Genomic DNA, 57,468 nt, shown 5'->3' with positions numbered 1-57,468 from the left:
CCCCATGGTGGACGCCCGGCCAAGGCCACGGCTACGAGGCCATCACCTATGGGTGGCTGGTCGGTGAATTGTTGCGTCGCGCCGACGGGCGTGGGCCCGGTGAATCAATTGTTGCGCGGGTTGCGCGGCCATTGGGGCTGGACTTTCATGTTGGCCTGGCGGACGAAGAGTTTTACCGTGTTGCGCATATAGCGCGCAGCAAAGGCAATATGGGCGATGAAGCCGCTCAACGATTACTGCAAGTTATGATGCGCGAACCTGCGGCCATGACTACGCGTGCATTTGCCAACCCACCGTCTATTCTGACAAGCACTAATAAGCCTCAATGGCGGCGCATGCAGCAGCCAGCGGCAAATGGTCACGGTAACGCGCGTAGCCTGGCGGGCTTTTATAGCGGATTGTTGGACGGTAGTTTGCTCGAGGCGGACATGCTCGAACAATTGACCCGCGAACACAGTATCGGACCGGATAAAACTTTATTGACCCAAACGCGTTTCGGCTTGGGCTGCATGTTGGATCAACCGCACTTGCCCAATGCGACGTTCGGCCTTGGCCCACGTGCGTTTGGGCATCCGGGGGCGGGTGGTTCGGTTGGTTTTGCCGATCCGGAACATGATGTAGCATTTGGTTTCGTGACTAATACACTGGGGCCTTATGTACTTATGGACCCGCGTGCGCAGAAGTTGGTCGGAATATTGGCCGGTTGTCTGTAAAGAGCTTGCTGTTTCACGTTTTTTTGTTACAAAGGCAACTATAAGAAGGCGCTGAACGAAATTTTGTAACTTCAATGTTCTGTAAGCGTCTGTTTAACGGGTCAACCAGACCCTCCGGTTTTTTCTCATTTTGTGGATATCTCATGTTATCGAACAAGTCCTTGGCACTGGCGCTGTGCCTCACAATTACGGGTTGCGCACAAACTCCACAAAATGATGCCGAGGGTGGGCATTGGTGGTCATTTGGATCAGACAAGGCTGCTACCAAGGACGCAGTAACCAAAACCGACGCCGTGCCGGATGCAAAACCAGCCGCTGGCGCCAAGCCCGCAGCCCCGGTTGCCGCCGCCGCTGCTCCAGCGCCTGCCGCTGCTGCCGCCCCTGCGCCCGTAGCCAAGGCTGAGACCGGCTCCAGCTGGTGGCCGTTCGCCTCTAAAAGCGCCGATGAAAAAGCGGCCGATGCCAAAGCCGATCTGAAAGCCGACCTCAAGGCGGCAGACCCGACGACCCCGGCGGTGGCCAAGACCGACACCGATACCAAATGGTGGTGGCCTTTCGAAAGCAAGCCAAAACCATTGGCCAAGGTCGACGTGACCAACGTGCCGATGCCTGATCCGAAAATCACTCAAGCCTGGCTGGACGACTATGAGCCGCGCCTGCGTGCGGCCATCAAGGACAGCAACCTGCAATTGGAGCGTCGCGAGAACGTATTGGTCGTGATCGCCCCGGTTGATGGCTCTTACAACCCGAAACGCCCGGCGATGCTGCTGCCGGTTACGTTGGGCCCGTTCACTCGCGTGGCCAAGGCGGTTGAAGGCGATCCAAAGACCGCTGTGTTGGTCTTAGGCCACGTCGACACCAATGGTGCCGAGCCAGTGAGCCAGGCATTGACCCGCGAGCGCGCTCAGTCCATCGCTTCGATTTTCAGCCTCAGCGGCTTGAAGCAGGATCGCCTGATGATGCGTGGCATGGGCGACCTTATGCCGCGGGCTGCCAACGATAGCAATCAGGGGCGTGCGCTGAACCGTCGCATGGAAATCATGTTCACTCAGCGTACAACGATGTTGGCGTTGTTGAGCAAGTACAACTCGGGCAAGCCACCGGTTGCGGAAATGGTTGCCGTGCAGACTGCACCCGCTCCCGTACCGGCGCCTGCTGCGAAAAAAGCCGCTCCGGCGAAAAAGGCTCCGGTCAAGAAAGCCGCTGCCAAGCCTGTTGCGAAAAAAGCTGCTGCCAAGCCGGCCGCGAAAAAAGCCGCACCCAAGGCCGACGCCCCAGCGACAAACGACCAGGCGAAAAACTGATCTGTTGAACCAGAAGGATAAAGCCGCATGACCCAGGCATTGGCCGATATGCGCCGTGACTACACGCGGGACGGTTTGAGCGAGGCCCAGGCCCCAGGCGAGCCGTTTGCATTGTTCCACCAGTGGTTTGCCGATGCGGTGAAAACCGAGCAGCCACCGGTGGAAGCCAATGCCATGACTCTGGCCACGGTCGACCAGGACGGTCGTCCGCACTGTCGTATCCTGTTGCTCAAAGGCCTGGATACACAGGGTTTTACCTTCTTCACCAATTATCAGAGTGCCAAGGGCGAACAGCTTGCGGCACAGCCATTTGCAGCCATGACCTTCTTCTGGCCTACTCTGGAGCGCCAGGTGCGCATCGAAGGGCGGGTGGTCAAGGTCACGCCTGAAGAGTCGGATGCTTACTTTCAGGTCCGCCCATTGGGAAGCCGTCTTGGGGCCTGGGCGTCGCCGCAGAGCCGGGTCATCCGTGATCGCGAAGAGCTGCAAGACTTGCTCAAGGCTACCGAGCAGCGTTTCAGCGACATCCAACCCGATTGCCCTGAGCATTGGGGCGGGTATCGCCTGCTGCCCGAGCGCATCGAGTTCTGGCAGGGTCGCGCCAGTCGCCTGCATGATCGCCTCAACTACCGCCTGCAAGCCGGCGAGTGGACTCGTGAGCGCCTGGCGCCCTGAGTTTCACCTTTCGTCACCTCGTTCGAATGTTGCCCACCACGGCGAAGTCTTTATCCATATGTCTTCGGCGTGTGCTGCTGCGCGACTACAATAATGATGAACGCGTTCATGACATTCTTCGGAACAGTTGAGTGCAACCGTTCGTCTATTTTTCTGGTGCTGGCAGTCTGTACTAAGGCTGAATGAAAGCAATTTTCTGCGGTGCTCGCCGTGACAGGCGCCAAGCCGCAGCGTCTAATGAATACCTGTCCTTTGGAGTTGATGCTATGCGTAAGTCCGTTTTACTAGTTGCCTGCTTTACCACCCTGTCGTTGCTGTTGGGTGGCTGCGCCTCGAGTCTGACCGGCGACTCGTACTCTCGTGACGAGGCGCGTCGTGTACAGACCGTTCGCATGGGCACCATTGAATCCCTGCGTCCAGTGAAAATCGAAGGCACCAAGACCCCAATTGGCGGCGCTGCTGGCGCAGTCATCGGCGGTGTCGGCGGCAGCGCCATCGGCGGCGGCCGTGGCAGCATTGTCACCGCCGTGATCGGCGCCGTAGCCGGCGGCCTGTTGGGCTCGGCCACTGAAGAAGGCCTGACCCGCACCCAAGGCGTGGAAATCACCGTTCGCGAAGACGACGGCAGCATGCGTGCCTACGTACAAGCCGTGCAGGAAAATGAAATCTTCCGCATCGGCGACCGTGTACGCATCATGACCGTTGACGGTACCAGCCGCGTTACTCGTTAAACGCCGGTCCTGGCAATAAAAAACCCCAACCGAGTGATCGGTTGGGGTTTTTTATTGCAGGCGCGGTGTGCCGCGCACGCTGCGTGACTTTAAACCTGGAAGTGCTTGACCATGGTGTTCAACTCGTGGGCCAGGCTTGCGAGGGATTGCGAGGCTGCAGTCGTTTGGGTCGAGCCCTCTGCCGACTGAATCGATAGCTGCTGAATGTTCAGCAAGTTGCGATCGACTGCTCGAGCAACGTCGGCTTGTTCCGCCGCCGCCGTGGTGATCACCAGATTGCGGTCATTGATTTCATCGTTGGCGGCCAGAATGTCTGCCAGCGCTTGTTGCGCCAGCTCGGCCAGCCCCAAGGTTTGCTGAGTCATGGCGCTGCTGTCGAGCATGGTGTTGACGGTGCTGGCCGTGTTGGCCTGAATGCTGCCGATCATCTGCTCGATTTCCTGAGTCGATTGGGCGGTGCGATAAGCCAGTGCACGAACCTCGTCGGCGACCACGGCGAAACCACGTCCGGCCTCACCGGCACGCGCGGCTTCGATGGCCGCGTTAAGCGCCAGCAGGTTGGTTTGCTCGGCAATGGTGCGGATCACATCGAGCACTTTGCCGATGCCTTTGGCCTGCTCGGCGAGGCCGCCCACTTGCCCTGAGCTGACCTCGACCCCACGGGTCAGCGCCTGGATCGAATTCAGTGCCTCGACCATGCGCTGTTGGCCCTTCAGCGCAATGCTGCGTGATTCCTGGGACAGGTCGGAGGTTGATGCCGCGTTTCGCGCGACCTCCTCAATCGCGGTGGTCATCTGAGTGACGGCCGTGGCTGCCTGCTCGATTTCGCCATGTTGCTGTTGCAGGTCGCGGCTGCCCTCGGCGGTGACGGCATTCAACTCTTCGGCCGCAGCGGCCAGCTGGCTGGATGAGCCGGTGATTTGCCGCAGGGTCTGCACCAGGTTGTTACGCATGGTTTCCTGTGCCCGGAGCAAGCGCGTGGCTTCGTCATTGCCCGTAGGGTTTATGGGCTGGGTGAGGTCGCCCTTGGCGATGGTTTCGGCCACCTGCACCGCTTCAATGATGGGGCCGGTAATGCTGCGGGTCAGTAACCAGGCCACCAGCACTGTGCCGGCACTGACCAGCAAAATGACGATTGTGATGCCGCTCACGGCATGCTGGTAAGCGCCTACGGAGGTTTGGCCGGCCTGTTCGGCGCCTTTGTTGGCGAGGTCGATCAACTGGTCGAAGTTCTTGGTCATCTGCTCGTAGCTTTCTCGAATGCTGTTGAGAAAGTCGCGGGCGCCGGCTTTGTCGCCCGAGCGCGAGCGCTTGAGCATTTCGGTATGGTTCTTCGCGTAGGCATCCAGGCTCTGGTTGAACACATCCAGGCGCGATTTTTCCTCGGGTGTGCGTAGCAGCGCGGCATATTGGGCCAGCTGTTCCTTGACGCTTTTCAGGCGGCCGGCGGATTTGTCTTCATAGGTCTGCATGTCCGCATCGCTTGACGACAGGATGTGCGCCATTTCGCCCAAGCGAAAACGGTCGAGCGACGCGTTGGCCAGGGCCAGAATCCTGACACGCTGCATCCAGTTGTTCTGAATGTCGGCAGCCTGGGACTGGACTTCGCCAATCTGCTTGAGGGCGAATAGACCGAGAAACACACTCAGCGACGCAATGGCCGCGAAGCCGATGAAGGCTCTGGCAGCGATTCTTATATTTCTCAGGAACATGGGATTTTCGCTCGGGCTGGATACGCGTTGGAGAGCTGTGTCGGTCGGGTGTCCCTGGCAGGGACAGTGGTAGCGCCACAATCACTAGTCGGCGGCGCGCGCAAAGTCTTTAGGCGTTTGAGGTAAGTGTCATCTTCAGAAAAGAAAAACCCCAATCGGGCTCACCGATTGGGGTTTTGGGTGCTTTCGCAACCCTCAGGCTTTCTTGCGACTCGCCATCGCGGTCACGGCATAACCAATACACGCGGCCAGGATCGACCCGGTCAGAATACCCATTCGATCCTCCCCGGCGAATTCGCTGGCACCCGGCACAAACGCCAGTGAACCGACAAACAGGCTCATGGTAAAGCCGATACCGCACAGGATCGCCACTCCGAACACCTGGCCCCAGTTCGCGCCGCTGGGCAGCGCGGCAAGGCCGGTCTTGATGGCGAGCCAGGTGAGGCCGAACACGCCGATGGTCTTGCCGATCAACAGGCCGGCGGCGATGCCCATGGGCACATGGTGAGTGAAGCTTTCCAGACTCACGCCGGCCAGGGAAACGCCCGCGTTGGCGAAGGCAAACAGCGGCAGGATGGCGTAGGCCACCCACGGATGCAGGGCGTGTTCCAACGTCCTCAGGGGCGAGGGCTCGGCATTTTTGGTGCGCAGCGGGATGCAGAAGGCCAGGGTCACGCCGGCCAGCGTGGCATGCACGCCACTCTTGAGCACACACACCCACAGGATCAGACCGATGATCAGGTAGGGCCCGAGTTTGATCACGCCCAGGCGGTTCATCGCGATCAAGGCAATCAGGCACGCCCCTGCACCGGCCAGAGCAGCACCGGACAGGTCCGCGGAGTAGAACACGGCGATGACGATGATTGCGCCGAGGTCATCAATGATCGCCAGGGTCATCAGGAACAGTTTCAGCGATACCGGCACGCGCTTGCCCAACAGGGCCAGCACGCCCAGTGCAAAAGCGATATCGGTGGCCATGGGGATTGCCCAGCCGGAGAGTGCAGCGGGGTAGTCCTTGTTGATCGCCCAGTAGATCAGCGCCGGCACCACCATGCCGCCAATGGCTGCGGCCCCCGGCAGTACCACTTGCGAGGGTTTGGACAGGTGGCCGTCGAGCAGCTCGCGCTTCACCTCCAGGCCGATCAGCAGGAAGAACAAGGCCATCAGGCCATCGTTGATCCACAGCAGGGCAGGCTTGGCGATTTTCAGCGCGCCAATCTGTGCCACCACCGGTACATCGAGAAACGCGTTGTAGAGGTGTGACAACGGTGAATTGTTGATGATCAGCGCCAGGGCGGCAGCGGCGATCAACAACAGACCGCTGGCGGCTTCCAGCTGGAAGAAACGGGTGAAAGTGCTACGCAGAGGCAAGGGATGCTCTCCAATCCAGGTTCAATAGGTGGGTACCCTAACCCGTACCGTTAGTTGTTAAAACAAAAGTTATATTCTTATTTGTTATAAGGAGCGGGCAGAGTCGGCGTTGCGCCAGAGCCTAGCAATTGTGTGTCTATTTGAGTCGCCACTGTATCTGTGTGCAGTGTAGGAAACTCCCTAAAATTGGCGCTGAAATCTTTAGAGACGCACCTTATGAGTGACCACCGTACCTGGGCCCGCGAAGCCATTCGCATCATTGAAGCGGACTTCCAGCGCAGCGCCGACACGCACCTGATCCCTTTGCCGTTGCCGGGGTTGCCGGGTATCGAGTTGTACTTCAAGGACGAGTCCAGCCACCCCACCGGCAGCCTGAAGCATCGGCTGGCCCGTTCACTGTTTCTATACGCGCTGTGTAATGGCTGGCTCAAGCCGGGCGCGCCGGTAATTGAGGCCTCCAGCGGGTCGACGGCAATTTCGGAAGCGTATTTCGCGCGCCTGCTTGGCCTGCCTTTCATTGCGGTGATGCCAGCCACCACGTCTCAGGAGAAAATCGCCCAGATCGCCTTCTACGGCGGCAAGAGCCATCTGGTGAAGGATCCGACGCAGATTTACGCCGAGTCCGAGCGGTTGGCGCAGGAAAGTGGCGGTCACTTCATGGACCAATTCACCTATGCCGAGCGCGCGACGGACTGGCGGGCGAACAACAATATCGCCGAGTCGATCTTCCAACAGATGCGGTTTGAGCATTACCCCGAGCCGAGCTGGTTGATTTCCAGCCCTGGCACCGGCGGCACCACCGCGACGCTGGGGCGTTACGTGCGCTATCGCCAGCATTGCACCCGCGTGCTGTGTGCCGACGCCGAACGCTCGGTGTTCTTTGACTATTACCAGACGGGCGACGCCAGCTTGCGCCTGGATTGCGGTTCGCGGATCGAAGGGATCGGCCGGCCACGCGTCGAGGCGTCGTTTTTGCCCAAGGTGATTGATGCGATGGTCAAGGTACCGGATGCGCTGTCACTGGCGGCCATGCATTACTTGGCCGAGCGTCTTGGGCGGCGGGTCGGTGGTTCCAGCGGGACCAACCTGATCGGTGCCTTGGTGGCGGCGCAGCAGATGCAAGCGGCGGGGCAGTCTGGGTCGATCGTGGCAATTTTGTGTGACGGGGGCGAGCGGTATGCCACGACTTACTACGATCAGGCGTGGCTCGCCGGGCAAGGGTATGAGTTGAGCGGGCTGATTGCCGCCGTTGCGGCCAGTGTTGAACGGGGTGAGCCGTTGCCGGAGACAATCCTGCGCGCAAACATCTGAAAACCGGCAAAAACCAATGTGGGGGCGGGCTTGCCTACGATGCCGGTGTTTCAGTCGATAAGTTCGGCGACTGAGACTCTGCCATCGCGGGCAAGCCCGCTCCCACCTTTGATCGGGGTTGGCTGTAATAGAGTGCTTAGGCCTCGATGCCGAGCATATCCCGCGCCAACGCCTCGGCAATCCGAATCCCGTCAACGCCCGCCGACAGAATCCCACCGGCATAACCCGCACCTTCACCGGCCGGGAACAAACCTTTCACGTTCAAGCTCTGCATCGACTCGTTACGGGTAATCCGCAGCGGCGAGGACGTGCGCGTCTCGATGCCGGTCAGCACCGCATCGTGCAACGAGTAGCCTTTGATCTGCTTCTCGAACGCCGGCAACGCTTCACGAATCGCTTCGATGGCAAAGTCCGGCAAGGCCAGGGCCAAGTCACCCAGCGACACGCCGGGCTTGTAGGACGGTTCCACGCTGCCGATGGCCGTGGATGGCTTGCCCGCGATGAAATCCCCCACCAGTTGCGCCGGAGCCTCGTAGTTGCTGCCGCCAAGGATGTAGGCGTGGGACTCCAGGCGCTCCTGCAACTCGATGCCCGCCAGCGGGCCACCCGGGTAATCCACCTCCGGCGTGATGCCGACGACGATGCCGGAGTTGGCATTGCGTTCGTTGCGCGAGTACTGGCTCATGCCGTTGGTCACCACGCGGTGCGGCTCGGACGTGGCCGCCACTACCGTGCCGCCCGGGCACATGCAGAAGCTGTAGACCGAGCGGCCATTTTTGGCGTGGTGCACCAGCTTGTAGTCGGCCGCGCCGAGTTTTGGATGCCCGGCGTATTTGCCCAGGCGCGCCGCGTCGATCAGCGATTGCGGGTGTTCAATCCTGAAGCCCACCGAGAACGGCTTGGCCTCCATGTACACGCCACGCCCGTGCAGCATGCGGAAGGTGTCGCGGGCGCTGTGGCCCAGGGCCAGGATCACGTGCTTGGAGAGCAGTTGCTCGCCACCGTCGATGACCACGCCGTTCAGCTGGCCGTCTTCGATCAGCACATCGGTAACGCGCTGTTCGAAACGTACTTCACCGCCCAGGGCGATGATCTGCTGGCGCATGTTTTCCACCACGCCGGTGAGGCGGAACGTGCCGATGTGCGGCTTGCTGACGTAGAGGATTTCTTCCGGCGCACCGGCCTTGACGAACTCGTGCAGGACCTTGCGACCGTGGAATTTCGGGTCCTTGATCTGGCTGTAGAGCTTGCCGTCGGAGAAGGTCCCGGCGCCGCCTTCACCAAACTGCACGTTGGACTCGGGATTGAGCACGTTTTTGCGCCACAGGCCCCAGGTGTCCTTGGTGCGCTGGCGCACTTCTTTGCCGCGCTCGAGGATGATCGGCTTGAAGCCCATTTGCGCGAGCAGCAGCCCGGCGAAGATCCCGCACGGACCAAACCCCACCACGATCGGCCGTTCGACCAGGCCTTCCGGCGCCTGACCCACCACCTTGTAACTGACATCCGGCGCCGGGTTGACGTTGCGGTCATCGGCGAACTTGAGCAGCAGGGCGGCTTCGCCTTTCACGTTCAGGTCGATGGTGTAGATGAAGCACAGCTCCGACGACTTTTTGCGGGCGTCATAGCTGCGTTTGAACAGGGTGAAATCGAGCAGGTCATCACTGGCGATGCCCAGGCGCTGCACGATGGCAGGCCGCAGGTCTTCTTCGGGATGGTCGATGGGCAGCTTGAGTTCGGTGATTCGTAACATGACGGGATCCGGTAGGCGGCGGACAAAAAGGCCGGCTGTTTTGCAAACCGGCGATTATAAGCCCCAAAGGCGGTTTTCCGACACGTTAAAACAGCGTTGGGCCGAATCAGTCGTCGCGAGAACCGCCGAATGCTGCGCAACCACGCTGCACTTGGCCGTTGACGCGCAACTCGGCGGTCATGTGTTGCAGGCTACCGCTGACGCTGTCGATGCAACGCTGCGGCGCCACCCAGAGTTCGATGTGCTGGTTATTGGCTTCGGTCATCAGGTTGAAACGGCCGTCGCCCAGTTGCTCTTCCACAAAAGGCACCGCCAAGGGTGGCTGGCCTTCGCGCTCCAGCACCATGCCCTTGGCGGTCACATTCATCGCCCAGGCGGGCTTATGGCCATTGGCGCGCAGCACCATGCGCTTGAAGTCCGGGTCGTTGCAGGCCGAAGTCGAACGTTCCATGCGATAAAGCTGTTGCAGCTCTACCGAGCCCTGGGTGCCAGTGGCAACCCCGGAGAACTTGCCGCGCAAGTCGGCAAACAGTGCGCCTTGTTGCCCAGCCAGTGAGGCGGCTTCCTGCAGGATGCTGGTGCCGCCGGCGTCGTTGACCACGTAGTTGCGTTTGTCACCGCAAGGCTGGAACAACAGCTTGCCGTCAACGGCCGTCAATTCACCCTGCATGCGGGTCAACCCGGCGGTAGACGGCTTTGCCGGCTCGCTCTCGAACATCTGGCAAGCGGTGAACAGAGGCAGCAGGGCAAACAGAACTAGGGTACGGGCGGCGCGCATTTATCGGGTCTCCAAACAAGTGCCGCCACGTTACGCAGGCTGACGCCGCACCACAACCCCAGCGCCCGGCTTCAGGCAATTCTGACAGACGCCGGATTCAGCCGACGATAAACGTCTGGCCGGTTTGCAGGCCTTCTACGCTTTTGGCGTAGGCCAGTGCTACGTCGGCACCCGGAGCCGGTTTGTAACCGCGGAAATACGGGGCGTAGCTGCCCATCGCTTCCAGCAGGACGGTCGGGCTCACGGCGTTGACGCGCAGGCCGCGTGGCAATTCGATCGCTGCGGCTTTGACGAAGGCGTCAATGGCGCCATTGACCAATGCGGCCGAGGCGCCGGTACGGATGGGGTCACGGTTGAGGATGCCGCTGGTGAAGGTGAACGAGGCGCCGTCGTTGGCATATTCGCGGCCGATCAGCAGCAGGTTGACCTGGCCCATCAGCTTGTCGCGCAGGCCCAGGTCAAAATCGCTTTCGCTCATTTCACCCAGTGCTACGAAATTCACGCTACCGGCCGCGCAGATCAGGGCATCGAACTTGCCGGTCTGTTCGAACAGCCTGCGGATCGACGCGCTGTCGCTGATATCCACCTGAAAGTCGCCGCTTGTGCGACCGATGCTGATCACGTCGTGACGCTGAGCCAGTTCTGCCTTGACTGCCGAGCCGACCGTGCCGCTGGCACCAATCAATAGGATTTTCATCGTGCTGTTCCTCCAGGGGTAAGTGAAGGTTCAGTCTAGTGTGGCTTTTCAGGTGGATAAACGTGCTAATAGGCAACCTTTGGTTTTCAATTGGAAACAATCCATGAGCGAGATGGATGACTTGGCGGCCTTTGCCGTTCTGATCGAAGCCGGCAGTTTCACCCTGGCGGCCGAGCAACTGGGGTGCAGCAAGGGCCAGTTGTCCAAGCGTATCAGCCAGTTGGAGGCGCAGTTTTGCGTGGTGTTGCTGCACCGCACCACCCGCAAGCTCAGCCTGACCGCAGCCGGTGCAGCGCTGTTGCCCCAGGCTCAGGCGCTGGTGGTTCAAGTGGAACGCGCCCGTCAGGCATTGGCGCGGCTCAAGGACGATTTGGCCGGGCCAGTGCGTATGACGGTTCCGGTGTCGTTGGGAGAAACTTTCTTCGATGGCTTGTTGCTGGAGTTCTCCAAACAGTACCCCCAAGTGCAGATCGAACTGGAATTGAACAACCGTTATCGAGACCTGGCGCGGGATGGGTTTGACTTGGGTGTGCGTTCCGGCGCCATCGAAAATGAGCGTCTGGTGGCCAAACCGCTGCTGGCCTGGCATGAAATGACTTGCGCCAGCCCGGCCTACCTGGAGCAACACGGCGAGCCGTTGACCCCGGCAGACCTGGCGACGCACACCTGCCTGCTCAACAGCCACTACAGCGGGCGCGAAGAATGGCTGTACCACCAGCAGCACGAACTGCTTCGAGTGCGGGTCAGTGGCACCTTTGCCTCCAACCATTACAACCTGTTGAAAAAGGCCGCACTGGTGGGCGCCGGAATCGCCCGCCTGCCGTCCTACGTGTTACCCGCAGAACTGGCTGACGGGAGATTGCGCTGGCTCCTGCGCGATTATCAGACGCGTAGCATGCCGATGTACCTGGTTCACCCGTATCAGGGTGGCTTGCCGCGTCGCACCCAGGTGCTGGCCGATTACCTGGTGGATTGGTTCAAGCGCAGCGGCGAGGCCCTGGACCGTCTTCAGCGGTAGCGGCGTGCAATCAAATGGTCGATGGACAGGCAGCCCGGGCCCTTGGCGACCAACAGCAGCAGCACGGTGATCCAGGTGCCGTGGGTTGGGTAGGCGTCCGGGTAAACGAAGAGTTGAATGGTCAAGGTCATGCCGATCAGGGCCAGGGCCGAGAACCGCGTGGCAAAACCCACCAGGATCAGCACCGGGAAGAAATGCTCGGCAAACGCCGCCATGTGCGCGGCGATTTCCGGTGACAGAAGGGGCACGTGGTATTCACTGCGAAACAGCGGCAGTGTGGACGCCGCAAGACGCGGCTCGCCGAATTGGAACGTGCCGCTGATCAAGTCGATGGCAAAGCCCTCGACCTTGGTCTGCCCGGATTTCCAAAACACCGCGGCAATGGAAAATCGTGCGAGAAAGGCGATCAGGCTGTAGGGGATTTTCTCGAACAGAGCAATGACCCGATTGACCAGACTCGAAGGGGATGTGTTCATGGCAATACCTTTTGTTCGAGGTGCAAATGAGTGATGGCGTCGTGGCTGATCAACAGGGCCAGGCATTGGTTCAGGTCGAACTGCGCCGACGCTTCAAGCGCGTGCTGCACTGCCGTCTCCAGTGCCGAGCCGTGATTCAGGCTGTCGATGAACGCGACCGAGCCGCTGTCGATGGCGAATACCTTGACCGCCAAGCCTTGGCGTAACACCAGCGCGCTTTGGGCGTGCCAGGGATTCAGGGTGGCCAGGCCACCTTCGGTCTGGTGCGCAGCCCAAACGGCCACCACCGCGTAAGCGCTATTCAGGGTGGCCAGGGATGGATGCAGGTGCAGGCGCAGCTTGCCCAGGTCTGTCTGGCCTTGCAGTGTTTGGAGAATGGCTTGCTGGTCCAGCGGCTGAGTGTCTGCCGCGTGATAGGCACAAACCCGCAAGCGCTCGAGCCTGGCGACGTCAGCCAGATAGGGCACGCTGGCCGCCGGCTCAAAGGCCTGAATAAACCCTGCGAACGCACTGCCGTACTCGCTCATCAGCGGGCTGTCAGGTGGGCTCGCCTGAACAAAAAGACCAGCCATGGCGCGAAAAAACTCATCGCCGACCAACTGCAAGGTTACGGGGTAAGCGGTTGCCAACGCGTTGATCAACGCGCTGTGAACATTGTTGCGATACACCGCGAAACGGCTGGCCGGGTCGGCGCCGTTGCGGCTGAACAGGCCGTCGGGGCACGCCAGGTCGGGATCGATCAGGGCGTCGGCAAACGCAGCGTGATGGCTCATACGTTCACCTGCAATAGATGCCAGTCGGCGTGTTGAGCTTCGGCATGCAGCACACTGAACGCAGGCAACTGGTTATCCCGCTCGATCAGTGTGGCCACCGGGCCCGTGCGCGTGAGTACCTGTTCGTATAACTGCCACACCGCGTTATCGATGGGCGCGCCATGGTCGTCGATCAGCAGGCGATCGCCCAGGCTGTCAGTGTTTTCGGCAAACCCCGCCAGATGTATCTCCCGGACGGCGTGTAATGGCAGCGCGTCGATGTAGGAAAGCGCCTCGCGCTGGTGATTGATGCACGACACATAGACGTTGTTGACGTCCAGCAGCAGGCCGCAGCCCGTGCGGCGGATGACCTCGCTGATGAAGTCCGTTTCGTCCAGGGTGGAGCGCTCGAATTGCAGATAGGTCGATGGATTTTCCAGCAGCATCGGCCGCTTGAGCGTGCTTTGCACCTGGTCGATGTGCTCGCACACCCGGTTCAGTGTGGCGGCGTCGTAGGCAAGCGGCAGCAAGTCATTGAGAAACACCGGGCCGTGGCTCGACCAGGCCAGGTGTTCGGAAAACGAGTGGGGTTGATAGCGTTCGATCAGCAAGGCCAACCGTGCCAGGTGCTCACGGTTGAGCGGGCCTTCGCCGCCGATGGACAGGCCCACGCCGTGCAGTGACAGCGGGTACTGCTCGCGGATCAACCCCAGGTAATGATGGAACGGCCCGCCGGCGACCATGTAGTTTTCGGCGTGCACTTCAAAAAAACCGATATCGGGCGAGGTCTCGAGCACTTCGATGAAGTGCTCGTTCTTCAGCCCCAGCCCGGCCCTGTGGGGAAGGCCGGGCACCTGAGCCGGTGAGACGGTGTGTCGGGGTAAAAGCGTCATCATCAGTACTCAGGCTGTGGGCTGTTTCAGGACTTGGCGGTGAAGGCGGCTGCCTGGCCGAAACCGGTCGGCGAGGTGGAGCTTGGGGTCTTGGCGCAAGTGCCGGCCGGGACCAGTTTCCAGGCGTTGGCCTGGTCTTTGACTTTCGAGGTGCCGGCGCAGGATGTGCCGGCGCCCGCAGCGCAATCGTTCTTGCCGGCTTCAGCGACGCCGAAGCATTTGTCCATCTTGGCGTCGTCGGCGTGGGCCATGTTGGACATTGCGGACAGGCTCATAGCAGAGCCGAGGGCCAGGATCAAGGTAGCGGCGGACAGTTTAGTGGTCATGGTGTAACTCCTGCGGTGGGTTGAGCTAGCGAGCTTGATTGCCTGCTTACTCCACTAGAGGCGGCAGGGCGCATTTCGTTACAAGCCCGACGACAATAATTTCAAGAAGCGCAAAATTTAAGCTTCACACAAAGCAAATGTGGGAGCGGGCTCGCTCGCGAATGCAATGTGTCAGTCGATAGATACTTAACTGAGACACCGCATTCGCGAGCAAGCCCGCTCCCACATTTAGATCCAGTTCATACAGCAACCGGATGGTATTAGCCCCCGAGGTAAGCCTCCCGTACCTTTGGATCCGTCAGCAACTGCTCCCCGGTGCCCTGCATCACCACCCGGCCGTTTTCCAGCACGTAGGCGCGGTCGGCGATTTTCAGCGCCTGGTTGGCGTTCTGCTCGACCAGGAACACCGTTACACCGTCCTTGCGCAGCTGTTCGATGATGTCGAAGATCTGCTGGATGATGATCGGTGCCAGGCCCAGGGACGGTTCGTCCAACAGCAGCAGCTTGGGCTTGCTCATCAGCGCGCGGCCGATGGCGAGCATTTGCTGCTCGCCGCCGGACATGGTGCCGCCGCGCTGGCTGAAGCGTTCCTTGAGCCTGGGGAACAAGTGCAACACCTTGTCCATCTGCTCCTGGTAGTCGCCCTTGTCGGTGAAGAACCCGCCCATGGCCAGGTTCTCCTCCACGGTCAGGCGCGAGAATACGCGACGGCCTTCGGGCACCACCGCAATGCTCTTGCGCATGATCTGCGAGGACTGTTGCCCCACCAGCTCTTCACCCATGTAGCGGATGCTGCCGCTGTGCGCCTGCGGCGAACCGCACAGTGTCATCAGCAAGGTCGATTTGCCGGCACCGTTGGCGCCGATCAGCGTGACGATTTCACCTTGGCGCACTTCCACGTTGACGCTGTGCAGGGCCTGGATCTTGCCGTAGAAAGTGGAAACGTTTTCGAATTGCAGCATTTTACGCTTCCCCCAAATAGGCTTTGATCACTTCAGGATTGTCGCGGATCTGTTCCGGTGTCCCGTCGGCCAGCGGTGTGCCCTGGTTGATCACCACGATGTGGTCGGAAATGCTCATGACCAGTTTCATGTCGTGTTCGATCAACAGCACCGTGGCGTTGTTTTCCTCACGCAACACGCTGATCAGCGCCTTGAGGTCTTCGGTTTCCTTGGGGTTCAGGCCGGCGGCCGGTTCGTCGAGCATGAGGATCCGCGGGCGGGTCATCATGCAGCGGGCGATTTCCAGGCGACGTTGCTGCCCGTAAGCCAGGGTGCCGGCAGGGCGGTTGGCAAACTCGGTGAGGTTGACCTTGTCCAGCCAGTACTCGGCGTATTCCATCGCCTCGCGTTCGCTCTTGCGGAACGCCGGGGTCTTGAACAGGCCAGCAAAGAAGTTGGTGTTCAAGTGACGGTGCTGGGCAATCAGCAGGTTCTCGACCGCCGTCATGTCCTTGAACAACCGCACGTTCTGGAAGGTCCGTACCACGCCCTTGCGGGCGATCTCATGGCCGGCCAGGCCCTGGATCGGCTGGCCGTCCAGCAGGATGCTGCCACCGCTCGGCTTGTAAAAGCCGGTGAGGCAGTTGAACACCGTGGTTTTGCCGGCGCCGTTCGGGCCGATCAGTGCCACCACCTGTTTTTCTTTCACGGTCAGGGCCACGCCGTTGACCGCCAGCAAACCGCCGAAGCGCATGCTCAAGTTTTCGACTTTCAGGATCTCGCGGCTCATTTGCGCAGCTCCATGTGTGGGCGTTGCATCGGCAGCAGACCTTGAGGACGCCAAATCATCATCAGCACCATCATGGCGCCGAACATCAACATGCGGTATTCGCTGAACTCTCGCATCATCTCCGGCAGCAGGATCATTACGATGGCCGCCAGGATCACGCCCAGCTGCGAGCCCATGCCACCCAGTACGACGATGGCGAGGATGATCGCCGACTCGATAAAGGTGAACGACTCCGGGGTCACCAAGCCTTGGCGCGCCGCGAAGAAGCTGCCGGCGAAACCGGCGAACGTTGCCCCGAGGGTGAAGGCCGAAAGTTTGATGACGGTCGGGTTCATGCCTAGCGCTCGGCAGGCGATCTCATCTTCGCGCAACGCTTCCCACGCTCGCCCGATCGGCATGCGCAGCAGGCGGTTGATCACGAACAGTGCCGCCAGTGCCAGCAGCAGGGCCACCAGGTACAGGAACACCACTTTGCTCACCGGGTTGTAGTCGATCCCGAAGTACTCGTGGAACGTCTGCATGCCCTCGGCGGCGGTGCGGTCGAACGACAGCCCGAAGAACGTCGGCTTGGGGATGCTGCTGATGCCGTTGGGGCCGCCGGTGATATCGGTGAGGTTACGCAGGAACAGCCGGATGATTTCACCGAAGCCCAGGGTCACGATCGCCAAATAGTCACCGCGCAGGCGCAGCACCGGGAAGCCCAGCAGGAAGCCGAACGTGGCCGCCGCCATACCCGCCAGCGGCAGGCAGATCCAGAAGCCCCAGCCCAGGTAATGCGAGAGCAACGCGTAGGTGTAGGCACCCACGGCGTAGAAGCTCACATAACCCAGGTCAAGCAGGCCGGCCAGGCCCACCACGATGTTCAGGCCCAGGCCCAGCAACACGTAGATCAGGATCAGCGTCGCGATATCCACCGCGCCGCGTGAGCCGAAGAACGGCCAGATCAGCGCGGCAACGATCAGGCCGATGATGATGTAGCGTTGGGTGCGCGGCAGGGTCAGGAACTGGCTGACCTTGGGCGATACCAACGGCCCACGGTTGCCCTTGAACAAGGCGCCGACCTGCTGGGTGAACAGCACGCGCAGGAACATCAGCACCGAGCACAGGGCGATGATGGTCAGGGTCACGGGACCGGTGCCATGCACTTCCAGGTTGATGCCAACAATGCTCAGCTTGAGGCCCAGTACCGGAAAGGCCACGGCCCACACCAGCAAGGCGCTGAAAAACGCCGATTTAAGATATCTGCTCATACTTTCTCAACCTCCGGACGGCCCAGAATGCCGGTCGGACGGAACAACAGCACCAGAACCAACAGGCCGAACGCCACCACGTCCTTATATTGGTCACCGAAGATATCGGCACCAAAGGCTTCAGCCACGCCCAGCACCAGCCCGCCGAGCATGGCGCCCGGAATACTGCCGATGCCGCCCAATACCGCTGCGGTAAAGGCCTTGAGGCCTACCAGGAAACCGGCGTTGGGGTTGATCACGCCGTACTGCATGCTCAGCAGCACCGCCGCGACGGCCGCCAGCGCAGCACCGATGACGAAGGTCAGGGCAATGATGTTGTTGGTGTTGATGCCCAGCAGGTTGGCCATCTTGATGTCTTCGGCGCAGGCCCGGCAGGCGCGCCCCAGACGGGAGCGGGAAATGAACAGCGTCAGGCCCAGCATCGCCACCAGCGTGACGACGAACACCAGGATCTGCATATAGGAAATCAGCACTTCTTGTGCGCCACCTGGGCCGAAGGAGATGCTCCCCGGAATCAGGTTGGGAATGGACTTGTCCTTGGAGTCCTGGGACAGCAATACAGTGTTCTGCAGGAATATCGACATGCCGATGGCGGAAATCAGCGGGATCAAACGGTTGCTGCCACGCAAGGGACGATAGGCAACCCGCTCGATGCTGTAGCCGTAGGCACTGGTTACAACAATCGACGCGATAAACGCGGCGGTCATCAACAGCGGCAGAGAGTGGATACCCATCATGGCCAGCCCGGCAAGGGCGATGAAGGCCACGTAGGAACCAATCATGTACACCTCGCCATGGGCGAAGTTGATCATTCCAATGATGCCGTAAACCATTGTGTAGCCAATGGCTATCAAGGCATAGGTGCTGCCAATGGTCAGGCCATTAACCAGCTGTTGGAAAAAATGATAGATCTCAGGCATTACAGCGCTCCTAAAAACCCGATACGCATTTCACTGGTGGAGTCATGTTCCGGCCCTGCGCTGTGTTCTATGAGCACATTTGCACAAAGCGTTTGCCAGCGAACCGCTGGTGACGGTTTTAAGATTTTCAGGTGAGCCAGCGCCCGGATCGCGGGTGACAGGCCCATAAACCTCGTAAAACAAAGCCCACTGCTTTCACAGTGGGCTTGTTAACCAGTAACGCCTGGCTTACTGAGGGGAAACTTCGGTTTTTGGTTTACCGAAGTGCCATTCGTAGACCACGAACTTGAAGTCCTTCAGGTCGCCCTTGGCGTCGAAGCTCAGATCGCCCGTAGGGGTCTTGAAAGTACCTGCGTGGATGGCAGCTGCCACCTTGGCGGTGTCTTCGCTCTTCGCGGCAGCGATACCGCCGGCGATGACTTCAACCGCAGAGTAAGCCGGGAACACGAACGGACCGGTTGGGTCCTGCTTGTTCTTGGCGAACTCTTCAACAATGGCTTTGTTGGCAGGGTCGGTGTCGAAGGATTTAGGCAGGGTTACCAGCAGGCCTTCGGAAGCGTCCTGGGCAATTTGCGAGATGGAGTCGTTGCCAACGCCTTCCGGGCCCATGAACTTGGCGCTCAGGCCTTTTTCCTTGGCTTGGCGCAGGATCAGGCCCAGCTCTGGGTGGTAGCCGCCGTAGTAGACGAAGTCGACGTTGGCTTGCTTGAGCTTCTGGATGATCGAGGAGAAGTCTTTATCGCCGGCGTTCAGGCCTTCGAAGACAGCGACTTTCACGCCTTTCTTCTCAAGGGTCTGTTTAACGGCAGTAGCGATGCCTTCACCGTATTGCTGTTTGTCGTGCAGTACGGCAACCACCTTGGGCTTCACGAAGTCGGCGATGTAGTTGCCGGCGGCCGGGCCCTGGGCGCTGTCCAGGCCGATGGTGCGGAATACCAGTTTATAACCACGGGCGGTGATTTCCGGGCTGGTAGCCGCCGGAGTGATCATGATCACGCCTTCGTCTTCGTAGATGTCGGTTGCTGGCTGAGTGGAGCTGGAGCAAAGGTGACCCACCACGAACTTGACGCCGTCGTTGACCACTTTGTTGGCTACGGCAACGGCTTGTTTCGGATCGCAAGCGTCGTCGTATTCTTTGGCTTCAAGCATTTTGCCGTCGACGCCGCCCTTGGCGTTGATGTCGGCGATTGCCTGCTTGGCACCCATGAATTGCATGTCGCCGTATTGCGTCACAGGACCGGTCTTTGGACCTGCGATACCGATCTTGATGGTGTCGGCTGCGAACGAATGGCCGGCAACCCCAGCCAGGACCATAGCGGCAAACAGTTTGGAAATCTGCTTAGTAGCCTTATTCATAGTGCTCCACTCTTACTGTTGTATTTTTTATAGTTCTAGCGGCCTTGTGAGCTGCAGAACCGGATCAGATATCTCGGATATCCCCCCGGCATTGCCCTGGCAACTGTACCGGTACAGTGTAGAGCGCCGGTTGATCGCTTGAAAAGCTGGCTGCTGGGGGCAAACGCCGGGGATGTCGCTTTAATGAAAGAAAAAGACAGAATTGCGGCGGGGTGATGCCAGAGTTTCGGGCAATCCTTGGCTTTCCTGACACTTTCGTTCGATGCCTCATTTGCAACTGGGTTTTTCTGCCTGACGCCTGACGCTATGATTGCGCCGATTTTTTATTCAGGTGAATTCCCATGACGCAAGAACCTAGCACCCTCTATGCCAAGCTGCTCGGTGAAACCGCCGAAATTTCCTGGAAGGAGCTTGAACCGTTCTTTGCCAAGGGTGCCCTATTGTGGGTCGACGCCGGCCTGGATTTGATCGAAGCGGCCGAGGGAATGGCCGAGGATAACCGTGACAAAGTCGCTGCGTGGCTGGCTGCAGGGAGCCTTGGCGAGGTGTCTGCGACGCGGGCATTGGACCTGGTCGAGAGGGATCCAAGCCTGTGGGCGGTCGTGGTTTCGCCGTGGATTCTGATCCAGGAAAGGGCGGCGTAAGAAACCTGCGCACTAAAAAGGTGCGCTGCTCGGGCCCTTGCAAGTGTGTAGCGGAGTAACCGCCGACGCCGTGATGGCACCTTGCCGTAGAGAAAGGTCACAGGTGAAGGTGACGTGCGCGTCACGGGAACAGTTTTGCGCGGGGCCGAAGGCTCGGGGAATTGTTTCTGGGTGTGGCAGGGATCAGGATGTTGCTTGTCTGGCGGGCCGCTATCGCAGGCAAGCCAGCGCCCACATTTGAAATGCATTTCAAGTGTGGGAACTGGCTTGCCCGCAATGGTCGCGACTCGGTCTAAGCCGTCTTGCCAGTATGGTTATTCAACGAAATAACCTTGGTCTTCCCAATCCGATGACGATAAATCTCTCGCAAGTACTTGATCGCCTTCTTCACGCAATCCCGTGACAGGCGAATATCGTTAATCGACACAAACTTCTCCTTGTCATTAATCAACTCGCGGTACTTCTTCTCGTACATCGGCTTGATCGCGTACCAATTGGTGTCGAGTATCTTCGCCGGGTTCTCGAACTCATTGAGCAACTCGTCAATCCGGTCGTCATCAAAATCATCATGGATGATGAAGTCCAGGATCGAGTTATCCAGCGTGTCATCAAACCGGTACGGGTTACGCGCAAAGCAACGCTTGATGAACGCCACGATCAGCGTGAGGAAATCATCCGACAGGCACGGGCTCTTGGCGATCAGCGTGGTCAGCGACAGGTTGGCCGACGCGCCGATCACCAGGGCGTAACGCTTGAGCGTGGTGTTGGGGAACAGGCTGTTCAAATGAGTTTTGAGCCGGTTCAAGTCCATGTAGGACAGCTTGTAATCCTTGGGCAAGGACACAATCGACACCACCGACGAGCAGTTCTTGAAGAAGTGCAGGTCATGCAGCGCCGCCGCGTCATACCCGGAGTTCTTGTACTGCTCCAACGACGCTTTGTAGCGCTTGGACTCGATCGGCAACAGGCTGATGCCCTCGATCGCCTGCGTCACTTTGTTGAAGTGCGGCAAATCAATCGAGCGGAAAAACAGGTCATCGATGTTCAGCCGCTGCGGCTCTTTATCGAACACCTTGAACTTGTCGCCCGAGGGCACCGGCGTCTCCGGCACCACCGATTCGGCGTAGGCAATCGCCACCGGCCCGGCCAGGCTCATGAACAAGTCGTTGGCATCCAGGCGGATGGTTTCGCCAATGTCGATGCCGGCCCGCCGGAAGTAGTTCTGGTCGTAGTCGGTGGTCACCGCCTGGGCCGTGAGGATGTTGAAGATCTGCTGCGAGATGTATTGGTTGGCGTGTTTTTCCATAGCATTGACGTCAATGTTCTGGATGTTGCCGTCATCGCTTTCTTCGGCGTAACGCATGATGTCGTTGGAGATCAGCATCATCGCGTTCCACGGCCGGATGCGGCCTTTCACGCTGGCTTCGCTGCTGTCTTCATTGTCGAAGTTGTATGAGAAATCCCATTCTTCCGACAGGTATTTGCACAACAGCCGCCCGGCGTTGATGTGCAGTGCCTCGGACATTTCGCTGCGGTGGTCGGAGATATTCGGCAGCACGCAAATGCCACTGGTGAAGATCGGCTCGAACACGAAGGCGTGGCCGCTCTTGCTGTCATGCTCGTCGGCCGGCTTGGTGTCGAACGTCTTGTTCATGTACGAGTGCTGCTGGGCCAGGCCGAACTCCGAGGCCATGCCCGAACCCGTACCGCCGCCGGCGCTGAAGATCGAGAAATACAGGCGCGACTGGTTGGCCTTGATGCCACAGGAGTCGATCAGGTAGGAGTGGATCATCTTCCAGTCGGGGCTGGAAAAACGCTGGGTGTCTTTGTTGAGGATGATCTTGGCCAGGTACTGGCCCAGGATCGGCGCGTTACCGGCGCCGCCGGCGTGCACTTCCGACAGGTCCATGATTTTCATTTTGCTGTAGTCGCGCAGGAAGCCGCTTTTTTCGCCCTTGCGCGAGAAGCGGATGCGCCCGGCGATGTCTTTGTCCAGGTCGCCCAGCATGACCAGCGGCTCCACCAGGAACACCGGTTTGGTGGCCTTGCCGCCACCCAGACGCAGGTTGTTTCGAATCCACTGGGCCGGGCTGTAGCCTTTATCGGCCGACTTGTCTTCGGTACTGAATTCGTTGAGGTAGAACTTGCGCGCGTTGTACACCAGCTCTGCCACGTCCAGGGCAATGTTGGAGCCGCAGCGGCCCAGGCCGATCAGGCACACCGACGGAAATTCCTGCTCATTGCGCGCATCGCCATCACCTTCCTGCTGGGGCAGGCGCGGGAACACCATGTCACGCAGGCCGTCGAGGTTGTCGAGGATGCGGTCGGTATTGGTTTCGGTGAAGTACAAGTACTGCTGGGTAGCCAATGGGCGGGCGCTGCTCAATGACTTCGCGGCTGGGAATTTTTCCGCCGGTGCTGTCGGCACTGCGTCGCAGATCTCGGAGACAGATTATTGTTGGAAGTCATTGGCGCCATGTACCTGGACGGATGGCCAAAAAAATCACGGAGCCATCACTGAATGAGAGTTCGCGACTTCGCCGTGCCATCGGCGCAAGCGCGCCTACTGACCAGGGCAACGCCACGTGGACTCTGATGAATCGGCCGTTCGTCGGCGTTCTTTAGGCAAATGATGGCTAAATGCCAAATATTCGGCGTCAGCGAATTGGCCTGACGATGGAAGGTGGGCCGATACGGCCGGTAACAGGGTCTTTGGGCGGTGTGGCGTCTTTGCTGCCTTCCACGCTGAAAGGGTAGAGCGGGTTACGCATCTGAATGCCCTGGATCACGCCAACCACATCGCTCAAAGGCACCGCTGGGCTCAGCAAGTAGCCCTGAATGAAGTCACAGCCATGGTTGAGCAGCAGTTCGAATTGCGCCTGGGTTTCCACGCCTTCGGTGACAACGTGCAGGTGCAGCGTGTGGGCCATGCCGATAATCGCCTGGACGATTTCGATATCGGCAGTCGATTTGGGAATGTCCTGGATAAAGGAGCGATCGATCTTCAACGTATTGAGCGGCAGGCGCTTGAGGTAGGCCAGTGACGAGTAGCCAGTGCCGAAGTCATCAATCGCCAGCGACACGCCCAGTGCCCGGATTTGCCGCAACAGCGCGAGCGTGCTGCTGATGTTGCCCATCAGGGCGTTTTCGGTGACTTCCAGTTCCAGGCGCCCGGCGGCGATGCCGGCGAAGCGCAGGGCGTCTTCGATTTCATCCGCCAGTTCGTCACGCGCCAGGTTGAGGGCCGAGCAGTTCACGGCCATGGTCAGCTCGGTATAGCCGCGGTCAGACAGCAGGCTCAAATCGTGGCACGCCTGGCGTAATACCCAGTGGTCCAACTCGGCAATCAGCCCGTTGCTTTCGGCAATGGCGATAAACCGGTCCGGCGCCAGCAGCCCGTGTTGCGGGTGTTGCCAGCGCACCAGGGCTTCCAGGCGGGTAACCTTGCCGAGTTTCATGTCGAAGATCGGCTGATAAAACAGGACCAGCTGGTTGCGCGTGCGCAGGGCGGCGCGCAGCTCTTCTTCCAGTTGCAGTTCGAGAAACGCGCGGGTTTTGAGGTTGGAACTGAAAAAGTTCAGGCTGTTGCGCCCGGTGTCTTTGGACTGGTAAAGCGCCAGGTCGGCGGTTTTCAGCAGCTCCTCACAGGTCACGCCGTCATCGGGAAACAGGCTGATGCCAATGCTGGTGGTCATTACCATGCGCCGGCCGGCCAGTTCGATCGGCTCTTTCATCTTCTGCATGATGCGCTGCGCCATATGCCGCGCTTCGTCACGATGGTGAATGCTGATCAGGATGCAGAACTCATCGCCGCCAAAGCGCGCGACCACATCGTCATGGCTGCGTACAGAGCCCTTGATATGCCCGGCCAACACGGTAAGTAACTGGTCGCCGGCATCATGCCCAAGGCTGTCGTTGATGCGCTTGAAGTGGTCGATATCGAGGAAAATCACCGCCATCATGCCGTGACTTGCAGTTTTTTCGGCGACTTTCTCCGCAAAAATCTGATTGAAACCGCGGCGGTTGAGCAAGCTGGTCAGCGCGTCAAAGTGCGCTACCTGTTGCAGCGAGGCGCGGGCCTGGTCCAGTTCGCTGAGCAGCGCGTTGACCCGGCGCAGGTCGCGTTCCTTGTGCTGCAGTTTCTTGTCGGCCAGTGCTGCACTGACGCTGCTGCCAATCACCAACAGGGTGATCACGGCCACGGACAGACCAAGCTGGATGGGGTTGTTGTCCAGTGGCAAGGCGAGGTCCGCGCCGTTGGGCACCAGCATCTGCATGGCCGCCATGCCGGTGAAGTGCATGCTCAGGATCCCGGCGCCCAGTACCAGGCTGGCGGCGTATTTGAGCAATTGATGGAACACCCCGGCGCCGTTGCGCAGGTAGCACGACAACAGCAGCGCGGCCAGGCTGGCGCCAATGGCGATGCCCACCGACGCCAGGAACAGCCCCGAGTCGAAGTACACCTTTGCCTGGGAGCGCATGGCCGACATGCCGACGTAGTGCATCAAGGCAATGCCCAGCCCCATCCATACCGATGCCAGCAGGTATTGATGAAAGCGCAAATGAGCGTGACTGAGGGTTTGCATGGCAAACAACGAGGCAATCAGGGCGATCACCAGTGAGGCGAACGTCATGAGCAATTCGTAGTGAATGGCGATGGGTGCCTGGAAGGCCAGCATGCTGATGAAGTGAGTCGACCAGATGCCGCCTGCCAGGCATCCCGCCCCCAGCCAGCGCCAGTGGCGGCGGGCAGTAGGGTCTTCCACGTGGCCGACGCGCTCGGCCATGTCCAAGGTTCCGAACCCTGCTGCACAAGCGACCAGGTACGCCAGCAGCACCAGAAAGGGGTTATGACTGCAATTGAGTAATAAATGCCCGTTGTCTGGAAGCTCGGTAAAAAAATACATACCTCGCCATTCCATAGCATGTCCCGTCAAAGTCAGTACGTCATTGCCTACAGCAATGGCCTATGACCTCGAGTATAGAAGCCTCGCGGGATTTGCCAGGAATAATGGCACTTTGCTCTGGATGATTTTGGCATGCCCGCCATAGCGTTTGATGCTAAGCGCTGATCGGCAACTCGAACTCGAAGGGCGCCTCGAGGGGCGGCAAGCCAAAGGCGGCGCGTGCCGTGTCGCAATCGACGTTCTGTTCACCCTGGCTCCACGACGCGTCGAACTCGCGACACGGGCTCGAACGCTGCTCATAAATCGTACAACGGGTGCCTTTGCCGACTTCACCCTCAAGGCTGCAGCAACGCGCGGGTTTTTGGTCGGTGCCGATCATCGCCACGCGCGTGGGATTGATCTGCACCACCAGGTCATCGGGCACAGTGCCCCCCGATGAGGCGCACTCACCCCAGAAGAAAGACACACGAAAGTGTGAACAGCAGGCACCGCAACTCAGACACGGACTGGCTTCGGACATGGGCGTCATCGATAAGAAAAGTAGGATGTGGGTGTTACGGAAGGCTCGCCATTCTATCCTTGGCGTTGCCGTTGGGAAGGGGGGCGTGAACTTATATTTTTGTAGGCGAAGTCCCGTGATACCGGGTGAAATCATGCCCTATCAGCTTTACGAATCATTACAGACAACCGGCACCTGCCTGACTATGTTGCAGGTACCGGGCAGGATGCATCGGGCATCGCAGCTCTCATAACAATAAAAGAGACGGACCCATGCAGAACTCGACCCAAGCGGCGAATGCCTGGCGCATTCTGTTCCTGCTGTTCCTGGCCAACCTGTTCAATTTCTTCGACCGCACCATCCCCGCGATCATCATCGAACCCATCCGTATGGAATGGCACCTGAGCGACTTTCAGCTCGGCATCATCGGCACCGCCTTCACCATCGTCTATGCCATCGCCGGTTTGCCGCTGGGGCGCGTGGCCGACACCGGTTCGCGCAGCAAACTAATGGGCTGGGGCTTGTTTGCCTGGAGCGGGCTCACGGCTATTAATGGCATGGTCGGCAGTTTCTGGACTTTCCTGCTGGTGCGCATGGGCATCGGCATTGGCGAAGCCAGCTACGCGCCGGCGGCCAACTCACTGATCGGCGACCTGTTTCCCGCTCACCGCCGCGCCCGCGCCATGGGCATTTTCATGCTGGGCCTGCCGTTGGGCCTGCTGCTGGCGTTCTTCACCATTGGCGCGATGGTCAAGGCGTTCGACAGCTGGCGCGCGCCGTTCTTTATCGCCGCCGTGCCGGGGCTGATCCTGGCGGTGTTCATGTTCTATATCAAGGAACCCAAGCGCGGCGCGGCCGAAACCGTGCAGGTCTCGCAGGAACGCGTCGATCGCCCGATCCGCCGCGTGCTGGCGGTGCCGACCTTCCTGTGGCTGGTGCTGGCCGGGCTGTGCTTTAACTTCGCCACCTATGCGTGCAACTCGTTTCTGGTGCCGATGTTGCAGCGCTACTTCCTGATGCCGTTGCAGGAGGCGGCGGTTGCCACTGGCGTAATCGTTGGCGTCACCGGCCTGGTGGGCCTGACGTTGGGCGGCTGGATTGCCGACAAGATCCATCAGCGCATCGCCAACGGCCGACTGTTGTTCGCGGCCTGCAGCTTGATCATCTCCACCGTCACCACCGCGTGGGCGTTGCACGCCGGACGCATCGAGATTGGTGTGTTTGTGGCGCTGTTCAGTGTGGGCTGGCTGTTCGCCTACAACTTCTATACCTGCGTGTACACGGCGATTCAGGATGTGGTTGAGCCGCGCCTGCGGGCCACGGCGATGGCGCTGTTCTTCGCCGGGTTGTACCTGTTGGGCGGCGGCATGGGGCCGATTGTGGTGGGTGGGCTGTCTGATCACTTTGCCCATTCGGCGATGTATGCCGATGGCGCAGCGCAGATGACCGAAGCTTATAAAGCAGTGGGGCTGCACGACGCCATGTACCTGATTCCAGTGGCGCTGTTTTTGACCCTGCTGTTTCTGTTCCAGGCGTCGCGCAGTTTTGTGCGCGATGCCAAGCGCATGAAGGATGGGTTGGAAGCGGTAGAGGTGCCGGCTGCGGCGGCTACCGCTTGATACCGAGTTGACCCTGTCGCAGGCAAGCCCGCTCCCACATTTGAAGGTATTCACACATCAAAATGTGGGAGCGGGCTTGCCCGCGATGAGGCCCTCAAGCCAAACACAAAAAGGCCCGCATTGCGCGGGCCTTCTTTTTAGCAGGGCAGGGCGGTGATCAACCCGCCACCAGCACCCGAATCGCTTCCAGTCGCAGCGCCGCTTTGTCGAGCATGGCCAAACCTTGCTCGCGTTGCTGACGCAGGGCAACCAGCTCGCTGTCACGCACGGTCGGGTTGACCGCTTGCAACGCGGTCAGGCGCGCCAGCTCTTCGTCGGTGTCCGCCGCCAGGCGGCGCTTGGCCTCGGCCACACGCTCGGCGTGGCGCGGGGTGATCTTCTCTTCACCGGCGTTGATGCGCGGCGTGAGTTGGTCACGCTGAGCCTGCACGAACTTGTTGGCGCTGGCGCGTGGCACGCTTTCAAGCTGGTCGTTCAGGGTTTCAAACGACACGCGGCCGGACAGGTCATTGCCATTGGCATCCAGCAGGCAGCGCAAGGCCGCCGGTGGCAAGTAGCGGCCCAGTTGCAAGGAGCGCGGCGCAACCACTTCACTCACGTACAGCAATTCGAGCAACACGGTGCCGGGCTTGAGCGCCTTGTTCTTGATCAGCGCCACGGCGGTGTTGCCCATCGACCCGGACAGCACCAGGTCCATGCCGCCCTGCACCATCGGGTGTTCCCAGGTGATGAACTGCATGTCTTCGCGCGACAGCGCCTGGTTACGGTCGTAGGTGATGGTCACACCTTCGTCGTCGCCCAGCGGGAAGCTGGCGTCGAGCATTTTTTCGCTGGGCTTGAGGATCAGCGCGTTTTCCGAATGGTCTTCGCTGTCGATGCCAAAGGCGTCGAACAGGGTTTCCATGTAGATCGGCAGGGCAAACTGGTCGTCTTGCTCCAGGATGGCCTCTACCAGCGCATCGCCTTCACCCGCGCCGCCGGAGTTGAGCTCCAGCAAGCGGTCGCGGCCGGTGTGCAGCTCTTGCTCCAGGCGCTCGCGCTCGGCGCGGGCCTCGTCGATCAGGGCTTGCCACTCGCCATCGTCGGCGTTTTCCAGCAACGGCAGCAGGCGCGGGCCGAACTGATGTTGCAGGGCGTTGCCGGTCGGGCAGGTGTTGAGGAACGCATTCAGCGCTTCGTGGTACCACTGGAACAGGCGCTCTTGCGGGCTGGTTTCCAGGTACGGCACGTGCAATTCAATCACGTGCTTCTGACCGATCCGGTCCAGACGCCCGATCCGCTGTTCCAGCAGGTCAGGGTGGGACGGCAGGTCGAACAGCACCAAGTGGTGAGAGAACTGGAAGTTGCGGCCTTCACTGCCGATTTCCGAGCAGATCAGCACCTGGGCGCCGAACTCTTCGTCGGCGAAGTAAGCGGCGGCGCGGTCACGCTCAAGGATATTCATGCCCTCGTGGAACACCGTGGCCGGAATGCCGGAACGCACGCGCAGGGCGTCTTCCAGGTCCATGGCGGTTTCGGCGTGGGCACAGATCACCAGCACTTTGGTGCGCTTGAGCATTTTCAGCTGATCGATCAGCCACTCCACGCGTGGGTCGAAGCGCCACCAGCGGTTTTCTTCATCCACGTCCGGCTGCGACTGGAAGCTGACTTCCGGGTACAGCTCGGCGTGTTCGCCCAGCGGCAACTCGAGGTATTCGTCCGGGTTCGGCAGCGGGTAGGCGTGCAGTTTGCGCTCCGGAAAACCTTGCACGGCAGCCCGGGTGTTACGGAACAGCACGCGGCCGGTGCCGTGGCGGTCAAGCAGCTCACGCACCAGGCGCGCACTGGCTTCGGTGTCGCCATCGTTGACGGCGGTGAGCAGCGCTTCACCTTCGTCGCCGAGGAAACCCTGGATGGTCTTGTGCGCGGTCGGCGACAGGCGGCCCTTGTCCAGCAGCTCCTGCACGGCTTCGGCCACCGGGCGATAGTTCTCGCTTTCGGCGCGGAAGGCGTGCAGGTCGTGGAAGCGGTTCGGGTCCAGCAGGCGCAGGCGCGCAAAGTGGCTGTCCTGGCCCAGTTGCTCCGGCGTGGCGGTCAGCAGCAGCACGCCAGGAATCACCTCGGCGAGTTGCTCGACCAGCGAATACTCCGGGCTGGCCTTGTCTTCATGCCAAACCAGGTGGTGGGCTTCGTCGACCACCAGCAAGTCCCAGCCGGCCGCGAACAGCGCGTCCTGGGCCTTCTCGTCGTCCACCAGCCATTCCAGGGCCACAAGGGCCAACTGGGTGTCTTCGAACGGGTTGGTGGCATCGCTTTCGATGAAGCGTTCTTCGTCGAACAGCGCGACCTGCAGGTTGAAGCGGCGGCGCATTTCCACCAGCCACTGGTGTTGCAGGTTTTCCGGCACCAGGATCAGCACGCGGCTGGCGCGACCGGAAAGCAGCTGGCGATGGATCACCAGGCCAGCTTCGATGGTCTTGCCCAGGCCCACTTCGTCAGCCAGCAACACCCGCGGCGCGATACGGTCAGCGACTTCACGGGCGATGTGCAGTTGGTGAGCAATAGGTTGCGCACGCACGCCACCCAAGCCCCACAGCGAGGACTGCAGTTGGCGGCTGGTGTGTTCCAGGGTGTGGTAACGCAGCGAGAACCAGGCCAGCGGGTCGATCTGGCCGGCGAACAGACGGTCGCTGGCCAGGCGGAACTGGATGAAGTTGGACAGTTGGGTTTCCGGCAGGGTGACCTGCTCGTTCTGCCCATTGAGGCCGTGGTAAACCAGCAGGCCATCGACGTCGTCGACTTCCTGTACGGTCATTTTCCAGCCTTCGAAATGGGTGATCGAATCACCCGGCGAAAACCTCACGCGAGTGAGGGGCGCATTCCGTAGCGCATACTGACGAGTGTCGCCAGTGGCCGGATAGAGCACGGTCAACAAGCGGCCGTCCTGTGCCAGAACGGTGCCTAACCCCAGCTCTGCTTCGCTGTCACTAATCCAGCGTTGCCCCGGTTGATACTGCTGCGCCATGCTGCCTGACTCCCGCCGTGAAAAAGCCGACTATCTTAACGGAACAAGGCCCTCAGCCAAAGGACTCTGACAAAAACTACTCCGTTAACGCGCGGGTTCGAAAGCTGGATCGACGGGTGGCGGGCACTTGCGAGTGTCGACTGGGTCACAGCTTGGCGAGCTTGAGCTCAAGTCGCCCTGCAACCCGCCGACAGCCTGTTGATCAGGAGAATAATTATTATGCTGCCACCCATGCTGCCCGTCAGCGTTGTGCCGGTCACGTCACAACTCGACCCGGTGCGTCAGAAGCCGGATATCCCGCCCGTGGTGCCAGTGCAAGCGGGCTCCAACGAAAGCACGATCGACCTGAAAAAGGGCGATGCCGAGCAGTCAACCTTGCTGCTGCGCGAGGAACAGCGCCGCCAGCAGGAACAGCAGAAGCGCCGGCGCGAAGCCGATGAAGACCCCGAAGTACACCTGGCGATCCCCGGCGATGTGCTCAACGCCGACAACACTGTGCCGGTGGTGCCGCTGATCGAAGATGCGCCGCGCCAGGGCCTGTGGGTGGACGTCGAGGTTTAGTCACGCAATTCGCGTAGCGCGCTGATCAGCAGTTCAATGTCGTGTTCGGTGTTGAGCGGGCTGACCGACACCCGCGCAACGCTCGTCAGCCCTCGCGCCTGCATGTCCAGCGGCGTGTAGCCCACGCCATTTGCGCCGATGTTGATTCGCTTCAACCCCAGGCGTCGTTTGAGTTCGAAGGCGTCCCAGCCTGCGAGGTTGAAGGCGATCAGTCCTGAATGCGCCGTGCCCAGGTCGTGCAGGGAAACCCCCGGCAGCTGACGCAATGCTTCACGGATTCGCTCACTGAGTTGTAAGACCCTTTCCCACGTGTGCTCCACGCCCAGTCGATTCGCCTCCTGCAACGCATTGCCCAAGCCAGCCAACAAGGCAAAAGACACCTCGCTGGTCTCAAAGCGCCGGGCGTCATCGCGCAGGTCGAAGCCTTCGGCGCTCCAGGGTGCGGAAAACACGTCGCGCTGGGCGGGATTGAGCTGCGAGAGAAAATCCGGTCGCACATACAGTAACGCCGTGCCGCGTGGCCCACGCAGGTGTTTGCGGCCGGCCGACTTGAGCACGTCGCAGTGCAGCGCCTGCACATCCACCGGCAGTTGGCCGACCGCTTGGCCGGCGTCGATGAAATAGGCAATGGCGTGGCGCCTGGCCACTGCGCCGATCGCCTGGGCAGGGTTGATCACGCCGCCGTTGGCCGGCAGCCAGGTCAAGTCGATCAGCTTGACCCTGGCATCAATCATCGACTCCAGCGCCACCGGGCAGACTGCGCCGGTTTCATCGCAGGGAATGACTTCTATCCGTGCGCCGGCTTGCACCGCCTGCTGCATGCTCGCCAGGTTGCCGCCCCATTCGTGGCGACCGACCAGAATGCGCTCGCCAGGTTGCCATGGGCCCAAGGCCTGGAAGGCCATGCTCCAGGCGCTTGAACCGCTGCTGGCGAATGCGATCGACGAGGTCGGCGCATTGAGCAGTTGCGCGGCTGCGCGCCGGGCCTTTTCTACCAGCACGGCACCCTGCTCGCCGGCCTCCATCGGGCCGTTGCGGGCTTCGCGTTGCAACTGGTCGATGATTGCGTCCAGTGTGGCCTGGCTGGGCAGTGAGGCACCCGCGTGGTTAAAGTGCACGATGCCCGACTGGCAGCCGGGCGTTGCGTCGCGCAGCTGCTGGACTTCGAGCGGGCTCACGGCTGCAACTCGAAAATCGCATCAACCTCCACCGCCACGCCGGCCGGCAGGCTGGACACACCGACGGCAGTCCGCACATGCCGGCCTTTGTCACCCAGGGCGTTGACCACCAGGTTCGATGCGCCATTGGCGACCACGCTTTGGCGCTGGAAGTCGCCGTTGCTGGCAATGAACACACCCAGGCGCAGAATGCGCACCACGCGCGACAGGTCATCACCGACGGCATCGCTCAATTGCCCCAACAGGCCCAGCGCCGCCAACTCTGCCGCCTGGGCGCCTTCTTCATCGCTGAGGGTTTCGCCTAACCGGCCGATGTAGGCCGGTTTGCCATCGATCATGGGAATTTGCCCAGAGATAAACAGCTGGTTCTGGCTGATCACATGGTTGATGTAGTTGGCCGCTGGCTGGCTGGGCGTTGGCAGCGTCAGGCCAAGGGCTTGCACGCGTTGGCGAAGGGAGTCGCGCATGTTGAATCCTCTAGGGGAGTAAGGTTTCAGCATGTTGGCTGAGCCGTCGGGCGACAAACGGATAGATCTCACCTGACGTATCGAAAAAACTCACGCGTCGCGGCAGGCATCCTTCAACCACTGGCTGAAGCATTCGGCCGCGTCGCTGGTGGGGCCTTGGGGAGCGATCAGCCAGTAGCCGATTTCGCTGTGATAGGGCGGCCGGTCGAAGGCTTCCACCAGGCTGCCCTCCTGCAGCTTGCGCTCGATCAGACGGTGCCGGCCCATGGCGATGCCCTGGCCGGCCACGGCGGCCTCGACCACGATGTTGTAGTCGTGCAGCATCACGCGGGGGTGGTGCTCGAGGTCGACGTGATAATGCGCGCACCAGTCCGTCCATTCGAAGGGACGGTGCGAGGTGGCCATCAATAACGCGCCATTGTGCAGTTGGCCGGCCTTGAAGGCCGGGCTGCACACCGGCGAGATCACTTCGGGCATCAGGCGGGTGGCGTGTACGTCCGGCCAATCGCCTTTGCCATAGCGGATGGCCAGATCCACCTCGGCCGCGGCGACGTTGGCCAATTGAATCGCCGGCAGCAACTCGACCTGGATATGCGGGTAACGGTTGAGAAAGCCGGCCAGGCGTGGGGCCAGCCACAGGGTGGCGAAGGATGCCAGCAGGCCGACGCGTAGCACGGTGGTAGCGGGCGCGGTTTTTTGGGCGCGCGTGGCGGCGGCAATGGTGTCGAGGGCGGGGCGGATGTCGGCGTAGTAACGTTGGCCGTCGGCGGTCAGGTCTATCGCGCGGGTGCGGCGGATAAACAGCGGTTTGCCCAGATGCTGTTCGAGTTTGTGCACCTGGTGGCTCAGGGCACTTTGGGTGACCGACAGCTCGTTCGCCGCCTTGATAAAACTCAAGTGCCGCGCGACGGCTTCGAAGGCGCGCAGGGCCAGCAGCGGCGGAAGGTCCTTGTGCAGTGCCACCTGAGTGCGCCTCCTGAGTCGAGTGGGAAGGGTCGATTTTGGGCGATGCCCTGCATTTTGTCGCCCGCTGATTTGCCGTTGGGCGGGGGAGGCCGCATTATTGGGCCATTCCCGCCACAACGTAAGCCAAGCCATGAGTGATGACGACAAACTGATTGACCTGAATGCCGAACGCGCCAAACGCGTGCATGACCTTAATGACAAGCGCCTGAATGAAGTGCGCCAGGCGTTTGAGCAAGCGATGCCACTGGGCAAAGTTAAGAAAAAGCCGAAGAACAAGCCGAAAAAGCGTTGAAACAACCTGCATCTGTTGATGCAGGTCAGTTATTGCCCTTCTTTACGCCCCGTTGCGGGCGACATTGATCCTCGTCAATTTTCCAATCCGCCTTCTCCCTTAACTTAGCCCTATCGCAACAGGGCACGAGCAGGAGGCCGGTCATGTTTTTCGATAATGTAGTGTTTGCCGGAGTGTTGACTGTCAGCCTCATGGTGTTGTTTTTTGTAGGGTTTGGAATTTTTATCTGGAAGGACGCTAATAAGCGTAAAGAACCGTAAGTTCTTCTGGGTTATATGAGCACGCAAGGCATTTTGGGCGACTTCGGTCGCCCTTTTTTTTGGCCGCGGTTTTAGGGGGTATATCCGTTGCTGCGGTAACGGCGGCTGGGGGTTGCGCTCTTACAGCGGGTCACTTTGGAAAAGCCCCAAAGTAACCAAAGGGCTCTTGCCCCGCCACTCGGCACCTCGCCTGGGCTCGGTGTGCCCTCACTCCGGCTTGAATCCGTGGGCCGCCGTGACGCGGGCCATCCATGGCCCAACACGGCTAACCCGGCGCCCTGCCGGGTTACCCACGGATTCAAGCCTGCGTTCGGCCAGCGTGGTTTAACGGGGCGCCTAAGATCAAAGTCAAAAGCAGATCAAGATCAAAAGCAGAGCACGGCGGCCTAGTAGCCGACCTGAGTGGTTGAAGCAAAAGCACAGCAACAGCAGATCAACACCACATCAACCTGATACACAGAGATCCAAATGTGGGAGCGAGTACAGACCGCCAGCACCGCACTGCTTGGCTTTTCTGTGGGAGCTGGCTTGCCTGCGATGCAGGCACCCCGGTCTATCAGGCACAACCAGTAGATGCCATCGCAGGCAAGCCAGCTCCCACATTGAATTGAGTTCAGCCTCCAACATCAGGTCGGCTGTCAGGCCGCCTCGCTTTCGCTTTTGATCTAACCACTCAGGTCGGCTACCAGGCCGCCGTGCTCTGCTGTTGATCTTGATCTGCTTTTGATCTTGATCTTAGGCGCCCCGTTAAACCACGCTGGCCGAACGCAGGTAGTACGGAGCGGCTAAACCGGCAGGACGCCGGTTTAGCCGCGACGGGGCAGGGACGCCCCGTCGCGGCGGCCCGCTCCGTAGTACCGGAGTGAGGGCACACCGAGCCTAAGCGAGGGGCCGAGTGGTGGGGCAAGAGCCCTTTGGTTACTTTGGGGCTTTTCCAAAGTGACCCGCCGTAAGGGCGGAACCCAAAGCAGCCATCACCCAAACAACAGATATTCACACTAACCCGCAGCCCAAAAAAAGGCGCGACCCCCATCAGAGATCGCGCCTTCTTTATCAGCCGCAGCCTAGTAGCCTATCAACTACCCAACGCCTTGGAGGCCAACCAGAACAACCCGGCCGACAAGCCCACCGTCGCCGGCAAGGTCAACACCCAAGCCATCAGAATGGTCTTCACCGTACCACCCTGCAGGCCGCTTTTATTGGCAACCATGGTCCCGGCAACACCGGACGACAGCACATGGGTAGTCGAAACCGGCAGGCTAAAGATGTTGGCCAGGCCAATCATGCTCGCCGTGGTGATCTGCGCCGACATGCCCTGGGCATACGTCATGCCCTGCTTGCCGATCTTCTCGCCGATGGTCAGCACCACACGCTTCCAACCCACCATCGTGCCCAGGCCCAACGCCAATGCCACCGCCAGGATCACCCAGAACGGCGCGTACTCGGTCGTGGCAGTCAGGTCTTTACGCAGCTTGTCCAGGTCGGACTTCTTACGCGCATCCAGGCCCGGCAGCTTGCCGACTTTCTTCGCGGTGTCGTCCAGGCACAGCAGGTAGCGGCGCACTTCGATACGGTGCTCGGAGGTCAGCGAGTGGTAGTCCGAGACACCTTTCAAAGTCTCCATCAGCGCGCTGATGGTGGGCTCGGTCTGCTGCGGGTTGCACTGGAACTTGCCCGGCAGGTCATCCTTCACGCTTTTGCCCAGTGCCAGGAACTCGCCGAGGGTGGCGTTGTTACGCTGGTAGAACTGGCTCAAGTGCACGGTGGCGTCACGGGTGCGCTCGATCTGGTAGGTGGTGCTGCCCAGGTCGAGTACGAACTGCGCCGGCACGATACCGATCAGCACCAGCATAATCAGGCCGATACCTTTCTGACCATCGTTGGAGCCGTGCACAAAGCTCACGGCCATCGCGGAAATCACCAGCACCAGGCGGTTCCAGAACGGCGGGTGTTTCTTGTCGTCGAGCTTGCGGCGCTGGTCCGGGGTCTTGTGCATCTTCGACAGCGGGCGCCACCATTTCAGGCCAAGCAGCACCAGGGCTGCGACCAGGAAACCGGCCATCGGCGAGAACACCAGCGATGCGCCGATATCGATCGCTTTCTGCCAGTTCACACCGTCAGCCAGCGGAATATCGTTGATCAGGGCATTGGCCAGGCCGACACCCAGGATCGAGCCGATCAGGGTATGGGAACTGGAGGCCGGGATACCGAAGTACCAGGTGCCCAGGTTCCAGGTGATCGCCGCTGCGAGCAAAGAGAAGACCATAGCCAGACCATGGCCGGTGTTCACATTGATCAGCAACTCCACCGGCAGCAAATGCACGATGGCGTACGCGACACCGACACCACCGAGCAACACGCCGAGGAAGTTGAACACCCCGGAGAAGAACACGGCCAGGTGCGGCGGCATGGCTTTGGTATAGATGACTGTGGCCACCGCGTTAGCGGTGTCATGAAAGCCATTGATGAACTCGAAGGCGAGGACAAAGGCCAGGGCGAGCAACAGGCTCACTAGAACCCACGCATCCAGTCCGCTGAATAAATCGATCATGAAGGTTTTCTGACCCGGTCGTAAGGGGGCGCGATTATGCCAGAAAACCTCAGTAATCGATGCACTAGCTGCTCATCGGTAACAATCTTCATTGAAAAAAAACCGGGCAGGGGTGCGCATCCCAGGGTTTTCGGGGCTTTGGCAAGTCTTTGATTTATAAAGCGCGGGGTCGAAAAAGCGGGTTTTTTTGACCGAATTGTCACATTTGAAACACTTGTACGAAATTTCGTTCAAGGCTGTAGGAGCCTGATTAAATCAGGTTGCCCGCCGCTGGCAATGCGCCAGCGGCGGTGGCAAAACCTTGAAGCTCAAATCGAAGCGCTTATGGCTCTTCGGTTTTGAGTTCCTGTTCAATCTTTTGGATTTCCTGGGCAAATGCCTGATCGAGCAAACTGGCTCGTTTGCGCCAGGGCTTGCGCTCGGGCTCAGGCTGGGCGGCGTAGGTGGTGATTTCCCCGCCGTAAACGTCCTTGTAACGTTGCTCCTGGCGCTCAAGTTCCGCGCGCAGTTCGTCTTTCGTCACAGTGTTACCTAAATGAGTTGAGTGTATTGAATGTGCAGCGCCACGCTTGAAAGTCGTCCTCGGGCTGTTTCAAGTTGAACAGGCGAACTGTTCAAGTTTGAAAGAAGGCACCAGGGGCAAAACGTTTAAGCGGATACGTGTGACCGGCGATGCTGGAACGCTGCAAAGCCTGGCGAGCTCCAATCCCGATTATTGTTACCGGGCCGACCTCTGCACAGGTTGCATTATAGCGGCGTATTTGAATAACACTATCGGCGTGAAGTTAAAAAGCGTCAACGTTGCGTGAGGGTTTTGTTACATACAGGTGTCAGTCTTTTCTAAAAAACCGTGTTGACGTTCTGCACTTTTACAAATGTCGGATGGCTGTTTAAACGTGAGCGATCCCTTCGGCGCTTCCTATAAGTGTGCTCGTTCGTTGAACGCCATTGCGGGACCAGCAAATTGCGATAATCGCATGATCGTCCGATAATCGCCCAAAGTTGCTGGCCCCGCCTTGTGCATTCTGGCCAGCGCGGCTTGTAATAGCGGCCAACCCTCCCAGCGGTTGAAAATAAGAGAAAGGACCCTGAAATGAACGATCAATTGCGCAACTCCTTCGCGTCAGTGGCGCCGCCGATCGTGGCGTCCCCGGCCAAGCGCATCCAGGCGTTTACCGGTGATCCGGACTTCATGACTTCCCTGGCCCGTGGCCTGGCCGTGGTGCAGGCCTTTCAGGAGCGCAAGCGCCACCTGACCATCGCCCAGATCAGCCACCGCACCGAAATCCCCCGCGCCGCGGTGCGTCGTTGCCTGCACACGTTGATCAAGCTCGGCTACGCCACCACCGACGGGCGTACCTATTCACTGTTGCCCAAAGTCTTGACCCTGGGGCACGCCTATTTATCTTCTACGCCACTGGCGGTGTCGGCCCAGCCTTATCTTGATCGCATGAGCGAGCAACTGCATGAAGCCTGCAACATGGCGACGCTGGAGGGCGACGACATTCTCTATATCGCCCGGTCCGCCACCACCCAGCGCCTGATTTCCGTGGATTTGTCGGTGGGCGGGCGCTTGCCGGCGTACTGCACGTCCATGGGCCGCATTCTGCTCGCGGCACTCGACGATGCCTCGCTGCAGGACTACCTCGACCACGCCGACCTGCAAACCAAGACCAGCCGCACCCTGACCACCGCCGACGCGTTGTTCGAATGCCTGCAGCAAGTACGCCAGCAGGGCTGGTGCATTGTCGATCAGGAGTTGGAGCAGGGCCTGCGTTCCATCGCCGTGCCGGTGTACGACGCGTCCGGCCAAGTGCTGGCCGCACTCAACGTCAGTACTCACGCCGGTCGTGTCAGCCGCAGCGAGCTGGAGCAGCGTTTCCTGCCGAGCATGCTCAGCGCGAGCCGTGAGCTGAGTGCGCAACTGTTTGCCTAAGTGTTCGATGACCGCACAGATCCCGGCTTGATCAATTGACGGTGTTTCCCCTGGCTTATTAATGTGCGGCAGCGCTATCAGCGCCGCCCCAATAATAATGACGACCTCAGGTCGTTCGCCCGCCCATCGGTGTGGAAATAACAATAATGAATCAGCCCTCTGTCGTTACTAACCTGGACGTGCAGTCCTTTATCAATGCCCAGCCGTTGTCACGCTACCAATGGCGCGTGGTGATCCTGTGTTTCCTGATTGTCTTCCTCGACGGGCTCGACACCGCCGCCATGGGCTTTATCGCGCCCGCCCTTTCGCAGGACTGGGGCATCGACCGCGCCAGCCTCGGCCCGGTGATGAGCGCCGCATTGATCGGCATGGTGTTCGGCGCGCTGGGCTCCGGCCCGTTGGCCGACCGCTTCGGGCGCAAAGTGGTGCTGGTGAGTGCGGTGCTGGTGTTTGGCGCGTTCAGCCTGGCCTCGGCCTACAGCACTCACGTCGACCAGTTGCTGGTGTTGCGTTTCCTCACCGGGCTGGGCCTGGGCGCGGGGATGCCGAATGCCACCACGCTGCTCTCCGAGTACACGCCCGAGCGTCACAAGTCGTTGCTGGTCACCAGCATGTTCTGTGGGTTCAACCTGGGCATGGCCGGTGGCGGATTTATCTCGGCCAAGCTGATTCCAGCGTTCGGCTGGCACAGCTTGCTGATGATTGGCGGCATCCTGCCGTTGATCCTGGCGGTGGTGCTGTTGGTGTGGTTGCCGGAATCGGCGCGCTACCTCGTGGTGCGCAATCGTGGCACCGACAAGGTGCGCAAAACCTTGTCACCCATCGAGCCCAACCTCGTCGCCCGCGCCACCAGCTTCAGCGTGCCCGAGCAAAAAACCGTCAAGGCGCGCAACGTGTTCGCGGTGATTTTCTCCGGCACTTACAGCGCTGGCACCTTGTTGCTGTGGCTCACCTACTTTATGGGCCTGGTGATCGTGTACCTGCTGACCAGTTGGCTGCCGACCCTGATGCGCGACAGCGGCGCCAGCATGGAACAGGCTGCGTTTATCGGCGCGCTCTTCCAGTTTGGTGGCGTGTTGAGTGCGGTCGGCGTGGGCTGGGCGATGGACCGCTTCAATCCGCACAAGGTCATCGGCACTTTCTATCTGCTGGCCGGGGTGTTCGCCTACGCGGTAGGGCAGAGCCTGGGCAATATCACGCTGCTGGCCACCTTGGTGCTGGTCGCCGGGATGTGCGTCAACGGTGCGCAATCGGCGATGCCGTCACTGGCCGCACGCTTCTACCCGACCCAAGGCCGCGCTACCGGCGTGTCGTGGATGCTCGGCATCGGCCGCTTTGGCGCGATTCTCGGTGCGTGGATGGGCGCAACGTTGCTGGGTTTGGGCTGGAACTTCGAACAGGTGCTGACGGCGCTGGTGATTCCGGCGGCGCTGGCCACGGCAGCTGTTGTGATCAAAGGCATGGTCAGCCATGCGGATGCGACCTGAGGCTTTACCCGATCTTGTGGCTGTCGGCGCCTCTGTGGGAGCTGGCTTGCCTGCGATTGCATCAACTCAGTTCACCTGCCGAACCGAGTCGTTTGCATCGCAGGCAAGCCAGCTCCCACATGGACTAAGCCCAGTTGAATTTCAGTGTTTCGTACAAGGATTAGCTAGACAACAATCCGTTCGATAATCGAACGCTGAGTCGATTATCGGATTGTTCGACCCCTTTCCCCGGCTTAATCTTCAGGCACTTGGGCGCCACCTCAGCGCCTTTTTCGATCAACACCGGGAGCCCCAACCCCATGGCTGAAATCCTTGCGCTGCGCGACGCGGTGAAGCACTTCGTGAACGACGGCGACACCGTCGCGCTGGAAGGCTTCACCCACCTGATCCCTACGGCGGCGGGTCATGAAATCATTCGTCAGGGCAAGAAAGACCTGACGCTGGTGCGTATGACGCCTGACTTGATCTACGACCAGTTGATCGGGGCCGGCTGCGCCCGCAAGTTGATTTTCTCCTGGGGCGGCAACCCCGGCGTAGGCTCCCTGCATCGCCTGCGCGACGCGGTCGAGAAGCAATGGCCGCAACCGCTGGAGATCGAAGAACACAGCCACGCCGACCTGGCCAATGCCTACGTCGCCGGTGCATCCGGCCTGCCGTTTGCGGTGCTGCGCGCCTACGCCGGTTCTGACTTGCCCAAGGTCAACCCGCTGATCAAAACCGTGACCTGCCCGTTCACCGGCGAAGTGCTGGCGGCGGTGCCGTCGGTTCGCCCGGACGTCACCGTGATCCATGCACAGAAGGCTGACCGCAAGGGCAACGTGTTGCTCTGGGGCATTCTCGGTGTGCAGAAAGAAGCGGCCCTGGCGGCCAAGCGCTGCATCGTCACCGTCGAAGAAATCGTTGACGACCTGAATGCGCCGATGAACAGCTGCGTGCTGCCGACCTGGGCGTTGACGGCGGTGTGTCATGTACCCGGTGGCGCGCATCCGTCCTACGCGCACGGCTACAACGAGCGTGATAACCGCTTCTATCAGGCGTGGGACCCGATCGCCCGTGATCGTGGGACCTTTACCGCCTGGATCGACGAATACATCCACGGCACTGCCGACTTCCGTGAATTCCAGGCCAAGCTGGCCACCGCGCAGGAGGCCAAGTGATGGCTTACTCCACCAATGAAATGATGACCGTCGCCGCCGCGCGTCGCCTCAAGAACGGCTCGGTGTGCTTCGTCGGCATCGGCTTGCCTTCCAAGGCCGCCAACCTGGCGCGCCTGACCTCATCGCCCGACGTGGTGCTGATCTACGAATCGGGCCCGATTGGCGCCAAGCCCAGCGTCTTGCCGCTGTCCATCGGCGACGGCGAACTGGCAGAAACCGCTGACACCGTGGTGCCGACCGGCGAGATTTTCCGCTACTGGCTGCAAGGCGGGCGCATCGACGTCGGTTTTCTTGGCGCGGCCCAGGTTGACCGATTCGGCAATATCAACACCACCGTGGTCGGTGACTATCACCAGCCCAAAGTGCGCCTGCCGGGTGCCGGTGGCGCGCCGGAGATTGCCGGCTCGGCCAAGAGCGTGCTGATCATCCTCAAGCAGTCGGCGCGTTCGTTTGTCGACAAGCTGGACTTCATCACCTCCGTCGGCCACGGCGAAGGCGGCGACTCACGCAAGCGACTGGGTCTGCCAGGCGCCGGCCCTGTAGGGATTATTACCGACCTGTGCATCATGGAGCCGGAAGAGGGCAGCCATGAATTTGTGGTCACCGCGCTGCACCCCGGCGTTACCCGCGAACAAGTGATCGCGGCCACCGGTTGGGCGATTCGGTTTGCCGATCAAGTAAGCACCACCGACGCACCGACGGACATCGAACTCAAGGCCCTGCGTGATCTCGAAGCCCGCACTGCCGCCGCCCATGGCCAAGCGCCAGGAGAAGCCTGATGCGTGACGTGTTTATCTGTGATGCCATTCGCACGCCCATCGGCCGCTTTGGCGGTGGTTTGTCCACGGTGCGTGCCGATGACCTGGCGGCCTTGCCGATCAAGGCCCTGATCGAACGCAACCCGCAGGTGGAGTGGGCGGCGGTGGATGAAGTGTTCCTCGGTTGTGCCAACCAGGCCGGCGAGGACAACCGCAACGTCGCGCGCATGGCCCTGCTGTTGGCGGGCCTGCCGCAGAGCATTCCCGGCGTGACCCTCAACCGTTTGTGCGCCTCGGGCATGGACGCGATCGGCACGGCATTCCGTGCCATCGCCAGCGGCGAAATGGAGCTGGCGATTGCCGGCGGCGTTGAGTCGATGTCCCGCGCACCGTTCGTGATGGGCAAGGCTGATGCGGCGTTTTCACGCAACATGAAGCTTGAAGACACCACCATCGGCTGGCGTTTTATCAACCCGTTGATGAAGGCCCAATACGGTGTGGACGCGATGCCGCAGACCGCCGATAACGTCGCCGACGACTACAACGTGTCCCGCGCCGACCAGGACGCTTTTGCCCTGCGCAGCCAGCAACGTACCGCCGCTGCGCAAGCCGCCGGGTTTTTCGCCGAAGAAATCGTGCCGGTGCGCGTCGCGCATAAAAAAGGCGAGACCGTGGTCGAGCAGGATGAGCATCCACGGGACACAACCCTGGAAGCCCTGGCCAAACTCAAACCGGTGAATGGCCCGGACAAGACCGTCACCGCCGGCAACGCCTCGGGCGTGAATGACGGTGCGGCGGCGCTGATTCTGGCCTCGGCCGAGGCCGTGAAAAAGCATGGCCTCACCGCCCGCGCCCGTGTGTTGGGCATGGCCAGTGCCGGTGTTGCACCGCGCGTGATGGGCATCGGCCCGGTGCCGGCGGTGCGCAAACTGGTGGAGCGCCTTGGTCTGGCGGTTACCGACTTTGATGTCATCGAACTCAACGAAGCCTTCGCCAGCCAGGGCCTGGCAGTGCTGCGTGAGTTGGGCATCGCCGACGACGCCCCGCAAGTGAACCCGAACGGCGGCGCCATCGCCCTCGGCCACCCGCTGGGCATGAGCGGCGCGCGGTTGGTGTTGACGGCGTTGCACCAATTGGAAAAAACCGGCGGCCGCAGAGGCCTGGCCACTATGTGTGTGGGCGTCGGCCAAGGTTTGGCCCTGGCGATTGAACGCGTCTAATAAAAGAGGATGGCTCCATGAGTGACAAGCCCGGATACCGGCGCCCGCAAGCGGGCACTCAACCCGATTATCTGCACCCGGCCTACCAGTCGACGAACTTGCGTTCGCCGTCTCAGCCGTTGGTGTTTCTGCCGCATTCCTTGTCGGAGATCACCGGCCCGAGCATCGGCGCCGAACGCGTCAATGAGAAGGACAACGACCTGACTGCCCAGCACGAGGGCGAGCCTCAGGGCGAGCGCATCATCATTCATGGCCGCGTGCTGGATGAAAACGGCCTGCCGGTGCCGGGTATTCTGGTGGAGATCTGGCAAGCCAACGCCGCCGGTCGCTACAACCACAAGCGTGACCTGCATGACGCGCCACTGGACCCGAACTTCACCGGCACCGGCCGCACCGTCACCGACGCGCAGGGCTGGTACCAGTTCCAGACCATCAAGCCCGGCGCCTACCCGTGGGGCAACCACCACAACGCGTGGCGCCCGGCGCACATCCATTTTTCGCTGTTTGGCCCCAGCGTGCTGACGCGCTTGGTCACGCAGATGTACTTCCCCGGTGACCCGCTGCTGGAATACGACCCGATCTACAACTGCGTGCCGGACATCTCGGCCAAGCAGCGCTTGATCGCCAGCTTCGACCTGGAAAAAACCATTCCTTCCTATGCCCTCGGCTACCGCTGGGACATCGTCCTGCGCGGCCGCGACGCCACGCCGATGGAGAAATGAGATGAGCCTATACGCGACCACGTCCCACACCGTCGGGCCGTATTACCACATTGGCCTGACCTGGCTGAACCGCGAAGACCTGACCGTGCCGGCCACCCTTGGCGAACGCGTGGCGATCAGTGGGCAAGTGGTGGACGGCAACGGTGATGTCGTCAACGACGCCATGCTTGAAGTCTGGCAGGCCAATGCTGCGGGCAAATACGATCACCCGGAAGATGAACAGGCCAAAGCCGTCGATCGCAACTTCGAAGGCTTTGGCCGAGTGCCGGTGGATGCCCAAGGGCGCTTTCGCTTTACCACGATCAAGCCGGGCAGCGTGCCGGGGCTTGCGGGTACGACCCAGGCGCCGCACCTGGTGGTGCTGGTATTTGCGCGTGGGCTGGTGAAGCACTTGCTGACACGGATTTATTTTGACGGTGAAGCGTTGAATGGCGATGACCCGTTGCTGGCGTGTGTGCCGGCTGAGCGTCGCGGCACCCTGATTGCCAAGGCGGATGCGGGCGGTGTGTATCAGTGGAATGTGATTTTGCAGGGCACAGACAAGGAAACGGTGTTCTTCGATTACTGAGATGGTTTAAAACCTGTCGCAGGCAAGCCTGCTCCCACATTTGAAGGTGTCCCCAATCAAAATGTGGGAGCGGGCCTGCCCGCGATGAGGCCCTTGCTGGCGACAAGTATCCAAAAGTCTGCTTGCGGAACATGGTTGTTGCAAAGTATGTCTAGGCTATAACCGTTCCCACTGAGTGAAAAAAACATGACAACAAAAACGATTCACTACACCGGAGAAGAGCGCAGCAAACGGATTTTTGCAATTGTCGGGGCCTCGTCCGGCAACCTTGTCGAATGGTTCGACTTCTACGTTTATGCCTTCTGCGCCATCTATTTCGCCCCGGCATTTTTTCCGTCGGAGAGCCCCACCGTACAACTGCTCAGCACCGCCGGTGTGTTCGCTGCCGGCTTCTTGATGCGCCCTATTGGCAGTTGGGTGTTCGGCAGTCTGGCCGACAAGCACGGCCGCAAGAATTCGATGATGATCGCGGTGCTGATGATGTGCGCCGGCTCGCTGGTTATTGCGTTTTTGCCGACCTACAAAGACATCGGCATCTGGGCGCCGATCCTGTTGTTGGTGGCCCGCCTGTTTCAAGGCTTATCGGTGGGCGGCGAGTACGGCACCACCGCCACCTACATGAGTGAGGTCGCCCTCAAGGGCCAGCGCGGGTTCTTTGCCTCGTTTCAGTACGTGACCTTGATCGGCGGGCAATTGCTCGCGGTACTGGTGGTGGTGATCCTGCAGCAATTTCTCAGTGAAGACGAACTGCGCGCCTGGGGCTGGCGGATTCCGTTTGTGGTCGGTGCCGTCGCGGCGCTCATCTCTTTGCTGCTGCGCCGTACCTTGAAAGAGACCACCACCAAGGAAATGCGCGAACACAAGGACGCCGGCAGCATCACCGCGCTGCTGCGCAATCACACCGCGGCCTTTATCACGGTGCTGGGCTACACCGCCGGCGGCTCGCTGATTTTCTACACGTTCACCACGTACATGCAGAAGTACCTGGTGAACACGGCCGGGATGCATGCCAAGACCGCCAGTTACATCATGACCGGCGCGCTGTTTCTCTACATGTGCATGCAGCCGCTGTTCGGGATGCTGGCGGACAAGATCGGCCGACGCAATTCCATGCTGTGGTTCGGCGCCCTGGGCACGCTGTGTACCGTGCCGATCCTGCTGACCCTGAAAACCGTCAGCAGCCCGTTCCTGGCCTTTGTGCTGATCACCCTGGCCCTGGCGATTGTCAGCTTCTATACCTCCATCAGCGGCCTGGTCAAAGCCGAAATGTTCCCGCCCCAGGTACGTGCATTGGGTGTGGGTCTGGCGTACGCGGTGGCCAACGCGATTTTCGGCGGCTCGGCAGAAGTGGTCGCGCTGGGCCTGAAATCCATGGGCATGGAGAACGGCTTTTATTGGTACGTCACCGTGATGATGGCGATTGCTTTCCTGTTCAGCCTGCGCCTGCCCAAGCAGGCGGCGTATCTGTACCACGATCTGTAAGGAAGAGTTATGACACTGCGCACGAGCAATCAACTGTTCGACGCTTACTTCAGCGCTGACAGCATGGCCGATGTGTTCTGCGACCAGGGGCGTTTGCAGGGCATGCTGGATTTTGAAGCCGCGCTGGCCCGCGCCGAGGCCCAGGTCGGGTTGATTCCCCAGGCCGCCGTCGCGCCGATTGCCCAGGCGTGCCTGGCGTCTTTGTACGATGTGGATGCGCTCGGCGTGGCGATTGCCACGGCGGGCAATTCGGCGATTCCGTTGGTGAAAGCGCTGGGCACATTGGTCGCCAGTGAAGACGCCGGCGCCGAACGTTATGTGCATCTGGGCGCGACCAGCCAGGATGTGATGGACACCGGCCTGGTCCTGCAACTGCGGCGCGCGCTGGCGTTGATCGACACTGACCTGGCGCAATTGGGCGAGACCCTTGCCGTGCAGGCCCAGCGTTATGCGCGCGTGCCATTGGCCGGGCGCACCTGGTTGCAGCATGCGACACCGGTGACCCTGGGCATGAAAATCGCCGGTTGGCTGGGGGCGGTGACGCGCAGTCGTCAGCGTCTTGCCGAGCTCAAACCGCGCCTGCTGGTGCTGCAGTTTGGCGGCGCGTCCGGCACGCTGGCGGCGCTGGGTGAGCAGGCAATGCCGGTGGCCGAAGCCTTGGCTGCGCAGTTGCAATTGAATTTACCCGAGCAACCCTGGCACACCCACCGTGACCGGCTGGTGGAGTTCGCCAGTGTGCTTGGCCTGATCGCCGGCAGCCTGGGCAAAATGGGGCGTGATATCAGCCTGTTGATGCAGACCGAAGCGGCGGAAGTGTTCGAACCCTCGGCGCCCGGCAAAGGTGGTTCATCGACCATGCCGCACAAGCGCAACCCGGTGGGCGCCGCCGTACTCATCAGCACCGCGACCCGCGTGCCGGGCCTGGTGGCGACGATGTTGAGCGCCATGCCTCAGGAACACGAGCGCAGCCTTGGCTTGTGGCATGCCGAATGGGAAACCCTGCCGGACATTTGCCGGTTGGTGTCCGGCGCACTGAAGCAGGCGCTGCTGGTGGCCGACGGGCTGGAGGTCGACCCTGAGCGCATGGCGCGCAATCTTGAGTTGACCCAGGGCCTGGTGCTGGCCGAAGCCGTCAGCAGCGTGCTTGCCCAACGCCTGGGCCGGGAAACCGCGCACCATCTGCTGGAGCAATGCTGCAAACGCGCCGTTGCCGACGGGCGCCATCTGCGTGCAGTGCTGGCGGACGAACCGCAGGTTACCGCCGAGTTGTCAGCCGCTGAACTGGACCGCCTGCTCGACCCGGCCCACTACCTTGGCCAGGCGCACACGTGGGTCACCCGCGCGGTGACCGATCATTTTGCCTTGACCGTGTAAGGAGACCGCTGTGCCATTTGTACAACTCGCCGAGGGCGAACTGCATTACCAACTGGACGGCCCGCTCGACGCGCCGGTGCTGGTGCTGTCCAACTCCCTGGGCACCGACCTGCATATGTGGGACATCCAGATTCCGGCCTTCACCGAGCATTTTCGCGTGGTGCGTTTCGACACCCGTGGCCACGGCAAGTCCTTGGTCACCGAGGGGCCGTACAGCATTGAGCAACTGGGCCACGACGTGATCGCGCTGTTGGATGCGCTGCAGATCCAGCGTGCGCATTTTTGCGGGCTGTCCATGGGCGGCCTGATCGGTCAATGGCTGGGCATCCATGCCGGAGACCGTTTGCAGCGGCTGGTGGTGTGTAACACCGCGGCCAAGATCGGCACGCCGGATGTGTGGAACCCGCGTATCGAGATGGTTCTGCGCGATGGCCCGGCCGCCATGGTGGCGCTGCGTGACGCGTCTATCGCCCGCTGGTTCACCGCCGATTTCGCCGCCGCCAACCCGCACCAGGCCAGGCAGATTACCGACATGCTCGCCGCCACGTCGCCCGAGGGTTACGCCGCCAATTGCGCCGCCGTGCGCGATGCGGATTTTCGCGAACAGTTGGCATCGATCAAAGTGCCGACCCTGGTGATTGCCGGGACCGAGGACGCGGTGACACCGCCGGCCGGTGGCCACTTTATCCAGCACCACGTGAAGGGCGCCGAGTACGCCGAGTTCTATGCGGCCCACCTGTCCAACGTCCAGGCCGGGGCTGATTTCAGTCACCGGGTGCTGACGTTCTTGCTGGCTGAATAAACCGGGTGACGAGCGCTTGCCGCCGCCACCGGTGATCGAGCCCAGATCCAATTGAACCAGGAGCTTTTTTGTGGACGAGAAACACCGTTACGCCGACGGCCTGCAGGTGCGCCGCGAAGTGTTGGGCGACGCACATGTCGACCGTAGCCTGAATGCCCTGACCGAATTCAACAGCGAGTTCCAGGAAATGATCACCCGCCACGCCTGGGGTGATATCTGGACCCGCCCCGGCCTGCCGCGGCACACCCGCAGCCTGATCACCATCGCCATGCTGATCGGCATGAACCGCAGTGAAGAATTGAAACTGCACCTGCGCGCCGCTGCCAGCAACGGCGTGACCCGCGCCGAGATCAAGGAAGTGCTGATGCAGAGCGCGATCTATTGTGGGATTCCGGCGGCGAATGCGACCTTCCATCTCGCCGAGTCGGTATGGGATGAACTCGGCGTGGAATCGCGCCAGGACTGATTTGCAACACGGTCAAAAAGGTGGGAGCGGGCTTGCTCGCGAATGCTGTAGATCAGTTAAAGATAAATGGACTGACCCACCGCATTCGCGAGCAAGCCCGCTCCCACATTGATTTCAGTGGGAATCCGCATCCCATATCCAGTTCCACACACCCGGCAGGTGCACCCCTTCATTCACATCCTTGACCGTGCGCGCCAGCGCCGCGCGTTCCAGCGTGGCGCGGTCGGTGTAGAACGGTTCGGCCGCAGTCTTCATGCCGTTGATTCGAGCGCTGTCCATCAGGATCTGCAGGTACTCCTGCAGGTGCCGCGCGGTGTAGCGGTTGATGTCATGGAAGGTCACGACCACCGGTATCACGCCGTCCACTGTCGGTAACTCGCCCAGCGCGATACGCTCGCGCACCACCGACAGCTGCCGATACAAATTCGCTCGGCGCCGTGGGCTGCCGTTGAAGCCCCAGATCTTGCCGTCATTGGCACTCAGGTCGGTCAGCAATACGTGCATGCCGTGGCGCTGGTAGGCGGCGAAGGTGCGCTTGTCGTAGTTCCAGAAGGGCGGACGTACCAGCGCGGGTGAGGCGCCGGTGATGGCGGCGATATCGGCCGCGCCCTGGCTGAGGGTGCTTTCAAGCTCGGCGTCGCTCAACCAGCGGTGGTTGGTGTGAAACCCGGTGGCGGTGTGGAAGGCCAGCACGTGGCCCGCCGCGTACTCACGCACCATGGTCTTGCGGCCCCGCGGGCTGCCGCCTGAGCGGGAGGCTTCGGTCTGCAGGAAGAACACCGCCTTGATGCCCGGCAACACCGGGTTATTCGCCAGGTCAGCCACCACCGAGCGGCTGGGGTTGTTGTAGCCCGAGGCGCTGGGGCCGTCATCAAAGGTCAGCAGGAAGCGGATCGGCGCCTGGGCTTGCAGGCGCTGCTCGGTCTGCGGCGTCAGCGCGATAGGCGCGCCGATGCAGCCGCTGAGCAGAATCGACAGAATGACAATCAGGTATTTCATGGCGGCCTGGGTTCAGAGCTGGTCATCCGTGTCGTTGAGTCCCTATGCCGGGTGATGGGCGCGTGCACGATACAGCATGAGCGCGGCTGCCAGCAGCGGTAAATCGTGCCGCCTGTCTTGAAGGGGCGGGCTGTCTTCACGCGTAAGGGGGCCGGGTCTTCGCCGCCATTGCGGCGCCCGCGTGAGTTGCGCAGGCGCCGGTGGCGGTCAGTGGAGGTAGTGGCGGTGAACGTTCCCGCTCCCATTGAGGCAACTTGCTGAAAAACAGCCGCGATCAATCAAGGCGCGGCTGCCATTCGCCCTGACAAACGCCTACAGCAGGCTGATCGGGTAACTGACGATCAAGCGGTTCTCGTCGAACTCATTGTTGCTGTAGTCGCGGCGCATGCTGGAGTTGCGCCAACGCACGTTCAAATCCTTGAGGGCGCCGCTTTGCACGGTGTAGCCCAGTTCGCTCTCACGGCCCCACTCCTTGCCGTCGGTGATGGCGCCTGTGTGCACGTTGCTGCCGCTGATATAGCGGTTCATCAGGGTCATGCCCGGCAGGCCGAGGACGACAAAGTTGAAATCGTGGCGCACCTGCCAGGACTTTTCCTGGGCGTTGTCGTAGCTGGCGTTATAGCTGTCGTTGGCCAGGGTGCCGCCGCTGGTACCGTTGACGCGCATCCACGCGCTGTTGCCGGTGAGTTTTTGCAGGCCGACGTAGAAGGTGTTGCCGCCGTGACGCGCGGAAAACAGGCCGGACCAGGTCTTGTTGTCCAGGTCACCGGCGCGGGCGCTGCCGTCGTCCTTGCCGTAGAAGAACCCGAGGTTGGCGCCCAGGGTCCAGTCACCCACGGGCTGGCTGCGGATCAGGTTGACGTACTGCTGGCGGTAGATGTCCTTGAGCTGGGCATTCCACACACCGATTTGGGTGCGTTTGTCGTTGAACGCATATTCGCCGCCCTGGAAGTTGAAGCGGTCGGAGGTGAAGGCGGTTTTACCGAACATCGACATGTCCGTCATGCTGCTGTCATCGCGTGGGCTGTTGGCGCGGAACTGACCGCCGTAAAGCGTAAGGCCGTCGATTTCCCTGGAGGTGATCTGCCCGCCGCGCAGGGTTTGCGGCAGTGAACGGCCATCGTCGGAGCGCAGGATCGGCAGCACCGGCATCCACTCGCCGACCTTCAATTCGGTCTTGGAAAGCCGCGCTTTGAACGCCACTCCCAGGCGCCCGAAGTTATCGGCCGGGCGGCCGTCGTGGTCCAGCGGCAACAGCTGGGTGCCACCGGTGCCGCGCCCGCCATCGAGCTTTTGTGAGTACAGGCCCAGCACATCCACGCCGAAACCCAACGTGCCCTGGGTGAAGCCGGAGCGGGCGTCGAGAATGAAACTTTGCGTCCATTCCTGCGCGCCGCCCTGGGCTTTGGTTGGGTTGGTGTAATTGCGGTTGAAGAAGAAATTGCGCAGGTTGAGGTTGGCGCTGGCGTCTTCGAGAAAGCCGTGTTCTTCAGCGACGACGGGGAGGGCAAGACTGGCGACAGCGGTCGCCAGCCACAGCTGGCGCGGTTGGAAAGTGCTCATGGTGTTGGACCTGTTGTTATTGGGGTTATGCAGGTGCCGGCCATGGTGCGGGGCGGTATGGGCGCGATGAAAGTGGGGCAGGGCGGGTTGTGGGCGATGATCGAACGCAAGTTGACGGGCATCCCTGCATGGGCTGCCCGCCCTTGTGACGGTTACAGTCGAGATTCAACCAGGCGGGTCAAGGGGAAGGCTGGCAGGTATAGCTGGCACGCGAGCGCCAGTACCACCATGACCACCAGGAACACCAGTTGCCAGGGGCTCCAGTAACTCCAATGCAAGCCGCTGATCCACGGCCATTTGGCATTGAAGGATTCGTCGACCGAGCCCATGCGCCGGTGGCTGAACAAGTGGATCAGGACCATGCCCAGGTACGTCACTATGCCCATCAGCCCGAGCAAAAAGCCGAACATCAACAGCATCCCCACTTGCGGAATACCGTGGCGCAGTACCAACCAGTATTGGCGGGGGTTGAAGCGTTGGGGCAACAGCCTCTCGCTCAGCCATAAGTCGGCAACGAGCAAACGCGAGGTGATGGCGGCCCAGCCTTGAGTGAGGCGCATGGCGACGACGGTCGGCAGGAAGGTCATCAACATGAACATGAAGAGTTCGAGCGGCACCGGCCCTTTTTTCAGGTGAATGGAGGCCACGCACGTAGCAATGGCCAGCCCGCCCCACACTCTGCCCCAGGTTTGTTCGGAGACCGGGCGCGGCAAAAATTTTCGCCAAAAAAATACATCGGGTTGCGGCAGGCGTTCCAGTAACGACGGGTAGCGCCAGGCAAACTTTTGCGACAGTTGCTGGCACGCGTTCCACTGGTCATCCCCAAACTGGGACATCAAACGGTGCTGTTCGGCGGTCGGCATCCGCGTCAGCAGCACGCGTGCGGGCAAGGTGTCGGGTGCGTTGCGCGGGCCGTTTTGGGCTTTTTCCAGCAGGGTGTCGTAGAAACTCTCCTGCTCGCAGCGTTCAACCAGGCCCCGCCACATCCACTCGGGCTCGGGGTGCATGCCTTTCTGGTCATCCCAGCCAAAGACCTGGCAGACGCGCTCAAACAACGGCACGCTCCACGTGGTGTCGTGGAGCAATTGCAGGACGATGCGCTGCCATTGTTGTTGCAGGTCGAACACGCGCAGCCAGGGTTGCTGGTTGTAGGTTTTGAGCTGGTTGATGAACTCGCGCTCGGCCTTTTGCTCCAGCTGTTCCTGCAGCGCCTGGCGATAAGCCTGCAGCAGTTCGCCGCTTAGCGCCTCATGTTGCCAGGGGCTCATCGCCACACGCTGCCAGGGCGTCAGCCATTCCAAGTGCTGCACCGCCCAGGCGGCAATTGCCGCACGCTCACCGGGGGCATCGAAACAGTGGCGCAGCAGAGCTGCCTGGAACGCATCGGCGCAGAGTTGATGCTGGGCCTGTTCCCAGCGCTCATCGAGGGTGTGAGCGCCCAGCCCGTTGATCAGCGCTTGCGCGCGCGTCTGCTCGGGCGGCAGGTCGAACAGGGCAGGGCTGACGGGGCGAGTATCGTCAAACTCCGCGTATTCATGCGGGTTGCCGTCGGCCAGTTCGGCCACGGGTGCATCGATGACTTCGACCTCATGCTCGGCCCGCCAGCGCGCGATATGCAGCGCTTGTTCATAGGCTTCGCGCAGGCGCTGGAAACCCTCGGCGTCATCGTCCGGGCGGCAGCTTTTCAGCATCCGCGCGTAAGTGCGCTTGATGGTGCGCTCGTCGGCGTCGTCCGCCAGTTGCAACACTGCCCAACAGTCCATGTCGTTCTCCCTCAGCGCCAGAACCCGTTGTCGAGTTGCTCTAGTTGACGGGTGAGTTCGCTGCGGGCTTCACGGATGCGGCGTTCGTCCTGGGTGTCGAGCACTTGCTGGAACTGCGCGGCCCAGTGCCCGAGCTGCTCGCGCAACTCGCCGAGGTTTTCCTGGTAGAGCCGTTCGAGGCGGGCGGTCAGCACGGTATTGACCTGCTGGTCGCGCGGGTGAATCTTCAACAGCGCCAGGGCTTGCAGGCGTTGCTGGATCTCCGGCGGGCTGAGCACGCCCGGGTTGTTCTCGATCACCAGTGAGTGCTGCTCGCCGGTCAGCGGGATGTTCACCTGGGCTTCGAGCAAGCCGTTGTTGTCGTAGGTGAAGCGCACGTCCAGCGAGACCTCGCCGGCCTTGCGCTTGGGCACGGGAATTTCCAGCTGGCCCAGTTCGATGTTGTCTTTCACCAGACGGCTTTCGCCCTGGTAGATTTTCAACAGCACGCGGCTCTGGTCGTCGTGGAGGGTGACCACACTCTTGACCCGGCTGACCGGCACGCTGCTGTTGCGCTCGATCAGCGGCAGGTAATGCCCGCTTTCGATATGGCCGCCATATTGGTTCGAGGTTTCGATGCCCAGGGTGTAGGGGCAGACGTCGGTCAGCACAATCTCTTCCAGCGCTGCCGAACGGGCCTTGAGCGCTGCCTGAATCGCCGCGCCGTGAGCGACCACCTGGTCCGGATCGAGGCTGATGGACGGGAAGCGTCCGAACAAGCCGGCGGCCAGTTTGCGCACCAGCGGCATGCGCGTGGTGCCGCCGACCAGCAGGATTTCATCCAGATCGCCGACCCGAATCCGTGCGTCACGCAGGGCGCGCTCAATCGGCGCGCGCAGGCGTTCCAGCAAGGGCGTGTAGAGCTTGGCGAGTTCAGCCTGGGTGATGGTTGTGACCCATTGCTGGCCGTCAACGCGCAGGGCGAACTCGGCGCTGTCGTCCTGGCCCAAGGCTTTGCGCACGCGCTCGGCTTCGCGGCGCAGGGCTTGCAGCACGGTGCTGGTGGGCGGGAAGCCCTGGGCGTTGCGCTGGCTGTCGACAAAGTGTTCGAGCAATAAGGTGTCGAAATCTTCGCCGCCCAGGAAGTTGTCGCCGGCGCTGGCGCGCACTTCCATCACGCCGTCGAACAGCTCGATGATCGACACGTCGAAGGTGCCGCCGCCGAGGTCGAACACCAGGAACGAGGTTTCCTTGTCACGCTGGTGCAGGCCGTAAGCCAGGGCCGCGGCGGTGGGTTCGTTGATGAGTTTTTCAACGTTGAGCCCGGCCAGTTCACCGGCGATGCGCGTGGCCTTGCGCTGGCCGTCGCTGAAGTAGGCGGGCACGCTGATCACGGCTTCAGTGACGCTTTGGCCGTAGGTGCGCTCGATGTCTTCTTTCAGGCTTTTGAGCACCAGCGCCGAGAGTTCTTCGGGGCGGAACGAACGGTCGCCCAGGCGCACTTCGGTGGCACTGCCCATGTAGCGCTTGAACAGCGAGGTGGTCAGGTGCGGGTGGGTGTGCAGGCGTTCCTTGGCGGCTTGGCCCACCAGGATGCGGCCTTGGTCATCCAGGCCGACCACACTCGGGGTCAGCAACTGGCCAAGGGCATTGGGCACCATTTCGGCAGCGTCACCGCGCCAGACAGCGGCCAGGCTGTTGGTTGTGCCCAGGTCGATTCCTACGATCATTACGACAAGCTCCCTTTGTGGTCTGTAAGAATCTGTAACCAATTTTACCCTGAAAGGTTCCGCAGAAAGCAAGGTGCGAGACTTGATGCGGGTCGCCGTGTGGGGTCGGGAATGCGCGGGGCCTGCCAGATCAAAATAAAAAGCACAGTACAGTGGGCTTGAGTTGGCAGAGGTAAAAGCACAGCAAAAACAAAGCAGTAGAGGACCTCCTGAGGTGATGAGGTCCAAATGTGGGAGCGGGCTTGCTCGCGAATGCGGTGTGTCAGTCAGCTCATTTTTAACTGACCCACCGCCTTCGCGAGCAAGCCCGCTCCCACAATTTAACCGAGTTCAGCTCCCCCTTTAGGTCGACTGGCACACCGCTTCTGTTTTGCTTTTCTGTGGGAGCTGGCTTGCCTGCGATAGCGGCGGGTCAGTCAGTACAGGTGTGGCTGACACACCGCTATCGCAGGCAAGCCAGCTCCCACCTTTGATTCACGGTGCTTAATGAAGCGGCAAAAAAAACCGCTTCCGGTAAGGGAAGCGGTTTTATTTACAGCAGCACGATTAGAACAACTTCAGTGCCGGTGCTTCTTCTTTCACAGGCTCGTTCTTCGCGGTCTGCTCGTTCCAGCCACCACCGAGGGCCTTGTACAGGTTGACCTCGCTGTTGAGCTGCGCCAGACGGTCGGTGATCAGCGATTGCTGGGCACTGAACAGTTGGCGCTGGGCGTCGAGGAACGTCAGGTTGCTGTCGACACCAATGCGGTAGCGACGCTCGGCCAGGCGGTAGTAATCCTGGTTGGCCGCGACGAAGCCACGCTGGGCGTCCAGTTGCTGCTTGTAAGTCGCGCGCGCGGCGAGGCCGTCGGAGACTTCCTGGAAGCCGGTCTGGACGGCCTTCTCGTAGTTGGCCACGTTGATCTCTTTCTGGATCTTCGAGTAGTCCAGGCTTGCGCGCAGGCTACCGGCGTTGAAGATCGGGATGTTGATCTGCGGCGCAAACGACCAGGTGCCCGAACCGCCTTTGAACAGGCCGCCCAAAGTTGGGCTGGCAGTACCGGCACTGGCGGTGAGGCTGATGCTCGGGAAGAACGCTGCACGCGCTGCGCCGATGTTGGCGTTGGCGGCCTTGAGGTTGTACTCGGCCTGCACAATGTCGGGACGACGTTGCAGCAGGTCCGATGGCAACCCGGCTGGCACTTCGCTGAGCAGGTCATCCGACAGCGGCTTGCTGGCGATATTGGCCGGCAGACCGGTGCCGAGCAGCAGGGTCAGGCTGTTTTCGTCCTGGGCCACCTGGCGTGTATAGCGCGCCAGTTGCACACGCGCGTTTTCCACCGAGGTGCGCGCCTGGCTGAGGTCGAGGGCCGAGGCCACGCCGACTTCGTTGCTGCGCGAGGTCAGCTTGTAGCTCTGCTCGAAGGCACCGAGGGTGTCCTGGGTCAGCTTGAGCAGTTCCTTGTCGGCCTGCCAGGTCAGGTAGGCGTTGGCCACATTGGCCACCAGGCTGATCTGGGTGCTGCGCCGCGCTTCTTCAGTGGCGAAGTACTTCTGCAGTGCTTCTTCGCTGAGGCTGCGCACGCGACCGAACAGGTCCAGTTCATACGAGCTGATGCCGAGGCCTGCCGAGTACTGGCTGGTGATGCCCGCTTCGCCGGTCTGCGACAACTTGGCCGGGGTGCGTGTGCGGCTGCCGCTGCCAGTGGCCGAGATGGCCGGGAACAGGTCGGCGCGCTGGATCTGGTACTGCGCCGCATAGGCATCGATGTTCAGGGCCGCGACACGCAGGTCACGGTTGTTGACCAGCGCGGTCTGGATCAGCTGCTGCAGGGCCGGGTCATGGAAAAACTGCTTCCAGCCCTGCTCGGCAGCGGCCTGGCCCGGCGCCTGGGCCGACGAATACGCCGGCCCCTGCGGGTACTGCGCTGCGACCGGCGCTTCAGGGCGCTGGTAGTCAGGTATCAGCGAGCAGCCACTGAGCACGAATGCCGTGACAGCTAGGGAAAGTAGCGACTTGCTCATTGGCCAGCCTCTTTAGGAGTTTCAGTAGTGTCCTTCTTTTTGTTGCGCTCGCCAGCAGACGACACGGTTGCAAAGAACAGTGGCACCCAGAAGATCGCCAGGACGGTGGCGGTGATCATACCGCCAATTACGCCGGTACCGATCGCGTGCTGGCTGCCTGAGCCTGCGCCCGAGGAGATGGCCAGCGGCAATACGCCGAGCATGAACGCCATGGACGTCATGATGATCGGGCGCAGACGCATACGAGAGGCTTCGATGGCCGACTCGACAATACCTTTGCCCTGCTCGTGAAGCTCTTTGGCGAATTCCACGATCAGGATGGCGTTTTTCGCTGCCAGACCCACCGTCACCAGCAAGCCCACCTGGAAGAACACGTCGTTGGACAGGCCGCGCAGACTGGTGGCGATCAATGCACCGATCACACCCAGTGGCACCACCAGGATCACCGCGATTGGAATCGACCAGCTTTCGTACAGCGCTGCCAGACAGAGGAACACCACCAGCAGCGACAGGGCGTACAGCGCAGGTGCCTGGGAGCCGGACAGACGTTCTTCATACGACAGGCCGGTCCACGAGTAACCGATACCGGACGGCAGATCCTTGGCGATGCGCTCGACTTCCGCCATCGCGTCACCGGTACTGTAGCCAGGCGCTGGAGTCCCGAGGATTTCCATTGCCGCTACACCGTTGTAGCGCGAGAGCTTCGGCGAACCGTAGATCCACTTGCCCGACGAGATGGCCGACAG

At 60.8% G+C, this 57,468-nt stretch carries 52 protein-coding genes (2 of these 52 only partly in view); 23 read left to right on the top strand and 29 right to left on the bottom strand.

The window, feature by feature from the left end; translation table 11 throughout:
• The 4 genes from AACU78_RS18165 to AACU78_RS18150 form a co-directional block, all read left to right on the top strand.
• Positions 1-713, top strand: partial view of a serine hydrolase domain-containing protein gene (locus tag AACU78_RS18165; protein WP_106577119.1) — the 3' portion only. The gene continues 433 nt to the left of window position 1, outside the view; 713 of the gene's 1,146 nt are visible here — the last part of the coding sequence; the start codon falls outside the window, past its left edge; it ends in the stop codon at positions 711-713.
• Positions 714-856: 143 nt separating this feature from the next.
• Entirely contained in the window at positions 857-2,017 is a 1,161-nt protein-coding gene (locus AACU78_RS18160) for an OmpA family protein (protein ID WP_106577118.1), read from the top strand.
• Positions 2,018-2,044: 27 nt separating this feature from the next.
• Entirely contained in the window at positions 2,045-2,692 is a 648-nt protein-coding gene (gene pdxH / locus AACU78_RS18155; RefSeq protein WP_106577117.1) for a pyridoxamine 5'-phosphate oxidase, read from the top strand.
• Positions 2,693-2,958: 266 nt separating this feature from the next.
• A complete protein-coding gene (locus AACU78_RS18150; RefSeq protein WP_003189251.1) occupies positions 2,959-3,423 on the top strand; it encodes an outer membrane lipoprotein in 465 nt (154 codons plus the stop codon).
• 89 nt (positions 3,424-3,512) lie between these two features.
• Here AACU78_RS18150 and AACU78_RS18145 read toward each other — a convergent pair whose 3' ends face one another.
• Together AACU78_RS18145 and nhaA are read right to left on the bottom strand one after the other, a co-directional pair.
• Positions 3,513-5,135 (bottom strand): methyl-accepting chemotaxis protein, encoded by a 1,623-nt coding sequence (locus tag AACU78_RS18145; protein WP_106577116.1) that lies wholly within the window; start codon positions 5,133-5,135, stop codon positions 3,513-3,515.
• A gap of 195 nt (positions 5,136-5,330) precedes the next feature.
• A complete protein-coding gene (nhaA, locus tag AACU78_RS18140) occupies positions 5,331-6,506 on the bottom strand; it encodes a Na+/H+ antiporter NhaA (protein ID WP_106577115.1) in 1,176 nt (391 codons plus the stop codon).
• Between the two features lie 216 nt (positions 6,507-6,722).
• Between nhaA and AACU78_RS18135 the strand changes: the two genes are divergently transcribed.
• A complete protein-coding gene (locus AACU78_RS18135) occupies positions 6,723-7,817 on the top strand; it encodes a PLP-dependent cysteine synthase family protein (RefSeq protein ID WP_106577114.1) in 1,095 nt (364 codons plus the stop codon).
• Positions 7,818-7,953: 136 nt separating this feature from the next.
• Here AACU78_RS18135 and AACU78_RS18130 read toward each other — a convergent pair whose 3' ends face one another.
• The 3 genes from AACU78_RS18130 to AACU78_RS18120 form a co-directional block, all read right to left on the bottom strand.
• Positions 7,954-9,567 (bottom strand): NAD(P)/FAD-dependent oxidoreductase, encoded by a 1,614-nt coding sequence (locus tag AACU78_RS18130; RefSeq protein WP_106577113.1) that lies wholly within the window; start codon positions 9,565-9,567, stop codon positions 7,954-7,956.
• A gap of 106 nt (positions 9,568-9,673) precedes the next feature.
• Positions 9,674-10,345: a COG3650 family protein gene (locus AACU78_RS18125; protein ID WP_106577112.1), complete on the bottom strand. Its 672-nt coding sequence runs from the start codon at positions 10,343-10,345 to the stop codon at positions 9,674-9,676.
• Positions 10,346-10,442: 97 nt separating this feature from the next.
• Positions 10,443-11,042 carry a short chain dehydrogenase gene (locus AACU78_RS18120; protein WP_106577111.1) on the bottom strand — a complete coding sequence of 200 codons (600 nt, stop codon included), beginning with the start codon at positions 11,040-11,042 and terminating at the stop codon, positions 10,443-10,445.
• Between the two features lie 103 nt (positions 11,043-11,145).
• Here AACU78_RS18120 and AACU78_RS18115 point away from each other — a divergent pair, with 103 nt between their 5' ends.
• Positions 11,146-12,060 (top strand): LysR family transcriptional regulator, encoded by a 915-nt coding sequence (locus AACU78_RS18115; RefSeq protein WP_106577110.1) that lies wholly within the window; start codon positions 11,146-11,148, stop codon positions 12,058-12,060.
• Here the strand turns inward: AACU78_RS18115 and AACU78_RS18110 are convergent.
• The 9 genes from AACU78_RS18110 to AACU78_RS18070 form a co-directional block, all read right to left on the bottom strand.
• Positions 12,051-12,536 carry a DoxX family protein gene (locus tag AACU78_RS18110; protein WP_106577109.1) on the bottom strand — a complete coding sequence of 162 codons (486 nt, stop codon included), beginning with the start codon at positions 12,534-12,536 and terminating at the stop codon, positions 12,051-12,053. The genes AACU78_RS18115 and AACU78_RS18110 overlap by 10 nt on opposite strands.
• Positions 12,533-13,309 carry an HvfC/BufC N-terminal domain-containing protein gene (locus tag AACU78_RS18105; RefSeq protein ID WP_106577108.1) on the bottom strand — a complete coding sequence of 259 codons (777 nt, stop codon included), beginning with the start codon at positions 13,307-13,309 and terminating at the stop codon, positions 12,533-12,535. The genes AACU78_RS18110 and AACU78_RS18105 overlap by 4 nt, the downstream gene beginning before the upstream one ends.
• Positions 13,306-14,184 (bottom strand): MNIO family bufferin maturase, encoded by an 879-nt coding sequence (bufB, locus tag AACU78_RS18100; protein WP_106577107.1) that lies wholly within the window; start codon positions 14,182-14,184, stop codon positions 13,306-13,308. Before bufB ends, AACU78_RS18105 begins: the two co-directional genes overlap by 4 nt.
• 23 nt (positions 14,185-14,207) lie before the next feature.
• Positions 14,208-14,507: a BufA1 family periplasmic bufferin-type metallophore gene (locus tag AACU78_RS18095; RefSeq protein WP_106577106.1), complete on the bottom strand. Its 300-nt coding sequence runs from the start codon at positions 14,505-14,507 to the stop codon at positions 14,208-14,210.
• 260 nt (positions 14,508-14,767) lie between these two features.
• The gene (locus AACU78_RS18090) at positions 14,768-15,469 is read right to left on the bottom strand and encodes an ABC transporter ATP-binding protein (protein WP_010212366.1); all 702 of its coding nucleotides are present in this window, start codon (positions 15,467-15,469) and stop codon (positions 14,768-14,770) included.
• A gap of 1 nt (position 15,470) precedes the next feature.
• Positions 15,471-16,238, bottom strand: a complete 768-nt coding sequence (gene livG / locus AACU78_RS18085; RefSeq protein WP_016975067.1) for a high-affinity branched-chain amino acid ABC transporter ATP-binding protein LivG — start codon at positions 16,236-16,238, stop codon at positions 15,471-15,473.
• Positions 16,235-17,488: a high-affinity branched-chain amino acid ABC transporter permease LivM gene (locus tag AACU78_RS18080; protein ID WP_106577105.1), complete on the bottom strand. Its 1,254-nt coding sequence runs from the start codon at positions 17,486-17,488 to the stop codon at positions 16,235-16,237. The genes livG and AACU78_RS18080 overlap by 4 nt, the downstream gene beginning before the upstream one ends.
• Positions 17,485-18,408, bottom strand: coding sequence for a high-affinity branched-chain amino acid ABC transporter permease LivH (gene livH / locus AACU78_RS18075; RefSeq protein ID WP_106577104.1), 924 nt, complete (start codon positions 18,406-18,408; stop codon positions 17,485-17,487). Before livH ends, AACU78_RS18080 begins: the two co-directional genes overlap by 4 nt.
• A 228-nt stretch (positions 18,409-18,636) precedes the next feature.
• Entirely contained in the window at positions 18,637-19,764 is a 1,128-nt protein-coding gene (locus tag AACU78_RS18070) for a branched-chain amino acid ABC transporter substrate-binding protein (RefSeq protein ID WP_106577103.1), read from the bottom strand.
• Positions 19,765-20,105: 341 nt separating this feature from the next.
• On the opposite strand from AACU78_RS18070, the gene AACU78_RS18065 reads away from it, so the two are divergent.
• On the top strand, positions 20,106-20,408 hold the full coding sequence (locus AACU78_RS18065; RefSeq protein ID WP_017530446.1) for a DUF2288 domain-containing protein: 303 nt from the start codon (positions 20,106-20,108) through the stop codon (positions 20,406-20,408).
• A gap of 292 nt (positions 20,409-20,700) precedes the next feature.
• On the opposite strand, the gene AACU78_RS18060 is transcribed toward AACU78_RS18065, so the two are convergent.
• From AACU78_RS18060 to AACU78_RS18050, 3 genes are all read right to left on the bottom strand, one after another.
• Positions 20,701-22,794, bottom strand: coding sequence for a hypothetical protein (locus AACU78_RS18060; protein WP_106577102.1), 2,094 nt, complete (start codon positions 22,792-22,794; stop codon positions 20,701-20,703).
• Between the two features lie 271 nt (positions 22,795-23,065).
• Positions 23,066-25,330, bottom strand: coding sequence for a putative bifunctional diguanylate cyclase/phosphodiesterase (locus AACU78_RS18055; protein ID WP_106577101.1), 2,265 nt, complete (start codon positions 25,328-25,330; stop codon positions 23,066-23,068).
• Positions 25,331-25,469: 139 nt separating this feature from the next.
• Complete coding sequence (locus AACU78_RS18050; protein ID WP_106577100.1) at positions 25,470-25,835, bottom strand: YkgJ family cysteine cluster protein; 366 nt, start codon at positions 25,833-25,835, stop codon at positions 25,470-25,472.
• Between the two features lie 251 nt (positions 25,836-26,086).
• On the opposite strand from AACU78_RS18050, the gene AACU78_RS18045 reads away from it, so the two are divergent.
• Entirely contained in the window at positions 26,087-27,433 is a 1,347-nt protein-coding gene (locus AACU78_RS18045) for a spinster family MFS transporter (protein ID WP_106577098.1), read from the top strand.
• Between the two features lie 157 nt (positions 27,434-27,590).
• Here the strand turns inward: AACU78_RS18045 and rapA are convergent, their stop codons facing one another.
• Positions 27,591-30,437: an RNA polymerase-associated protein RapA gene (gene rapA, locus AACU78_RS18040; protein ID WP_106577097.1), complete on the bottom strand. Its 2,847-nt coding sequence runs from the start codon at positions 30,435-30,437 to the stop codon at positions 27,591-27,593.
• Positions 30,438-30,656: 219 nt separating this feature from the next.
• On the opposite strand from rapA, the gene AACU78_RS18035 reads away from it, so the two are divergent.
• Positions 30,657-30,998 carry an aspartate-semialdehyde dehydrogenase gene (locus AACU78_RS18035; protein WP_106577096.1) on the top strand — a complete coding sequence of 114 codons (342 nt, stop codon included), beginning with the start codon at positions 30,657-30,659 and terminating at the stop codon, positions 30,996-30,998.
• On the opposite strand, the gene AACU78_RS18030 is transcribed toward AACU78_RS18035, so the two are convergent.
• The 3 genes from AACU78_RS18030 to AACU78_RS18020 all read right to left on the bottom strand — a co-directional run bounded on the left by AACU78_RS18030 (position 30,995) and on the right by AACU78_RS18020 (position 33,606).
• The gene (locus AACU78_RS18030) at positions 30,995-32,176 is read right to left on the bottom strand and encodes an aminotransferase class V-fold PLP-dependent enzyme (protein ID WP_106577095.1); all 1,182 of its coding nucleotides are present in this window, start codon (positions 32,174-32,176) and stop codon (positions 30,995-30,997) included. The genes AACU78_RS18035 and AACU78_RS18030 overlap by 4 nt on opposite strands.
• Complete coding sequence (locus AACU78_RS18025) at positions 32,173-32,643, bottom strand: RidA family protein (protein ID WP_106577094.1); 471 nt, start codon at positions 32,641-32,643, stop codon at positions 32,173-32,175. Before AACU78_RS18025 ends, AACU78_RS18030 begins: the two co-directional genes overlap by 4 nt.
• A gap of 90 nt (positions 32,644-32,733) precedes the next feature.
• Complete coding sequence (locus tag AACU78_RS18020) at positions 32,734-33,606, bottom strand: LysR substrate-binding domain-containing protein (protein WP_106577093.1); 873 nt, start codon at positions 33,604-33,606, stop codon at positions 32,734-32,736.
• A 133-nt stretch (positions 33,607-33,739) separates the two neighbouring features.
• Here AACU78_RS18020 and AACU78_RS18015 point away from each other — a divergent pair, with 133 nt between their 5' ends.
• Entirely contained in the window at positions 33,740-33,901 is a 162-nt protein-coding gene (locus tag AACU78_RS18015; protein WP_017844811.1) for a hypothetical protein, read from the top strand.
• Between the two features lie 143 nt (positions 33,902-34,044).
• Positions 34,045-34,161, top strand: coding sequence for a cytochrome c oxidase subunit CcoM (ccoM, locus tag AACU78_RS18010; RefSeq protein ID WP_017137226.1), 117 nt, complete (start codon positions 34,045-34,047; stop codon positions 34,159-34,161).
• Positions 34,162-35,236: 1,075 nt separating this feature from the next.
• Here the strand turns inward: ccoM and AACU78_RS18005 are convergent.
• A complete protein-coding gene (locus tag AACU78_RS18005; protein WP_106577092.1) occupies positions 35,237-36,712 on the bottom strand; it encodes an inorganic phosphate transporter in 1,476 nt (491 codons plus the stop codon).
• Positions 36,713-37,034: 322 nt separating this feature from the next.
• Complete coding sequence (locus AACU78_RS18000) at positions 37,035-37,235, bottom strand: hypothetical protein (RefSeq protein WP_057701255.1); 201 nt, start codon at positions 37,233-37,235, stop codon at positions 37,035-37,037.
• Between the two features lie 46 nt (positions 37,236-37,281).
• Here AACU78_RS18000 and AACU78_RS17995 point away from each other — a divergent pair, with 46 nt between their 5' ends.
• The 12 genes from AACU78_RS17995 to pcaC all read left to right on the top strand — a co-directional run bounded on the left by AACU78_RS17995 (position 37,282) and on the right by pcaC (position 48,684).
• On the top strand, positions 37,282-37,521 hold the full coding sequence (locus tag AACU78_RS17995; RefSeq protein ID WP_124416644.1) for a hypothetical protein: 240 nt from the start codon (positions 37,282-37,284) through the stop codon (positions 37,519-37,521).
• A gap of 284 nt (positions 37,522-37,805) precedes the next feature.
• Positions 37,806-38,648 (top strand): pca regulon transcriptional regulator PcaR, encoded by an 843-nt coding sequence (gene pcaR / locus AACU78_RS17990; protein WP_106577091.1) that lies wholly within the window; start codon positions 37,806-37,808, stop codon positions 38,646-38,648.
• Between the two features lie 146 nt (positions 38,649-38,794).
• Positions 38,795-40,135: an MFS transporter gene (locus AACU78_RS17985; RefSeq protein WP_106577090.1), complete on the top strand. Its 1,341-nt coding sequence runs from the start codon at positions 38,795-38,797 to the stop codon at positions 40,133-40,135.
• Positions 40,136-40,434: 299 nt separating this feature from the next.
• The gene (locus tag AACU78_RS17980; protein ID WP_106577089.1) at positions 40,435-41,292 is read left to right on the top strand and encodes a CoA transferase subunit A; all 858 of its coding nucleotides are present in this window, start codon (positions 40,435-40,437) and stop codon (positions 41,290-41,292) included.
• The gene (locus AACU78_RS17975; protein ID WP_177410079.1) at positions 41,289-42,071 is read left to right on the top strand and encodes a CoA-transferase subunit beta; all 783 of its coding nucleotides are present in this window, start codon (positions 41,289-41,291) and stop codon (positions 42,069-42,071) included. The genes AACU78_RS17980 and AACU78_RS17975 overlap by 4 nt, the downstream gene beginning before the upstream one ends.
• Complete coding sequence (pcaF, locus tag AACU78_RS17970; protein ID WP_177410082.1) at positions 42,068-43,270, top strand: 3-oxoadipyl-CoA thiolase; 1,203 nt, start codon at positions 42,068-42,070, stop codon at positions 43,268-43,270. Before AACU78_RS17975 ends, pcaF begins: the two co-directional genes overlap by 4 nt.
• A gap of 17 nt (positions 43,271-43,287) precedes the next feature.
• A complete protein-coding gene (pcaH, locus tag AACU78_RS17965) occupies positions 43,288-43,992 on the top strand; it encodes a protocatechuate 3,4-dioxygenase subunit beta (RefSeq protein WP_106577086.1) in 705 nt (234 codons plus the stop codon).
• Between the two features lies 1 nt (position 43,993).
• Positions 43,994-44,560, top strand: coding sequence for a protocatechuate 3,4-dioxygenase subunit alpha (gene pcaG / locus AACU78_RS17960; RefSeq protein ID WP_106577085.1), 567 nt, complete (start codon positions 43,994-43,996; stop codon positions 44,558-44,560).
• A gap of 186 nt (positions 44,561-44,746) precedes the next feature.
• Positions 44,747-46,042, top strand: a complete 1,296-nt coding sequence (locus tag AACU78_RS17955; RefSeq protein ID WP_106577084.1) for an MFS family transporter — start codon at positions 44,747-44,749, stop codon at positions 46,040-46,042.
• Between the two features lie 9 nt (positions 46,043-46,051).
• Positions 46,052-47,416 (top strand): 3-carboxy-cis,cis-muconate cycloisomerase, encoded by a 1,365-nt coding sequence (locus AACU78_RS17950; RefSeq protein WP_106577083.1) that lies wholly within the window; start codon positions 46,052-46,054, stop codon positions 47,414-47,416.
• A 10-nt stretch (positions 47,417-47,426) separates the two neighbouring features.
• Complete coding sequence (pcaD, locus tag AACU78_RS17945; protein WP_106577082.1) at positions 47,427-48,218, top strand: 3-oxoadipate enol-lactonase; 792 nt, start codon at positions 47,427-47,429, stop codon at positions 48,216-48,218.
• 70 nt (positions 48,219-48,288) lie between these two features.
• Positions 48,289-48,684, top strand: a complete 396-nt coding sequence (gene pcaC / locus AACU78_RS17940; RefSeq protein ID WP_106577081.1) for a 4-carboxymuconolactone decarboxylase — start codon at positions 48,289-48,291, stop codon at positions 48,682-48,684.
• 114 nt (positions 48,685-48,798) lie between these two features.
• On the opposite strand, the gene AACU78_RS17935 is transcribed toward pcaC, so the two are convergent.
• The 6 genes from AACU78_RS17935 to AACU78_RS17910 all read right to left on the bottom strand — a co-directional run.
• The gene (locus tag AACU78_RS17935; RefSeq protein ID WP_106577080.1) at positions 48,799-49,683 is read right to left on the bottom strand and encodes a polysaccharide deacetylase family protein; all 885 of its coding nucleotides are present in this window, start codon (positions 49,681-49,683) and stop codon (positions 48,799-48,801) included.
• Between the two features lie 312 nt (positions 49,684-49,995).
• The gene (locus AACU78_RS17930) at positions 49,996-51,246 is read right to left on the bottom strand and encodes an OprD family porin (protein ID WP_106577079.1); all 1,251 of its coding nucleotides are present in this window, start codon (positions 51,244-51,246) and stop codon (positions 49,996-49,998) included.
• 152 nt (positions 51,247-51,398) lie between these two features.
• A complete protein-coding gene (locus AACU78_RS17925) occupies positions 51,399-53,009 on the bottom strand; it encodes a J domain-containing protein (protein WP_106577078.1) in 1,611 nt (536 codons plus the stop codon).
• A gap of 11 nt (positions 53,010-53,020) precedes the next feature.
• The gene (locus tag AACU78_RS17920) at positions 53,021-54,718 is read right to left on the bottom strand and encodes a molecular chaperone HscC (protein WP_106577077.1); all 1,698 of its coding nucleotides are present in this window, start codon (positions 54,716-54,718) and stop codon (positions 53,021-53,023) included.
• A 546-nt stretch (positions 54,719-55,264) separates the two neighbouring features.
• Positions 55,265-56,722, bottom strand: a complete 1,458-nt coding sequence (gene adeC / locus AACU78_RS17915) for an AdeC/AdeK/OprM family multidrug efflux complex outer membrane factor (protein WP_106577076.1) — start codon at positions 56,720-56,722, stop codon at positions 55,265-55,267.
• On the bottom strand, positions 56,719-57,468 hold the final stretch of the coding sequence (locus AACU78_RS17910) for an efflux RND transporter permease subunit (protein WP_106577075.1). The gene runs 2,415 nt beyond the window's last position; 750 of the gene's 3,165 nt are visible here — the last part of the coding sequence; the start codon falls outside the window, past its right edge; the stop codon is at positions 56,719-56,721. The genes adeC and AACU78_RS17910 overlap by 4 nt, the downstream gene beginning before the upstream one ends.

The sequence above is a fragment of the Pseudomonas sp. R9.37 genome, from assembly GCF_963878885.1.
Lineage (GTDB): Bacteria > Pseudomonadota > Gammaproteobacteria > Pseudomonadales > Pseudomonadaceae > Aquipseudomonas.
The sequence above is the reverse complement of the archived record's forward strand: the minus strand, read 5'-3'. Positions and strand labels throughout refer to the sequence as shown.

Bases quoted from the DNA above. Each gene is read 5' to 3' on its own strand.
- AACU78_RS18160 (WP_106577118.1), top strand. From the start codon at position 857: ATGTTATCGAACAAGTCCTTGGCACTGGCGCTGTGCCTCACAATTACG.
- pdxH (WP_106577117.1), top strand. From the start codon at position 2,045: ATGACCCAGGCATTGGCCGATATGCGCCGTGACTACACGCGGGACGGT.
- AACU78_RS18150 (WP_003189251.1), top strand. From the start codon at position 2,959: ATGCGTAAGTCCGTTTTACTAGTTGCCTGCTTTACCACCCTGTCGTTG.
- AACU78_RS18145 (WP_106577116.1), bottom strand. From the start codon at position 5,135: ATGTTCCTGAGAAATATAAGAATCGCTGCCAGAGCCTTCATCGGCTTC.
- AACU78_RS18135 (WP_106577114.1), top strand. From the start codon at position 6,723: ATGAGTGACCACCGTACCTGGGCCCGCGAAGCCATTCGCATCATTGAA.
- AACU78_RS18130 (WP_106577113.1), bottom strand. From the start codon at position 9,567: ATGTTACGAATCACCGAACTCAAGCTGCCCATCGACCATCCCGAAGAA.
- AACU78_RS18125 (WP_106577112.1), bottom strand. From the start codon at position 10,345: ATGCGCGCCGCCCGTACCCTAGTTCTGTTTGCCCTGCTGCCTCTGTTC.
- AACU78_RS18120 (WP_106577111.1), bottom strand. From the start codon at position 11,042: ATGAAAATCCTATTGATTGGTGCCAGCGGCACGGTCGGCTCGGCAGTC.
- AACU78_RS18115 (WP_106577110.1), top strand. From the start codon at position 11,146: ATGAGCGAGATGGATGACTTGGCGGCCTTTGCCGTTCTGATCGAAGCC.
- AACU78_RS18110 (WP_106577109.1), bottom strand. From the start codon at position 12,536: ATGAACACATCCCCTTCGAGTCTGGTCAATCGGGTCATTGCTCTGTTC.
- AACU78_RS18105 (WP_106577108.1), bottom strand. From the start codon at position 13,309: ATGAGCCATCACGCTGCGTTTGCCGACGCCCTGATCGATCCCGACCTG.
- bufB (WP_106577107.1), bottom strand. From the start codon at position 14,184: ATGATGACGCTTTTACCCCGACACACCGTCTCACCGGCTCAGGTGCCC.
- AACU78_RS18095 (WP_106577106.1), bottom strand. From the start codon at position 14,507: ATGACCACTAAACTGTCCGCCGCTACCTTGATCCTGGCCCTCGGCTCT.
- AACU78_RS18090 (WP_010212366.1), bottom strand. From the start codon at position 15,469: ATGCTGCAATTCGAAAACGTTTCCACTTTCTACGGCAAGATCCAGGCC.
- livG (WP_016975067.1), bottom strand. From the start codon at position 16,238: ATGAGCCGCGAGATCCTGAAAGTCGAAAACTTGAGCATGCGCTTCGGC.
- AACU78_RS18080 (WP_106577105.1), bottom strand. From the start codon at position 17,488: ATGAGCAGATATCTTAAATCGGCGTTTTTCAGCGCCTTGCTGGTGTGG.
- livH (WP_106577104.1), bottom strand. From the start codon at position 18,408: ATGCCTGAGATCTATCATTTTTTCCAACAGCTGGTTAATGGCCTGACC.
- AACU78_RS18070 (WP_106577103.1), bottom strand. From the start codon at position 19,764: ATGAATAAGGCTACTAAGCAGATTTCCAAACTGTTTGCCGCTATGGTC.
- AACU78_RS18065 (WP_017530446.1), top strand. From the start codon at position 20,106: ATGACGCAAGAACCTAGCACCCTCTATGCCAAGCTGCTCGGTGAAACC.
- AACU78_RS18055 (WP_106577101.1), bottom strand. From the start codon at position 25,330: ATGGAATGGCGAGGTATGTATTTTTTTACCGAGCTTCCAGACAACGGG.
- AACU78_RS18050 (WP_106577100.1), bottom strand. From the start codon at position 25,835: ATGTCCGAAGCCAGTCCGTGTCTGAGTTGCGGTGCCTGCTGTTCACAC.
- AACU78_RS18045 (WP_106577098.1), top strand. From the start codon at position 26,087: ATGCAGAACTCGACCCAAGCGGCGAATGCCTGGCGCATTCTGTTCCTG.
- rapA (WP_106577097.1), bottom strand. From the start codon at position 30,437: ATGGCGCAGCAGTATCAACCGGGGCAACGCTGGATTAGTGACAGCGAA.
- AACU78_RS18035 (WP_106577096.1), top strand. From the start codon at position 30,657: ATGCTGCCACCCATGCTGCCCGTCAGCGTTGTGCCGGTCACGTCACAA.
- AACU78_RS18025 (WP_106577094.1), bottom strand. From the start codon at position 32,643: ATGCGCGACTCCCTTCGCCAACGCGTGCAAGCCCTTGGCCTGACGCTG.
- AACU78_RS18015 (WP_017844811.1), top strand. From the start codon at position 33,740: ATGAGTGATGACGACAAACTGATTGACCTGAATGCCGAACGCGCCAAA.
- ccoM (WP_017137226.1), top strand. From the start codon at position 34,045: ATGTTTTTCGATAATGTAGTGTTTGCCGGAGTGTTGACTGTCAGCCTC.
- AACU78_RS18005 (WP_106577092.1), bottom strand. From the start codon at position 36,712: ATGATCGATTTATTCAGCGGACTGGATGCGTGGGTTCTAGTGAGCCTG.
- pcaR (WP_106577091.1), top strand. From the start codon at position 37,806: ATGAACGATCAATTGCGCAACTCCTTCGCGTCAGTGGCGCCGCCGATC.
- AACU78_RS17985 (WP_106577090.1), top strand. From the start codon at position 38,795: ATGAATCAGCCCTCTGTCGTTACTAACCTGGACGTGCAGTCCTTTATC.
- AACU78_RS17980 (WP_106577089.1), top strand. From the start codon at position 40,435: ATGGCTGAAATCCTTGCGCTGCGCGACGCGGTGAAGCACTTCGTGAAC.
- pcaH (WP_106577086.1), top strand. From the start codon at position 43,288: ATGAGTGACAAGCCCGGATACCGGCGCCCGCAAGCGGGCACTCAACCC.
- pcaG (WP_106577085.1), top strand. From the start codon at position 43,994: ATGAGCCTATACGCGACCACGTCCCACACCGTCGGGCCGTATTACCAC.
- AACU78_RS17955 (WP_106577084.1), top strand. From the start codon at position 44,747: ATGACAACAAAAACGATTCACTACACCGGAGAAGAGCGCAGCAAACGG.
- AACU78_RS17950 (WP_106577083.1), top strand. From the start codon at position 46,052: ATGACACTGCGCACGAGCAATCAACTGTTCGACGCTTACTTCAGCGCT.
- AACU78_RS17935 (WP_106577080.1), bottom strand. From the start codon at position 49,683: ATGAAATACCTGATTGTCATTCTGTCGATTCTGCTCAGCGGCTGCATC.
- AACU78_RS17930 (WP_106577079.1), bottom strand. From the start codon at position 51,246: ATGAGCACTTTCCAACCGCGCCAGCTGTGGCTGGCGACCGCTGTCGCC.
- AACU78_RS17925 (WP_106577078.1), bottom strand. From the start codon at position 53,009: ATGGACTGTTGGGCAGTGTTGCAACTGGCGGACGACGCCGACGAGCGC.
- AACU78_RS17920 (WP_106577077.1), bottom strand. From the start codon at position 54,718: ATGATCGTAGGAATCGACCTGGGCACAACCAACAGCCTGGCCGCTGTC.
- adeC (WP_106577076.1), bottom strand. From the start codon at position 56,722: ATGAGCAAGTCGCTACTTTCCCTAGCTGTCACGGCATTCGTGCTCAGT.